This window comes from Variovorax sp. LjRoot130, assembly GCF_964253755.1.
Taxonomy (GTDB): domain Bacteria; phylum Pseudomonadota; class Gammaproteobacteria; order Burkholderiales; family Burkholderiaceae_C; genus Variovorax.
On record NZ_CAXURM020000001.1, the window covers coordinates 2734808 to 2789342 of the forward strand.

Here is a 54535-nt window from a genome sequence, read left to right on the forward strand (position 1 = left end):
GCAAGGCCGCGGACACGAGCTTGCGGCGCGCCCGGGCGGCACTCTCGGCCTTTCTGGTGCGGCAAGGCGCGGCCGGCGTGCACATCCATTGCCGAAGCGGCGAGACGGGACGCCGCGGCCGCAGCGGCAAGGTGCAGCGGGTGGTCGGCGCGCATGCTTGAAGCACGGGGCGGCATCCACTAGGCTTGGTCCACGCATCCAACATGGAGACCGGCATGACCATCGCGAGTCCATTTCCCATCCCTTACGGCAACTTTCAGCCCGTCCTCGATTGGCAGGCCGCCTTCATCGAGAGCCTGATGCAGGCTCAGAACTTCCAGCTCCAGATGCTGACCGCCTGGCAACGGCCGTTCGCCAGCGTCAACCAGGACCTGTGGGACCAATGGGTGGCCCGTTTCGGCGGCGGCGTGCCGTTGGACGCGTAGGGCGCCCGAAACCTCGGGTTTATACCTAGGCCTGAGCCCCTCAAGTTTCGGCTCCGCGCTGCCGATATGCCTGACAACCCGGCCCAGTTTGGCGGCCGCGACGGGGAAAGCACATGCGCAATTGGAAGATCAGTACCCAACTGGGTATGGGGTTCGGGATCGTGTTGCTGTTGATGGCGACAGGGGTCGCGATCGGCATCGCGTGCCTCCAGGACATCGCTGGCAGCGGCACCATCACCCCGGAACTCGCGCGGCGTATCGATTCGACGCAGAACCTCATGCTGGGCCTCGGGCTCGTCGCCCTGCTGGCGGGCGTCGGCTGCACCCTCTGGCTCGCGCGCAGCATCATGCAGCCGCTGGGCGAAGCGATCTTCATCGCGGAGACCGTGGCTTCGGGCGACCTCAGCAAGGAATTCGAAACCGAGCGCGGCGGCGATTTCGGACGCCTCTTGCGCGGCATGGGCGAAATGGAGGACACCCTGACCGACGTGGTGACCCGCATCAAGGCGTCGACCGACTCGATCGTGGTGGCATCCAGGCAAATCGCTGCCGGCAATCAGGATCTGTCTTCGCGCACCGAGGAGCAAGCCAGCTCGCTGGAGCAGACCGCGGCGTCGATGGAGGAACTCACCAGCACGGTGAAGCAGAACGCCGACAACGCGCGCCAGGCCAATCAACTGGCGCTCTCGGCCTCCGAGGTGGCGGTCAAGGGCGGCGATGTGGTCAGCCAGGTGGTCCAGACCATGGCCTCGATCAATGCCTCGTCCAAGAAGATCGTCGACATCATCGGCGTGATCGACGGCATTGCCTTCCAGACCAACATCCTGGCCTTGAACGCAGCGGTCGAAGCCGCGCGTGCCGGCGAGCAGGGCCGTGGCTTTGCGGTGGTGGCTTCCGAAGTGCGCAACCTCGCGCAGCGCTCGGCCGCCGCGGCCAAGGAAATCAAGGGCCTGATCGACGATTCAGTCGGCAAGGTCGATGCCGGCAGCCAACTGGTCGGCGAAGCCGGCAAGACCATGGAAGAGATCGTGGGCAGCGTGAAGCGGGTGACCGACATCATCGGCGAGATCACGGCGGCGAGCCACGAGCAGACGCAGGGCATCGAGCAGATCAACCAGGCGATCACGCAGATGGACCAGGTGACGCAGCAGAACGCGGCGCTGGTGGAAGAGGCCGCGGCTGCGGCGCAATCGATGCAGGAGCAGGCGGGGAACCTCTCGCAGGTCGTCGGCACCTTCAAGCTCGACGACGACGAACAGCCCGTCGTGGCCCAGCCCAAGCCGATGCCGGTGCAAACGCGGCCTGTCGTCCAGCCGGTGCGGCCGGCACAGCCACCGGCGCGGCGGGCCATTGCCGCGCCGCAGCGCAAGCAACTGGCCGCCACGAGCACGCCAGCCGGCAGCGGCGACTGGGAGACCTTCTAGACCCGCAGCTGCCAGCCGATGCCCTTGATCGCGCTTACAGCTTGTGCGTGGACAGCAAGATGCTCGTCTCCGTGTTCGAGATGCCCTGAATCGAGCGGATGGCATTGAGCACCTTGTCGAACGCCTCCAGGGTGTCGGCACGCAACTCGGCCATCAGGTCCCAGCGGCCATTCGTCGTGTGCAAGGCAACGACATTCGGATGCCCGCGCAGCTTCTTGAGCACATCGGGCCCGTGGTGGCCCTCGACCTCGATGCTCATGATCGCCCGGATGCGATGGGCCTCCGCCTCCGGCCGCAAGCGCACCGTGTAGCCGACGACGGTTCCGTCGCTCTCCAGCTTGGCGATCCTGTTCTGCACCGTGGCCCGGGCGACGCGCAGCTTCTTTGCCAGCGCAACCACGGACATGCGCGCGTTGTCGCGCAGCAGCGCGATGAGTTGGCGGTCGGTGTCGTCCATTGTCAGATCTTCAAAGTGCCATTTCTACTTAGCAAAATGTAATCCTCCAAGAGGAATTTGCCAAGTTGGATGGTTCATTCTGGCACCCCGCGACGGAACAATTGCGGCATGGCTGCGCGCATCAATCGCAATTTCCAGGAGCCCTTCATGACCCGCTTCGTAGACGTCCCCACCATGTCCCGCCTCGTTCAGGACATTGGTGTGCCCCGCTTCATCGGCGAGCTCGCCGATGCCATCCAGCAGGACTTCGTGCGCTGGCCCGAGTTCGACAAGTCCGCCCGCGTCGCCAATCACTCGGAGATCGGCGTCATCGAACTGATGCCGGTGTCCAACGCCAAGCGCTACGCTTTCAAGTACGTCAACGGCCATCCGAGCAACACCACGCGTGGCCTGTACACGGTCATGGCCTTCGGCGTGCTGGCCGAGGTCGAGACCGGCTACCCGGTGCTTCTGTCGGAACTGGCCGTCGCCACCGCGCTGCGCACCTGCGCGACCTCGCTCGTGGCGGCGCGCGCATTGGCACGGCCCGATGCGCGCCGCATGGCGCTGATCGGCAACGGCGCGCAAAGCGAGTTCCAGGCGCTCGCCTTCCACAGCCATCTGGGCATCGAGGAGATCGCCGTCTACGACGTCGACGCCCGTGCGACGGACAAGCTGGTCCGCAATCTGTCGGCGTACCCGTCTCTGAAGATCATTCGCGCCGGTTCCACCGCCGAGGCGGTCCGCGGCGCGGACATCGTGACGACCGTCACCGCCGACAAGGCTTACGCCACGATCCTCACGCCCGGAATGATCGAGCCGGGCATGCACATCAACGCCATCGGCGGCGACTGCCCGGGCAAGACCGAACTGCACGCCGACGTACTGCGAAATGCCCGGGTGTTCGTCGAATACGAGCCGCAGACGCGCATCGAGGGCGACATCCAGCAGTTGCCGCAGGACTTCCCGGTCGTCGACCTGTGGCGCGTACTCGCCGGCACCGAAACGGGCCGCCAGCGCGCTGACCAGGTCACGGTGTTCGACTCCGTGGGCTTCGCGTTGGAGGATTACTCGACCTTGCGCTACGTGCACGCGCAGACCGAGAAGCGCAATCTCGGCATGAGCGTCGAGCTGGTGCCCTGGGCCGAGGATCCGAAGGACCTGTTCCGCCATACGCGCAGCGGCGCCTCGCATGCCGTCATGCGCCGCGTCGCATGAACGGGCTCATCGCCATGCCTTCCATCCAGGCGCCTGCCGCCGTGGTCATGGTCCGCCCGCACCGGTTCACGCCGAACCCGGAAACCGCCGCCGACAACGCGTTCCAGAGCCTGGCCGCGAAGGAGGCCGCGCAGGCCGTGGCCGGCGCAGCGCATCGCGAGGTCACGGCCGCCGTGGAGCGCCTCGAAGCCGAAGGCGTGCGCGTGCACCTGTTCGAAGACCAGGGAGACCGCGACACGCCGGATTCGGTCTTTCCCAACAACTGGTTCTCCACGCATCCGGGCGGGCACGTCGCCATCTATCCGATGCACGCGCCGAGCCGCCGCCGCGAACGCCGTGCCGACGTGATCGAGATGCTCAAGTCCAGGTACCGCGTGCAGGACGTGATCGATTATTCCGGTCTGGAGCAGGATGGCCTGTTCCTCGAAGGCACCGGCGCGATGGTGTTCGATCACCTTGCGCGCGTGGCCTACACGGCGCGCTCGAACCGTGCCGATCCGGTGGCGCTGGAGCGCTTCAGCACCCATTTCAACTTCGAGCCGATGCTGTTCGACACGGCGGATGAGGCCGGCCGCCCGATCTATCACACCAATGTGCTGATGTGCGTGGCGACGGAGTTTGCGATGGTGGGTTTCGACATGGTTCCCGACCAGCGAAGGGCCGCCGAACTGCGCGCCCGGCTGCAGGAGTCCGGGCGCGAGGTCATTGCGCTGAGCGCCCGGCAGATCGCCGACTTCGCCGGCAACGCGATCGAACTGTCGGGCCGCGACGGCCGGATCCTGGCGCTGTCGCAGCGGGCCCTCGAGAGCCTCACCGCTCAGCAGAAGACGACCATCCAGCGCTCGGCCCGGCTCGTTCCCCTGTCGGTGCCGACGATCGAAATGGCGGGCGGCTCGGTGCGCTGCATGATCGCCGGCATCCACCTGTCTCTGAGGGGCGCGTGATCGCTCTATCTGCCCACGATCGTCAGTTCACGGTCGTTGGCAGTGACGTCGAAGAGCGACAGCAGTTCCCGGCCGAGGAGGGCGTCCGTCGATTTGCGGCCCAGCGAGCCCACGACCACGGTGGCCTGCGGCACGCTGAAGGGCCCGAAGGTCATGGGCACACGCTCGATGCGACGCGCATCCATGACGGCCCCGGCCGTCTGCATGTGCGCGGGGGAACCTCCGATCAGGTTTGCCCGTGCGGCGAAGTCTTCGGTCACGGCGACGCCGGCATTGACCGTGGCGGCCTTGTCGATCACGAAGCGCACGGGGAAGCCGTTGACGGAGCCATGAATCCAGAAGCGGCCGTCCTGGCCGACGGGAACGGTGATCTGCCGGGATCCGTCGACTGCAATGTTTGTCGTCTTTCCCTTGGGCTGATCTGCGGTGTCGACCAGTACGCAGGCATCGGACCGAGGCTGCGCCGGCCGCGCGCTGGGCGGCACGTTCGTGTAGGTCTTGCCGCATTTGAAGATGGATTCCGCCGCGACAACCGGGTGCATGCTCATGACGCCGAGGGCAATCGCCGCTTGTGCTCCGAGATATCGCAGCGCCTGTTTGGATTTCGAGTGCTTCGACATGGCGTGACCTCGCTCTGATCAACAGTCTCAGACAATGCTTCATCCGGTAGCGGCGCAGCGTCATCCAAATTCCACGTCGGCTGAACGGTTCGTTGGAGGCGATCGACGGTCTTATGAACGGATCACCCGCGCACCGACGGCGCGGGCATGCCTGGCGCTGATCAGCCCTTGATGAAGGCGAGCAGGTCGTTGTTGAGACGATCCTTGTGCGTGTCGGTGAGACCATGCGGGGCGCCCGGATAGACGATCAGCTTGGCGCCCTTGACCAGCTTGGCCGATGCGCGGCCGGACGCGTCGATCGGCACGATCTGGTCGTCGTCACCGTGAACGATGAGCGTCGGCACGTCGAACTTCTTCAGGTCTTGGGTGAAGTCGGTTTCCGAGAACGCCTTGATGGAGTCGTAGGTGTTCTTGTGGCCGCCCATCATCCCCTGCATCCAGAATGAATCAATGAGTCCCTGCGAAGGCTTGGCGCCCGGCCGGTTGAAGCCGAAGAACGGGCCCGAGGCGATGTCCTTGTAGAGCTGCGAGCGATTCGCGATCGAGCCGGCGCGGATGCCGTCGAACACCTCGATCGGCAGGCCGCCGGGGTTGGCCGGCGTCTTCAGCATGAGCGGGGGAACCGCACCCACGAGCACCGCCTTGGCCACACGTTTCGTGCCGTGACGGCCGATGTAGCGCGTCACTTCGCCGCCGCCGGTCGAAAAGCCGACCAGCACTGCGTTCTTCAGGTCCAGCTTCTCGATGAGGGTGGCGAGGTCGTCGGCATAGGTGTCCATGTCATTGCCGTTCCAGGGCTGGCTGGAACGGCCATGGCCGCGGCGGTCATGCGCGATGACCCGCAAGCCCTGCGAGGCCAGGAAAAGCATCTGCGATTCCCAGCTGTCGGAGTTGAGCGGCCAGCCATGGCTGAAGACCACGGGTTGGCCCGAACCCCGGTCCTTGTAGTAGATCTGCGTACCGTCCTTGGTGGTGATGTAGCTGCCGGCCGGCTTGGCTTGAGCGCTGGCCGGAACTTTGCTGCCACGAGGCTGTGCGGTTTCCGGCTTGTCGGCGGCTGCCAGCGCTGTGCTCGCGGCCAGGCTGATGATGGACAAGGCGACGATTTTGGAAAGAGTCTTCATAGCAGGCTTCGTTGGAGGTTGGTTTCAAGGTTTCGCGTCTTGGGGTGCATGTCGGTGCGCGACGCCGCCATGTAAAACGTGTACAAGTAAATCGTGTGCTATGTATATGCCGGAAAGAAGGGCACAGTGCTGTGCCCGTCACGATGTGTTCAGGAGGCGTTCTTGAACAAGTTCGTCCGTATCTCCAGCAGTCGCTCGCGCATCGAGCGCAACTCATCCGCCGAACACCGGGCGGCGGAAGCGACACACGCGGGAACCGCTTTCGCTCGAGCCCGCAGAGCGCGCCCCTTGCTCGTCAGCGACACGACGACTTGCCTTTCATCCGATGTCGAGCGACGCCGATCGATGAGCTCCGCCGACTCGAGACGCTTGAGCAACGGCGTCAGCGTGGGCGACTCCAGAAACAGTTGTTCCCCGATCTCGGACACCGTCAATCGGTCGCGCTCCCACAACACCAGCATGACCAGATACTGCGGGTATGTCAGGCCGAGGTCCTTCAACAATCCACGATAGACCTTGTTGAAGCCCAGCATGGTCGAGTAGAGCGCAAAGCAAAGCTGTTGCTCCAGGGCCAGGGAATACGCCTCGGAGGGGGCTGCGACGGGTGATTTGCTTGCCATGGGCGAATTATAAATAGCACACGATCTAATAACAAGCTATTTATTCGCTGCCGATAGAAGTCGTCCTATCGATTGAAGGTGGCTTACGTACCTTCCCTATGGTCGAACGAGGAGTCCGATCGCAAGAATGTCTCGTCCAGTTCGCCAAGCCGGCAGTCCAGAAGCGCCGGCTCGACTTCACGCTCAAGCACTTCGAACATCCCTTCGACAAAGTCCACCAGGCGATCGGAGGCCGAAATCGCATCATCAACATTGCCAGTGGCGACTGCATCAAGGACGGCAATGTGCGCGTCCACCGTGTCCTGCAAGTTGGCACCCCGCTCCGCATGCGTGTGATAGATCCAGCCGATGCGACGGAAGATGGTGTGCAGCGGCCGCAGCGTGCTTTCGACGAAAGGTTCGCCGGCGGCCGCGAGAAAGAGCTGGTCGATGCGCCGATCCACCACGTTGAACTGCTCGAGCGTCATGCCGTCCCTGTGTTCGGCCAACTGGCGCTTGAGATGCAGCATCTGGTTGCGCTGTGAAGAACCGGATCGCTCGGTGGCCAACCGGATCACGAAACGCTCCATGTCGCGCCGCAAGCGCAGCAGGACGCGATCGCGCGTAAGGTCGACCGGCACGATCTGCAAGCCATGTCGTGGCGTCACGTGCACCAGCGTATCGGCGGCCAGCCGATTGACGGCCTGAAGAACCGGCGTACGACCGAAGCCGACCATCCCCTGCAGATCGTGCGTCGCCAGGAACAGTCCCGGCCTCAGTTCGCAGCAGACCAGCAGTTCTTCGATGCGCGCATAGGCCAGGTCGGAGAGGCTCACCGAACTTCGTCGGCGAGACGGGTCCTGGACCGAAGCACTCTTTGCGGCCAGACGCGGTCGCGGACGGGTGGTTGAAGGCATGCGGCTCGTGGTCTGAAGGGGGTCCGTGCCCATCGCACGTTCCATGGTAAGCATAGCCTGATATTCAAGATTTTCTGCAGAGATAGCGTCGTTTTCTCCAATGAACGACTGCCGAAGGGTGGGATGGGTGTGAATAGGGTAAACACGAAGAACTTTTGTGAAATATCACAGTATTCTTTTTGTCATGGCAACCCTGATCTCAGACGTCAAAGTCATCCTTACGGCCCCGGAGGGGATCAACCTCCTCGTCGTCAAGGTGGAAACCAACCAGGCCGGGCTGTACGGCCTCGGCTGCGCGACCTTCTCCTATCGGCATCTGGCCGTGCAATGCCTGGTCGAGGAATACCTCCGGCCCTTGTTGATCGGGCGGGACGTGAGCGCGATCGAGGAGCTGTGGCAGCTGATGCACCAGAACGCCTACTGGCGCAACGGACCGATCGAGAACAACGCCATCTCGGGCGTCGACATGGCGCTATGGGACATCAAGGGGAAGATGGCCGGCATGCCCCTCTACCAGCTGTTCGGGGGCAAGTGCCGGGAGGGCGTGCCGATCTATCGGCATGCGGACGGCCGGGACCTGGCCGAGCTCTGCGACAACATCCAGAAGTACCGGGAGCAGGGCATCACCCACATCCGCTGCCAGAGCGGCGGCTACGGCGGCGGCGCCTTCGGACCGGCCCCCGCGACGGCGCCGAGGGGTGCTGCGCATGGCATCTACCTGGACAGCAGGACGTACATGCGCGACACGATCAAGCTGTTCGAAGGCATCCGAGCGAAGGTGGGCTTCGACGTCTCGCTCTGCCACGACGTGCACGAGCGGCTGAAGCCGATCGAGGCAATCCAGTTCGCCTGCGAGATGGAGCGCTTCGATCTGTTCTTTCTCGAGGATGCGATTGCGCTCGAAGAGGGCAAGTGGCTGCGCCAGCTGCGCGACAAGACCCGCATCCCGCTGGCGCAGGGCGAGCTGTTCAACAACCCGTCTGAATGGAAGACGCTGATCACCGACCAGCTGATCGATTACATCCGCGTCCACCTGAGCCAGATCGGCGGCATCACGCCCGGCAGGAAGCTCCAGCTCTTTGCCGAACAGTTCGGCGTGCGAACGGCATGGCACGGCCCGGGCGACATGTCACCGCTCGGCCACGCGGCCAACATCCACATCGACCTGGCGGCGCGCAATTTCGGCGTGCAGGAATGGTCGGGCACGGAGCCGCCCAACTTCGTCATCCAGGAACTCAAGGGGCCGCGCGATGCGCTGCTCGACGTCTTTCCGGGCCTGCCGGCGTTCGAGAACGGCTACGTCTACGCAAACGACAAGCCGGGCCTCGGCGTCGACATCGACGAAGAGGAAGCCCGCAAATACCCGTGCGAGAACGTCGTGACCACATGGACGCAAACGCGTCTGGCCGACGGAACGCTTCAAACGCCCTAGGAACAGAGACCATGTCCATTCAACTCTTCGATCTCACGGGCCGCACCGCGCTCGTCACGGGTTCCTCGCGCGGCCTGGGCTTCGCCATCGCCGAGGGCCTTGCCGCCGCCGGCGCACGGATCGTGCTCAACGGCGTCGATGCGGCACGGCTGGCCGATTCGGCCGCAGCGCTGCGCGGCAAGGGCTATGCGGTCGAGGCGTATGCCTTCGACGTCTGCGACGAGGGCGCAGTGGTCGGCGCGTTCGACCAGCTGGACGCGGCCGGCATCGAGATCGACATCCTCGTGAACAACGCCGGCGTGCAGTTCCGCAAGCCCATGGTCGAGCTCGCGACGGAAGACTGGCGCCGCGTGATCGAGACCAATCTGACCAGCGCCTTCGTTGTCGGCCGCGAGGCGGCCCGCCGCATGATCCCGCGCGGCCGCGGCAAAGTCATCAACATCGGCTCGCTCACCAGCGAACTGGCGCGCGCAACCGTCGCGCCCTATACCGTGGCCAAGGGCGGCATCAAGATGCTGACGCGCGCCATGACTGCCGAATGGGCCGGCCACAACATCCAGGCGAACGCCATCGGGCCCGGCTACATGCTGACGGACATGAACCAGGCCTTGATCGACAACCCGAGCTTCGATGCCTGGGTCAAGGGCCGCACGCCGGCCGGTCGCTGGGGCCGCCCCGACGAACTGGTGGGCGTGGCCGTGTTCCTGGCGTCCAGCGCTTCCAACTACGTCAGCGGCCAGATCATCTACGTCGATGGCGGCATGGTTTCCGTTCTCTAAGCGTTCCCAAACTACACATTCCATTCAGGAGACAGTCGATGAAACGAAGCATTCGCGCGGTCGTTGTTGGATTGACCGTTGCCGGCGCCTGCGTCGGCGCCGCGGGCACGGCCTTTGCGCAGGACATCAAGGAGCGCAACATCAAGTTCGCTTTTGCCAACACGGCGGACTCGGCGCACGGGATCGGCGCCAAGCGTTTTGCAGAGATGGTCGCGAGCAAGAGCGGCGGCAAACTGAACGTGAAGCTCTACGGCAGCGGCACGCTCGGTGGTGAAGCCGTGGTGGCATCGGCGATGCAGGGCGGCACCATCGAGATGTCGATGATGGGGCCCGGCCTTCTGACCGGCATGGACAAGGAGTTCGGCGTCTTCGACACGCCCTTCCTGTTCGACAGCTTCAAGGAGGTCGACGCCGCGCTGGACGGCCCGGTCGGCAAGAAGCTGCTCGACAAGCTGCCTGCCAAAGGGCTGGTCGGCCTGTCCTACTGGGATCATGGCTTTCGCATCCTGACCAACAGCAAGCGGCCGATCGCCAAGCTCGAGGACATCCAGGGACTGAAGATCCGCGTGCAGCAGATTCCGGTGTTCATCGAGTCTTTCAATGCGATGGGCGCCAACGCCGTGCCGATGCCTTTCCCCGAACTGTATTCGGCCCTCGAGCAGAAGGCCGTCGACGGCCAGGAGAACCCGTTCATCTCCGTCGAGGTGACCAAGTTCTACGAGGTCCAGAAGTACGCCTCCACCACGCGCCATGCGTACTCGCCGCTGCTCGTGCTGATGAGCAAGAAGTTCTGGGACCAGTTGTCGGCCGATGAGCGCAAGGTGCTGACGGACGCGGCGAACGAGGTGAAGAGCTACGAGCGCCAGGTGTCGCGCGAGCTGGATGCCAAGGCGCTCGACACGCTCAAGAGCCGGGGCATGGTGATCACCGAAGTCTCGGCGCAGGAACGTGCACGGATGCGCGACAAGCTCAAGCCGGTGATCGACAAGCATCGCCAGACGACAGGCGAACTGGGCAAGGAAATGACGGCCGAGGTGGAACGCATTCGTTCCGGAAAGTGAAGACCATGAACACCCGAAACATTCTTGGCGCCATCGCCGCGATCGCGGCGACGCTGTGGTCCCCTGTCGCGCCGGCCGCGGACTATCCGAGCCGGCCTATCGAGATCGTCGTGCCCTCGTCGGCGGGTGGCGGCACGGACGTGATGGCCCGGCTCTTCGCCGAAGCTGCCAAGAAGAGCGTGCCGCAACCCTTCGTCGTCACCAACAAGCCAGGTGCTGGTGGTGGCATCGGCATGACGGAAGTGCAGCGCGCACCAGCCGACGGCTACAAGATCGGCGTGCTGATCTCCGAGCTGGCGATCATTCCGCACCTCGGGATGACCAAGGTCACGACCGCCGACTTCATCGCCGTTGCGCGGCTCAATGGCGATCCGGGCCTGATCGCCGTGCGCGCCGACTCGCCATGGCAGTCGATCGACGACCTGTTGGCCGCCGCGAGAAAGCAGGACGGCGCCGTGTCGATGGGCAACGCCGGCACCGGCACCATCTGGCACCTCGCGGCCGCCGCCGTCGAACAGAAGACACGCGTGCGCTTCAACCATGTGCCCTACCAGGGCGCCGCACCGAGCGTGCTCGCGCTGGCGGGCGGCCATGTGGATGCGATCGTCGTGAGCCCGGCCGAGATCGGTTCGCACGTGGCGGCCGGCAAGGTCCGCGTCCTGGTGTCCATGGCCGAAGGCCGGCTCGCGGCCCCCTACGAAAAGGTCGCGACCTTCAAGGAGAAGGGCGTGGACCTGGTGTTGGGCACCTGGCGTGGCCTGGGCGTGCCTGCGGGCACGCCGCCCGAGGTGGTGCGGTACCTGCGCGAGGCGGCGCGCAAGACCTCCGAGGACCCCGCGTTTCGCGAAGCCTTGACCAAGGCCAACCTGCAGCCGGCCTATATGGATGGCGAACAGTTCCAGGCCTTCATGAATAGCCAATCGACCTATTTCAAGTCGCTGCTGGCGACCGTCGAGATCAAGAAGTAGGGCGCCCGCATGGAAGCCCTCGTCATCCACGCCCCCGGCGACCTGCGCGTCGAAGAAGTCGACACCCCCGAACTCGGCCCCGGCCAGCTGCAGGTGCGCGTGCGCTGCGGCGGCATCTGCGGCTCCGACCTGCACTACTACCAGCATGGCGGCTTCGGCACCATCCGCATCAAGGAGCCGATGGTGCTGGGCCATGAGGTGGCCGGCGTGATCGAAGCGGTTGGCGCCGGCGCAGGCAGCTTTGCGGCCGGCGAGCGCGTCGCCATCAGCCCGAGCCGGCCCTGCGGCCTCTGCCGCTACTGCCAGCAGGGCCTGTAGAACCATTGCCTGGACATGCGCTACTACGGCAGCGCGATGCGCACCCCGCACGTGCAGGGCGCCTTCCGCCAGCAGATCGTGGTCGAGCACTGGCAGGCGCATCGGCTGGCCGACAGCGTGAGCGACGGCGAGGGCTCGATGGCCGAGCCGCTGTCGGTGGCGCTGCATGCGGTGCGCCGCGCGGGGCCGCTGTTGGGCAAGAGCGTGCTGGTCACCGGCTGCGGGCCGATCGGCGCGCTGGCCATCATCGCGGCGCGGCGCGCCGGTGCCACCCACATCGTGGCCACCGACGTCGGTGCGCACACGCTGGGCAAGGCGTTGAAAGTCGGCGCGGACGAAGTGGTCAACGTGGCCGAGGAGCCCGATGGCCTGGCGCGCTTCACGGCCGACAAGGGGCATTTCGACGTGCTGTTCGAAGCCAGCGGCAACCAGCGCGCGCTGGTCGGCGCCTTCGATGCGCTGCGCCCGCGCGGCATCATCGTGCAGCTGGGGCTGGGCGGCGAGATGACGCTGCCGATCAACACCATCGTGGCCAAGGAGTTCGACCTGCGCGGGGCCTTCCGCTTCCACGAGGAGTTCGCGGTGGCGGTGGAACTGCTCAACAAGGGGCTGGTCGACGTGAAGCCGCTGATCTCGGCGACCTTGTCCTACCGCGACTCGGCGCGGGCTTTTGCGCTGGCGGCCGATCGCTCGCAGGCCATGAAGGTACTGCTCAGTTTTGAGTGAAACCGGGCGCGCACGGCGCGTCATGAGGGGACGTCGATGAACCGACTGATCAATGGCTATTGCAAGCTGCTCGATGCGCTGGTCGCGCTGGCGCTCGCGATCATGGTGGTGCTGGTGTTCGGCAACGTGGTGTTGCGCTATGCGTTCAATACCGGCATCACCGTGTCGGAAGAGGTGTCGCGCTGGCTGTTCGTCTGGCTGGTGTTTCTCGGCGCCATCGTCGCGCTGAAGGAGCACGGGCACCTCGGCAGCGACATGCTCGTCTCGCGTCTGCCGGTGGCCGGCAAGAAAGTCTGCCTGGTCCTGGGCCAGCTGCTGATGCTGTACGTCACCTGGCTGCTCTTCTCCGGCAGCCTGGCACAGGTCAAGATCAACTGGGAGGTCGAGGCGCCGGTGACGGGTGCCTCCATCGGCATTTTCTATCTTGCCGGCGTCGTGTTCGCGGTGTCGGCAGGTGTGCTGTTGCTGCGCGAGCTGTGGCGCACCTTGAGCGGGCAGTTGCGCGACGACGAACTGGTGATGGTCAAGGAGTCGGAGGAGACCGCCGAATTCGAGGAACTCCAGGCGCAGCTGGCGCGACAGAACGCGGAGTCGGCGCCTGCCGCCAACGAGCAGGCCAGGAGCAGGACATGACCGTCGCCATCTTCCTCGGCGCGCTGCTCGGCACCATGGCGCTGGGCATCCCGATCGCCTTCGCGCTCCTGGCCACCGGCGTGGCGCTGATGTGGCACCTGGACCTGTTCGATGCGCAGATCCTGGCGCAGAACGTGGTCAACGGCGCCGACAGCTTCCCGCTGCTGGCCGTACCTTTCTTCATGCTGGCCGGCGAGATCATGAATGTGGGCGGCCTGTCCAAGCGCATCATCAACGTCGCGCTGGCCCTCGTCGGCCACATCAGGGGCGGGCTGGGCTACGTGGCGATCCTCGCAGCCATCCTGCTGTCGGCCCTGTCGGGGTCGGCAGTGGCGGATGCGGCCGCGCTCACGGCGCTGCTTCTGCCGATGATGGTGGCCGCCGGCCACGACAAAGCGCGCTGCGGCGGACTCATCGCGGCCTCGGGCGTGATCGGGCCGGTGATCCCGCCGTCGATCGCCTTCGTGATCTTCGGCGTCGCGGCCAACGTGTCGATCTCCAAGCTGTTCCTGGCCGGCATCTTCCCCGGCATCCTGATCGGTGCTTCGCTCTGGCTCACCTGGATGTTCCTGGTGCGCAAGGAAAAGATCGTGCCGCCGCCGCGCAAATCGGCGCGCGAGATCTGGACGGCGCTGCGCCAGGCGACCTGGGCCCTGATGCTGCCGGTGATCATCCTGGTGGGCCTGCGCTTCGGCGTATTCACGCCGACCGAGGCGGCCGTGGTGGCGGCGGTCTACGCCTTCTTCGTCGCCACGGTGGTGTACCGCGAACTAAAGGTCGGCCAGCTGTACGCCGTGTTCGTGAGTGCCGCCAAGACCACGGCCGTCATCATGTTCCTGGTGGCGGCCGCGCTGGTGTCGGCGTGGCTGATCACGGTGGCCGATCTGCCGGGCAAGGTAATCGGGCTGCTCGAGCCCTTCATGGGCAACAAGACGATGCTGCTGATCGCGATCATGGTGCTGTGCATGATCGTCGGCACGGCGATGGACATGACGCCGACCATCCTGATCCTGACGCCGGTGCTGATGCCCGTGATCAAGCAGGCGGGCATCGACCCGGTCTACTTCGGTGTGCTCTTCATCATCAACAACTCGATCGGCCTGGTCACGCCGCCGGTCGGAACCGTGCTCAACGTGGTAGCCGGTGTCGGGCGCATGAAGATGGACGATGTGACCAGGGGCGTGCTGCCCTTCATGGCGGCCGAGTTCGCGATCCTGTTCCTGATGGTGCTGTTCCCGCAACTCGTCACCGTGCCGGCCAAGTGGTTCGGCGGCTGAAGTGGCTGCACGGCGCCATCCACGGGGAACAAGCGGACGTTGAACAACCTACTGAAACATCACAACCAGAGCAGACTGCATGCCAATCGCTGCGGCTCGAGCAGCGCTCAGCGATTGGCTGCCAGCCCATGGTGCCGACCTGATGGTCAATCAGCAGCAAGGCGGCGTCGTCGGCAGTGAATCGTTCAAACTTCATGGTGTATTTCCTAGGTAGTGATGGGGCCACGCCCCGGGTGTGTGGCGACCTGTTACAGCCTCCCCAAATCGCCACGTTGGTAAGCGGCGGTTGCCGCAGTCAGACTCTCCTGGCTCGCAAAAGCCATGGGCCCGTTCGAAAGCACGGGTTCGTGCAGTGGTTCGCCGATGAACACTGCGACCTTGGCCCCGCCAGGCTTGGCGACGAGCTTGTGCGTCGTCGCTTCGGTCGCGGCAGGAAGGATCGGGACACTGAGGTTGTCGAGGCCGAAGCTCTCACTATTGACCTCCGCGCGGCCGTTGATCGGCATGACGTAGGCTCGCTGTCCCGCGGCCAACAGCAGCTGCAGTTCAGCGCCTGCGCCTCCGCCCGGCTGGATCAGCGTGCTGTTGCCCGGCGAATCGGGGTTGGCAATGCCAGTCTCCGAATCGAGGAACAGGTAGGTCACCGCGGAGAAGCCGGCGTGCGGATGCGGCGGGAACGTGGGAGCACTCATCCACGCATGGTCGATTCCCAGGAAGGGGTCGATCAAGTCAACAGCGTCGCCATGTTCCGGCGCTTGGCGACCCTGGCTTGGGCGTGATACTGCTGCCTGGAGGAGGTGGCCGCCGAGGATGTGGTGGCCGGTCGCTTGCGACGGGTTCTACCAGGGTGGCAGGCCAACCCGACGCCCGTCTACGCACTCACCGAGACCCGTTTGCTACCGGCGAAGACGCAGCGCTTTCTCGAGTTCCTGCAGGAGCGTTTGGGGCAGCAAGCTCGCCCGACCTCGAAGCCGCGGGCCACCCGACGAGTGAATCTCAGCGCGCTTCAAAGCCCTCGCCCGGAGTAAGCGGCGCGTGGCGATACGTCGCCGGTGTGCGGCCGAGCTTGACGGGCGCGCCGATGCCGCGGTAGCCGCCGGCCATCTCCACCACCATGCCGCGGTGCGCTGTGTGTGGATGCGCCAGCGCCGCGTCGACCGGCAGCACCGGCGCGGCGGGCACGCCGGCGGCCATCAGCGTGTCGACCAGCGCGTTGCCGTCGAAGCCCTTCATCGCGGCTTCGAGCCTTGCCTTCAGCGCTTCGCGGTTCACGGAACGGGCACCGGCGGTGGCGTACAGCGGATCGTCCGCCAGCTCGGGCACCCCGATGCAGCGGCAGAAGGCCGCGAACTGTCCGTTGTTGCCGACCGCCACGAAAACCGGTTCGGTGCCGGTCGCCAGCGCGTCGTAGGGGTAGATGTTGGGGTGCGCATTGCCGGTGCGCTTCGGCGCCTTGCCGTCGACGAACCAGTTTGCCGCATGCGGGTGCAGCAGCGACAGGCCGCTGTCGTACAGCGCCGCCTCCACGAACTGCCCGCGCCCGCTGCGCTGGCGCTCCTGCAGCGCCAGCAACACACCGATCACCGCATTGAGGCCCGTCACCATGTCGACCACCGGCAGGCCTACGCGCAGCGGCCCGCCGTCAGCCTCGCCGTTGATGCTCATGATGCCCGTCATCGCCTGCACCGCGGCGTCATAGCCGGGCAGGGCGCCGAGCGGGCCGTCGGAGCCGAAGCCCGACACGCGGCACCACACAAGCCGCGGGAAGCGCTGCGCCAGAGTCTCGTAGCCGATGCCCCAGCGCTCCATCGTGCCGGTCTTGAAGTTCTCTATCAGTACGTCAGCCTCGGCCACAAGCGCGAGCAGCGCCTCGCGCCCTTCGGCGCTGCCGAGGTCGAGGTGCATCGTGCGCTTGTTGCGGTTGAGCCCGTGGTAGTACGAAGCCACGCCATCCTTGAACGGCGGGCCCCAAGTGCGTGTGTCGTCGCCTTGCGGCGGCTCGACCTTGAGCACGTCGGCCCCGTGGTCGCCGAGGATCTGACCGCAGTAGGGCCCGCCGAGGATGCGCGAGATGTCCAGCACGCGGATGCCGGCCAGCGCGCCGGCGGAGGAAAGCGATGCGTTCATGGCGGTGTCAGTCGAGTTGCGCGCCGGACTGCTTCACCACGCCGGCCCACTTGCCCATCTGCGCCTGGATGAACTTGCCCAGTTGCTGCGGTGTGTGGGCGGGCGCCGGCTCCAGGCCCTGCGAGGCGAAGAGCTGTTTCACCTTGGGCGTGTCGAGCACCTCGACGAAGGCCTGGTTGAGCTTGGCGATGCGCTCGGGCGGTGTGCCGGCCGGTGCGACGATGCCGAAGAAGACGCTCACGTCGTATCCGGGCACGCCCTGCTCGACGACGGTCGGCACATCCGGCAGCGCCTGCGAACGCTCGGCCGTCGTGACGCCCAACGCGCGCAGCTTGCCGGCCTTGACATAGGGCAGGGCGGTGAGCACGTCGGTGAAGCTCATGCTCACCTGGCCGCCCAGCAAGTCGTTCAACGCAGGCCCGGTGCCCTTGTACGGGATGTGTTGCAGGTCGACGCCGGCCGAGGTGTTGAAGAGCACGCCGGCCAGGTGCGACGACGCGCCGTTGCCCGACGAGGCGTAGCTCAGCTTGCCGGGGTTGGCCTTGGCGTAGGCGATCAGTTCCTTCACGTTCTTCGCCGGCACGGCGGGGTTCACCACCAGGATATTCGGCAGATGGCCGACCTGGATCACCGGTGCGAAGCTCTTCACCGGGTCGTAGCTCACCTTGCGGTAGAGGCTGGCGTTGATAGCCAACGGTCCCGAGGTGCCGAACAGCAGCGTCTGGCCGTCGGGCGTGGCGCGCGCGACGTAGTCGGCGCCGATGTTGCCGCCGGCGCCCGCGCGGTTCTCCACGATCATGGGTTGGCCGAGGCGGTCCTTCATCTCCGCGGCAAGCGTGCGCGCCATCGCGTCGGTCGGGCCGCCCGGCGGAAACGGGATCACGAGCGTGACGGGCTTGTCGGGAAAGGTGTCAGCCTGTGCCGCAGGCAGCAAGGGCAGGGCCGCGGCGCTGGCGAGCACGAGTGTGGCGAGAAGTCGCATGGGTTTGTTGTCTCCGTCGTTGTGTGGGTAAGAAGGGGTCAGGCCGTGAGGGCCGCTGGCGAATCAACGCTCCACTCGCGCGGCAGCTCCGATGCAGCCAGCGGGTCGCGCGGCAGCACGCGGTGCAGCAGCACGAGCTGCGCCCATTCGATGCGCTGCGCCGAGCCGCCGCGCGCGCCTTCCCAGGCCATCGCGATGGCGCTCGCCACGTGGTAGAGCGCCGACGCCGCCTGCCGCGCGAGGCGGTCGCCGCCGTCTGCGGCGGCGAGCAAGGCCAGCGCGGCGGCGCGCGCGAGCGCATCGCGCAGCGCGGCGGCAAAGGCAGGCGCGAGTGGCGCGTCATCAAGGAGCGCCTCGAAGTGCGCCTGCAGCACCGGCAGCGAGCCTTCGCGTTTCACCGCGCGGATCACATCGAGCGCGACGATATTGCTGGTGCCTTCCCAGATCGAGCCCAGGTGCGCGTCGCGCAGCAGGCGAGGGTCGGCCCACTCCTCGATGTAGCCGCAGCCGCCGCGCACTTCCATCGCGTCGCCCGTGACCTTGCGCGCATCGCGGCAGGCGCGGAACTTGATGAGCGGCGTGAGGATGCGCAGCAGCGGGTAGGCGGCGGTCTCGCCGCCGTCGGAGCGCGCCAGCGCCTGGGCGGTCTGGAACACCATGCTGCGCGCCTGCTCGGCTGGCAACCGCAGCTTCTGCAGTTGGCGCTGCATCAGCGGCATGTCTTCCAGCCGCTTGCCGAAGGCGCGGCGCTCATGCGCGATGTACTCGGCCTCGGCCACCGCGCGGCGCATCAGGCCGGCCGAGCGCACGCCGTTCGACAGGCGCGAGTTGTTCACCATGTCGGCCATCTGCACGAAGCCGCGGCCCTGCTCGCCCACCAGGTAGGCCAGGGCGCCTTCGAGCCGGATCTCGCCGCTGGCCATCGAGCGCGTGCCCAGCTTGTCCTTCAGCCGCAGGATGCGATAGCGATTGGCGCTGCCGTCGTCGAGACGGCGCGGCAGCAGGAACAGCGACACGCCCTTCATGCCCGGCGGGCCGCCGTCGACGCGCGCCAGCACCATCGCGAAGTCGGCGTCGGGGTTGGAGCAGAACCACTTGTCGCCGCCCAGGCGCCACTGGCCCTCTTCGTCCTGCCAGGCGCGGGTTTCGGTGGCGGCGATGTCGGATCCCGCGGCCTGCTCGGTCATGAACATCGCGCCCTGCGCCAGCGTGTCGGAGTCGAGCGAGCGGAAACGCGGCATGAAGCGATCGACCAGCTCGAGGCTGCCGAACTTCTTCAGGGTGCGCGCCAGCGAATCGGTCATCGACACCGGGCAGCACAGGCCGAACTCGGCCTGCACGAAGAGATAGGTCAGCACGTACTTGACCAGCGGCGGCATGCGGCCCTTCCATCCCAGCGTGTCCTCGCGGTGCGACATCGCGGCGAGGCCGAACTCGCTCAGCGCGAGCCTTTCCATCTCGACGTACGCCGGGTGCTTGTAGACCCGCGGGTCGTCGATGCCGGTGCGGGTGCGCAGCGTCAACGTGGGCGGGTTCTGGTCTGCGGTGTGCGCGAGCTCGTCGAGCCGGCCACCGGCCAGGGCCCCAAGGCGCTCGAAGTGCGGCTGCATGTGCGCCAGCAGGTCGGCCGGCAGGTAGAGCGCCAGCAGCCTGTGCAGTTCGGTGTCGTCGGCGTAGAGGCTCCGGCCGTGGCGGTCGGGTACGGGATGGACGGCAGTGCCGTCGGCGGTCGCAGCGTGGCTGGGCATGGCTTGTCTCCTTGTTCTCCCGCATTCTTGGTGCGGCGACGATTCTTGTCTAATATCAAATTGGTCTTGATCGATCTGATCTGGCTATTGTTGAAGGGACCTCGCCATGGAGCTTCGCCACCTGCGCTACTTCATCGTCCTGGCCGAAGAGCTGCACTTCGGCCGGGCCGCACGGCGGCTGGCGATCTCGCAGCCGCCGCTGAGCGTGGCCATTCGCCAGCTGGAGGAATCGGTCGGCGCGCAGCTCTTCGAGCGCAACAGCAAGGCGGTGCGCCTCACCGCCGCGGGCCAGACGCTGCAGGCCTCGGCGCGCGCGCTGCTGCGCGATGCGGACGAGGCGCGGATGGAGGCGCGGCACGTGGCGCAAGGATCCGCGGGGCGGCTGCGCATCGGCTTCGTCGGCGCCATGCTCTACCGCGGGCTGCCGCAGGCGCTGACGCGCTTCCAGGCGGCGCATCCGGCGGTGCGCGTGACGCTGGCCGAGCTCAACTCCGGCGAACAGATGGCCGAGCTTCTGCATGATCGCCTGGACGTCGGCTTCGTCCACACACGCCGCGTTCCGGCCGAACTGCAGTGCCGGCTGCTGGTGTCCGAGCCCTTCGTCGCCTGCCTGCCGGCCCAGCACCGGCTGGCGAAGAAGCGCAAGGTCGCGCTCGCCGGCCTGCGCGACGAGTCCTTCGTTCTGTTCTCGCGCAGCGCATCGCCCGACTACCACGAGCGCATCCTGTCGATCTGCGCCGACGCCGGCTTCTGGCCCGAGGTGCGCCAGGAGGTGCGCCATTGGCTGGCCGTGGTGTCGCTGGTGTCGCAGGGCATGGGCGTGGCGCTGGTGCCCGACGCGATGCGCCATTGCGCGCTGCCGGGGGCGGTGTTTCGTCCGCTGGAGGGCGCGAGCACGTCGTCGGAGGCCTACGGCGTATGGCTCGCGTCGTCGCAGAACGTGCTGGTGCCGCGGCTGCTCGATGAAGTGGCGCGGAGCTTGGGTCCGCGTCGCCAATCGGGGGCGTCGCCCCCGGGCGGCCTTTGAGGCCTTTGAATCACCTAGTGGACTTGCTTGGGCAGGTTCAGGCTCTGGAGCAGCGGGACCCAGCGATCGTGCTCCGTGCGCACGAACTTCGCCAGTTCCTCGGGCGTGCCGCCGCGCGGCTCCATGCCAATGGCGCGGGCCTTGGTGATGAACTCCGGGTCGGCGATCACCTGGTTGACGGCCTTGTTCAGACGGTCGATCACGTCTTTCGGCGTGCCGGACGGCACCGAGAGCGAGTACCACAGCGTGGCGTCGAAGTCGTAGCCCATCTCCTTGAACGTCGGCGCCTCGGGCACCTGCGGCAGCCTGCGGCTGTCCATCACGCCCAACACGCGGAGCTTGCCGCTGCGGATATGCGGCAAGGAGCCGGTGATGGACGTCCCATGGATGTCGATCTGGCCGCCGAGCAGAGCCTGCACGGCGGGGGCATCGCCGTTGAAGGGGATATGGGTTGTACTGATGCCGACGGCCTTCTCGAAGCTCATGGGAGCGAGGTTGGTCAGGATCGCCGCGCCCGGGGAGCCGCGGTTGATCTTGCCGGGGTTGGCCTTGGCGTACGCGACCATCTCCTTGATGTTGGTGTACGGCAGGTCGGCCCGGCCGACGATGATCGCCGGTTGGTAGGCGATCTGCGTGACCGGCGCGAAGTCCTTGTTGGGATCGTAGGGCAGCTTCTCGTAGAGGACGGTGTTGTTCGCCAGGGTTCCCAGCGACGACACCAGCACGGTGAGCCCGTCCGGGCGCGACCTCGCCACGTAGTCTGCGGCGACGATTCCGCTGGCGCCGGGCTTGTTTTCCACGATGACCTGGGTCCCGCGCTTCGTCAGTTCGGCCGCAAGGATGCGGACGTACTGGTCGGTGCCGCCACCGGCGGCGAAGGGAACGACGATCTTGGTGGCCGTCTGCGCCTGGGCCGAACCCAGCGCCACGACCAGTCCGGACAGCAGTCCCGAGATGAATTTCCGATAGCTCACTTTGTCTCCTTTTGTCCCCTCGGAGGGGCAGGTAAATCCTGGACTCAGTCTATGGTCGGGTACAGCGCGCGGACGTGCAGGGAATGAAAAGCTGCTTTGTATGTCGTGCACGCGGGGCAGGCCTGCGCGGCCTATCCTGCGTCCATCCGTTGGTTCACTTCATCGAATGACATCCACAGTTCCGGCGACGCCGTCATCCATCCAGGCCCGGTGGGCCATGCAGGCCGCGCTGCCGGCCGTGATCGCTGGTTATCCGCTGCTGGAGGCGCTGCAGACCTGCCGGCGACAGGCGATGTCCGGCAAGCCGGGCCATGGTCGGGCGCCGTTCAACACGATCGCGCACAGCACGCGGCAGTGGACCCACAGCGACCGCGACTTCAACACGCCGACCGTCGACCTGCTTTACAGCAACGCCTGGCTGGACCTTCGCCATGGGCCCGTGGTGCTGGAGATCCCGGCGCGCAGCCGCTTCTTCGTCGTGGAGCTCCTGGATGTCTACACCAACAACTTCCAGAACCTCGGCACGCGCAACGTGCCCGCCGAGGGCGCTCGTTATGCACTCCTGGGCCCGGACGCGCCGGAGTCGCTCGCAGCGGCAGGCACGATCGCCGTTCGTTGTCCTTCCGCATTGGTGTGGCTGCTCGGCCGCGTGATCGTGGACGGCGAGGCGGACCTGCCTGCGGCGCGTGCGATGCAAGCCGGGTTCCGGCTGCACGGCGCGCCCGCGCCGGCGCCGTTCGCGAGCCTGGCACAGTGGCAGGACACGGGAGATGCGGCGCTCGACTTCTTTTCCAACCTGGCGCGGGCGTTCAATGACTTTCCGCCGCCGCCGTCGCAGCGCGCGCCTCTCGAGTTGCTCACTGCCGCGAACATCGCGCTGCCACCCGATGGCGTGCTCACCGAGTTGCGCGGCGCCGCGATCGAGGGCTTGCGCGGGGCGTATCGCGAAGGCATGGCGCTGATCGAAGGCCACACCCACACCGCATCCAAGGCGCCGTGGCGCTTCTCCACCCGCCTGGGCCGCTTCGGCAACGACTATATGCTGCGCGCAGCCACCGCCTGGAAAGGCATCGGCGCGCTGGCCGCGGACGAGGCGATCTACGCGCCGGCCGATTACGACCGGCACGGCGAGCTGCTGCACGGGCGCAATGCATACCGCATCCGGTTCGAGGACGGCGGCGACCTGCCGGTGGATGCGTTCTGGTCCATCACGGTGTATGGCGACGACCGCTTCCTGGCCGCTCATCCGTTCGGCCGGCATGCGCTCGGCAGCCGCAGCGGCCTGGAGCGGGACACGGACGGCGCACTGACGATCCACGTGGGCCACCGGCGGCCTGCCACGCCCGGGTCGAACTGGTTGCCAGCGCCGGACGCCCCCTTCTACCTGATCCTGCGGATGTACCACCCGCAGCAGCGCCTGCTGGAGGGGCGCTACAAGCTGCCGCCAGTGGAGCGGGTGGACTGATCGGCCTTCACGACGCCGGCCTCGCGCAGAGCCGCGATCTCGGCGTCGCTCAATCCCGCCTCCCGCAGCAATTCCTCGGTGTGCGCGCCGTGGGCCGGTGCGGCCTGGGTCTGGAGGCGCGGCGTGTCGCACAGGTCGTAGGGCAGGCCGAAGCTGCGATAGCCAGGGCGATCCCCGTTCGGCGCAGCCTCGATGACCATGCTGCTGGCCCGGAAGTCTTCGCCCGCAAGGGCATCGCTGTAGCTGCGCACGACACCCACCACGATGTTGTTGCGCGTGAGCAGGTCGACGCACTCGCGCGTGCCGTAGCGCGAAAGCCGTTCGCTCACGGCCTCCTTCATGGCCGGCCGGTTCGCGACGCGGAGCTCGTTGGTGAGGAAGCGCGGGTCCGTCGCCAGCGCGGGGGAACCGATGGTTTCGCACAGGCGCACCCAGTGCGCCTGCACGTAGGCGGAGACCACGACCATGCCGTCGTGCGTGCGAAAGATGTCTGCCGCCGGGGCACTCAGCGGCTGGCCGTCGCCGCTGCGGGTGGGCTCGACGCCGCGCGCCAGGTAGTCGCTCCAGTTCGGCAGCTGCAGGTTCAGCGCCACTTCCAGCAGCGAGATGCGGATGGTTTCGCCGATGCCGGTGCGCACGCGCCGGAAGAGCGCAGCCAGGATCGCCTGCGCCGCCACCTGCACGGTGGCCGTGTCGATGATGGTGGCGCCCACCTTCTGCGGCAGGCCCTGCGGCTCGCCGGTCACCGACATCAGGCCGCTTTCCGCCTGCGCCGCGATGTCGTAGCCGGGCCGGTCGCGCGAGGGCGCGCCCGCGGGGAAGCCGCTGATCGAGACGTAGACCAGCCCCGGCTGTATCTCGCGCAATGCATCGGCCCCCAATCCGAGTGCCTCGGCGGCGCCCGGCCGCAGGTTCTGCACGACCACGTCGGCACGCTCGATCAGGCGCAGCGCGATCTCCACCCCGCGCGGATTGCGCAGGTCCAGGGCGATCGACTTCTTGCTGCGGTTGTAGGCGCGCAGCATGGCGTGGCCGAAGTGGCCCGTGTGGCGCGCCATGTCGCCTTCCAGCGATTCGATCTTGACCACCTTCGCGCCGAGGTCGCCCAGCGTCATCGCGGTGCCGGGGCCCGCAATGTAGTTGCCGAGTTCGATGACGCGAATGCCCTGCAGGGGCGGGGGAGGAGCGGCTCGTTCGTTCATCCGGGCGACTCTAGGAGCCGAGTGGGACCACGGGAACGCAGGAACTGCAAAGCTGCTTTGCAGGGCGCGCCGCCGCCTGTGCCGGATCGTCGCCAAACTTCGACCCCATGATGACCGTGGAGATTCGAAGGGTCGGCGAGACGAAGGACCTGCTGGGCGAAAGCCCGTGCTGGGATGCGCGCGCGCATGCCGTCTGCTGGATCGACTCGCTGGCGGGAACGCTACGGCGGCTGTGGCCTGCCACCGGGGAGGCCGAGCAACACGGCCTGCCCGCGCCGGTCGGCTCGATTGCACCTTGCGAGAGCGGTTCGGTGGTCGCGGCGCTTAAGAACAGCTTCGCCCGCTACGACTTCGCCACGCGCAAGCTGGAGATCCTGGCGCGCATCGACATCGATCACCCGGACGTGCGCCTCAATGACGGCAAATGCGACCCCTGGGGCAACTTCATCGCCGGCACCATGCACATCAACCGCCAGCCGGGCGACGCTGTCCTCGGCGGCCTGTACCGGCTGCGGCCCGACCGCTGCGTGGAGCGCATTGCGGGCGGGTTCGGGTTGACCAACGGCCCCTGCTTCAGCCTCGACGGCCGCACGCTCTACGTGGCCGACAGCACGGTCCGCACGATCTGGGCCTATGACTACGCGCCGGAAGGTCCGTTGTTCAACCAGCGCGTCTTCGTGCAGACCGAGGGTTACGGATCCGGCCCCGACGGCGCGACCGTGGATGCTCAGGGCTTCGTCTGGACCGTGCTGACGCGGATCGGGAAGATGGCTCGCTTCGCCCCCGACGGACGGCTCGACCGGATGGTGGAACTGCCGGCAACGCATCCGACCAGCCTGTGCTTCGGCGGCCCGCAGTTCGAAGTGGCCTATGTCACGTCGATCTCCAGGAGCACGCATCTCGCGGGACTCCTGCCGCAGGACGGCGGCCTGTTCGAGCTGAGCGGGATGCCCGCCGCCGGGATGCCGGCGCACCGCTTCGCGGACTGAAACCGGCCTCAGGCCGCGTCGCCTTCGCGCAGCGCCTCGGCGATGAAGTCGACGAAGGCGCGCACTTTCAGCGGCAGCGCGCGGCTCTGGCGGAACACTGCGTAGATGCCGTTGGAGAACCCGCGCACCGCGAACCGGTAATCGGGAAGGAGCCGCAACAGCGAGCCGTCCTGGATGCAGCTGCGCACCGTGGGCTCCGACAGCAGCGCGATCCCCATGCCCCCGATGGCGGCCAGCCGCAGCAGTTCGCCGTTGTTCGAGCTCAACACGCCCTGGATCACCAGCTCCTGCTGTTCTCCCTGTTCGTCGATGTATTTCCAGGTGGTGGCCTCGTGCTCGCGACGGTAGGTGAGGCAGCGAACCTCCGGCAGGTCGCGCGGGTGGCGGATGCGCTTGTGCACCTTCATGAAGGATGGGCTGGCCACCAGCACTTCGTCACTGCTGAGCAGCCGCTTGATCACGAAGCTCGAATCGGTCGACTCGCCGGTGCGGATGTCGATGTCGAAGTCGTGCTCCACCAGGTTCACAGGGTGTTCGGAGAGTTCGAACTCCAGCTGGATGTCCGGATGGCGCTGGGCGAAGCGCGGCAGCAGCGGCGCGATCACGCGCAGGCCGATCTGCGTGCGCGAGTGGATGCGCAGACGGCCCTCGGGCAGCAGTTTCGAGCTGCGCGCGGCTTCCTCCGCCTCCGCCATCGCCTCCAGCACCACCTCCGCGCGCCCGAGGAAGGCCTGTCCCGCCTCGGTGACCTTGAGCTTGCGGCTGGTGCGGTCCACCAGTTGCACCCCCAGCTCTTCCTCCAGCGCGCTGATGCGGCGCGAGATGGTGGCGGGCGAAAGACTCAGGCTGCGCCCCGCGGCCGAGAGGCTTCCCTTCCGCAGGGTCGTCACGAAGATCCGCAGCGAATCGAGGGCCTTCATTTCAGAAAACGCAAAGAAGGTGTGCGCGGCGTGGTGCGCGGCGCAGGCACTCCGTTCCTAAGATCGCTCCACGCAACCAAGCCAACCAGGAGCCTCGTCATGGATTTCGGAATCTTCATTCTGATGCAGCAGCGAAACAAGCACAAAACCTCTCACCAGATCCTGCGCGATGCCGTGGAGCAGACGCGGCTGGCGGACGAACTGGGCTTCGGCGGCGCCTGGTTCGCAGAACATCATTTCAGCAACTACGGCATGTGCTCGTCGCCGCTCACGATGATCGCGCACTGCGCCGCCGTCACCCGCGACATTCGCCTGGGCACCGGCATTGTCGTCGCACCGCTGTACACCCCAGCCCGCCTGATCGCCGACGTCGCGATGGTGGACCAGCTGTCCGACGGCCGCCTGAACCTGGGCATCGGCTCCGGCTACCAGCACTTCGAGTTCGAGCGCTTCGGCGTTTCGCTGGAGACCTCCAAGCAGCGCACGCTGGAGATGCTGGACATGCTGGAGCTGGGCCTGAAGGAGCCGAAGTTCGCTTACGACGGCCAGTTCTACCAGCAGCCCGAGAGCGCGATCAGCCAGCGCGCGGTGCAGCAGCCGATGCCGCCGTTGTGGGTGACCAGCGTGGACCCGACCTTCCTTGCCCGCGCCGTGCGTGGCGACCACCACGTGTTCGTCTCCGGCGGCGACGGCGGCGTGGAGAAGCTGCAGGCCACCCGCGCCTTGATCGACAAGGTGGCCCTTGGTGAAGGCAAGAACCCGGCCCAGGTGCCGGTCGGCGTGCTGCGCGCGGCCTACGCCAGCGAAAACAAGGCCGAAGTGGATCGCTACCTCGATTGCGCCCGCTACCAGCGCCGCGTGGCACTCAGCCTGAAGCGCCGCACGGCGCAGATCGCCGAGGACTACCAGGTGGCCGAGACGATGGCGGAAGGCGAGCCGACCCTGGACGAAATGCGTGCCCTGTTGCCCGTGGGCTCGGTGGACACGGTGATCGAGCGGGTGGTGCGCGAGATCCGCGCCATCAAGCCCGTGCACTACTGTTTCCAGACGCAGATGGGTGACTTCGACCACCCGACGATGCTGAAGCACCTGGAACTGTGGGCCAAGGTCATCATGCCCGCCGTGCAGCGCGAGATCGCCAACGACCCGCCGCACGTGGCCAAGCCGGCCACCGAGGTCGCCGCCGCCTGAGGCGCGCAGGCGTACGCCATGAGTAGCACGACCTTGCACCGCGATGCCATCGAACCGACGCTGTTTCGACAGCTGCTCGGCTGCTTTCCGACGGGGGTGGCGATCATCACGACGCGTGCCGCCGACGGACGGCCCGCAGGCCTGACCTGCAATTCCTTCAGCTCGGTATCGCTGGAGCCGCCGCTGGTGCTGTTCAGTCTGCGCAAGGCAAGCAGCTTGCTGGGCGCGTTCGCCGAAGCCGATGCGTTCGCCATCAACATCCTGTCCGAGCGCCAGGATGCGCTGTCGAGTCGTTTTGCCTCGAGCAAGATCGCGGACAAGTTCGAGGGCGTGGCCTGGCGCTCGGGGCCTCTCGGAATGCCGATCATCGAAGACTGCCTGGCAAGCTTCGAGTGCAGCGTCCACGCCCGTCATGAGGCCGGCGACCACGACGTCTTCATCGGAGAAGTGAAGCACATGAGCGGAGGCCCCGCCGACCAGGCGCTGGTGTTCTACAAGGGTGCCTACATGATGCTGGCGGAGTCGCTTCGCACGCTGGTGATCCAGGGGCGGCTCGGCTCGGCCGATCTCGACGAAGCCTATCGCACGCTGTATGGGACGCTGCTGCGGCTGGCGTGCGAGCGCGCCACCAAAGGCGAGATCGATGCGATCGAGGCCGCCGTCGACGGCATCGAGCGGCATCAGGCCACGGACTCGCTCGCGCAACGCATCGAGTCGGCCAGTCGCTTCTTCTCTGCCATCGCGGCAGCCGGGCACAACGAAGCCCTCATGCTCATGGCGCAGACGATGACCACCATCCTGCGCGAGCGCTTGACGCACGTGGTCCCGGTGCGGCCGCGGCCGGACTTGTTTCCGCTTCGGCGCAAGGTCGTGCTCTGCCTTCGGCAGCGTGACGCGGACGGGGCCGCTGCCGCTCTGGACGAGCTGATCACGAAGCTGCGCACGGGCGGCGACGTGGCCGCCGAGCCCAGCCGCTCATAGAAAACAGGACAGGAGACAACATGTCGAACACCGAAATCGCCGATGGCGAGGCGGATGCCTACGCCGCGTTCCGCCGCGAGCTGGAGGACTTTGCCCGCCGCGCCTGCCCGCCGGAGATCCGCGCCGTCGTCGCAGCGGGCCAGAAGGTCACCAAGCGCGAGTACATGGGGTGGCAGAAGATCCTCCATGAGAAGGGCTGGGGCGCGCCCAGCTGGCCGCGCGAATACGGCGGCACCGGCTGGGACATCAAGCAGCGGCTGATCTTCGAGGAGGTGATGGCCGAGGCCGATTGCCCGCCGCTGTACCACCACGGTCTGGGCCACATCGGCCCCGTCATCATCCGCTTCGGCACGGAGGAGCAGAAGGCGCGCTTCCTGCCGCGCATCCTGGACGGCTCCGACTGGTGGTGCCAGGGCTACTCGGAGCCGGGCTCGGGCTCGGACCTCGCCTCGCTCAGCACCAGCGCGCGGCTGGACGGCACCGACTACGTGATCAACGGCCAGAAGATCTGGACCTCGCACGCGCACGAAGCCAACATGATCTACATGCTGGTGCGCACCTCGAAGGAGGCGAAGAAGCAGGACGGCATCTCGCTGATCCTGGTGCCGATGGACAGCAAGGGCATCACGGTGCGCCCGATCCGCACCATCGACGGCTGGCACCATCTGAACGAGGTGTTCTTCGACGAGGTGCGTGTGCCCGCCGCCAACCTGATCGGCGAGGCCGGCAAGGGCTGGACCTGCGCCAAGTACCTGCTGGAACGCGAGCGCCTGCCGCCCGCCAACGTCGCGCGGCTGGAGTTGGTGCGAAGGCAAGTCACGCGCGTGGTGGAAGAGGCTGCGAAGGCCGCCGTCGGGCGCCGTGATTTCAGCAACCTGCGCTACCGGTTGCTGCTGGCCGAAGCCGACGTCAAGGGTGCGCGCGTCATCCTGGCCCATGCGACGGACGACCTGAAGCACCAGCGTCCGCTCGGCGTGCAGCCGTCGGTGATCAAGCTGATGTGCAGCGACGTCGCCCAGCGCCTGACCTCCATCGCGCTCGATGCGGTCGGGCCGGAGGCGGCCCACCGCTTCCTCGCCCATGACGGCGAGGGCGTGCCCGGCGCCACCTGGGTGCAGAACTACATGTTCACGAGGTCGAGAACGATTGCCGGCGGCACCTCCGAAGTGCAGCGCAACGTCGTCGCCAACGAATTGCTGGGAGCCTGAAAAGTGTCCATGTCATTCACGCCATTGTTTCCCGGCATGCTGCTCGATGCGGCCGACCGCTTCGCGCAGGACCACGCCGCGACACAGGACTTCGCCGAGACCGACCCGATCCGGGAAATGGGCTGGGCCTGTACGGTCGTGCCCGAAGAGTCCGGCGGCGTCGGCGGCGCGCTGGCCGACCTTGCCTCCATCGTCGAAGGCCTCGCTACGCACGGGCTGCACTTGCCGGTGGTGGAGACCTGTGCCGTCGCGCCCATCCTGCTGCAGGCTGCGGCGCCCGAAGCTTCTGCGCGCTGGCTAGAAGCCGTGTGCGAGGGCAGCGCGAAGATCGCGCCGCTGACCGCGCTGTCCGCATCGCTGGACGACATCGCGGTGCAGGCGAAGCAGCTGGACATCGGCTGCGAGCTGACCGGCGTGGTCCAGGGCGTCGATGTGTCGCTGGCCGCCACGCACTATCTCGTGCCCGCGGTGCTGCAGGGGACGGGCGAGGCGGCGATCTTCCTGGTCGACAAGGAGCGCATCCCCGCGCCCACGACAACTTACCGGACGATGGAAGGGCGGCGCGGCGCCGACTTCCGGCTGGAGCACCTGAGGGAGCCGGCGCTGGCCTGCATCGCGCGCGGCGCCGAGGCTCAGCGCGCGCTGGTCCAGGCCGACAACGCGGCCCTCCTGCTGACGGCGACGGACACCGTGGCCGCGCTGGCCACGCTGATCCAGCAGACCGTGAACCACCTGAAGGAGCGGCGCCAGTTCGGCGTGACGCTGTCGTCCTTCCAGGTGCTCAGGCACCGCACGGCCGACATGTACGTGCGCTACCTCGGCGCCAAGGGCCTGCTGATGCACGCCTTCCAGGAATACGACAGCGACGCGGCTGACCTGCGCCGCACCCTGCGCCTGATGAAGGTGGCGCTGGCGGAAACCGCCCGCACCTGCGCTGAAAGCGCCATCCAGATGCATGGTGGCATGGGCGTGAGCGAGGAGGTCCTGGCCACGCGTCTCGCCCAGCGCCTGCTCGCCTCCGAATTCCGCTACGGCGACCGCCTCACGCATGCGGCGCGGCTGCTCGCGCCGCAACCAACCTTTCCAGGAGTTCACCATGAACGTCAGCCTTGAAGTTTCCGAGCACATCGCCGTCGTGCGGCTGAACAAGCCGCCGGTCAACGCACTGGACCGCGCGACGCGGCAGCGCCTGATCGATGTGTTCGACGAGGTCTCCGAACGCGCCGACATCCGCGTGGCCATCCTCACCGGCACGGGCAAGTATTTCTGCTCCGGCGCCGACCTGAAGGATCGGCCGGACCCGGAGAAGGCCGGCGACTTCCTCGGCCATAACCGCCTGACGCGGGAGACCGGCAACGCGATCCGCGAGTGTGCCAAGCCGGTGATCGCCGCCGTCAATGGTCCGGCCTTGGGCGCCGGCTTCGGCCTGATGGCCGCCTGCGACATCTTCCTGGCCTCCGAGGACGCGAGCTTCGCGATGCCGGAGATCAACGTGGGGCTGGCCGGTGGGGTGTCGATGCTGCGAACCATGTTCGGCCGCTCCTTCACGCGTCGCATGTTCTTCACCGGCATGCGCGTGCCCGCCGCCGAGTTGTACCGCCGGGGCGTGCTGGACGAAGTGCTGCCGCCGGACGAGCTGCTGCCCGCGGCCCTGCGCCTCGCGCAGGAGATGGCATCCAAGAGCCCGCTTGCGCTGGCCTACGCCAAGCAGGCCGCCAACATGATGGATTTGATGCCGCAGCGCGACGGCTACCGCTTCGAGCAGAACATCACCATGGCGCTGTCCAAGACCGAGGACGCCAAGGAAGCGCGCCAGGCCTTCCTGGAAAAGCGCCAGCCTGTCTACAAGGGGCGCTGAGCCATGGCCGTCGTTGCAGTCGCGGAAGTTGTGGAAGTCGTGGAAGTGGGAAGGGGTCTGGACGCGCTGTTCCAGCCGCGTTCGATCGCGATCTTCGGCGCGTCGGAGGACGTGACCAAGATCGGCGGGCGGCCGCTGCAGTTCCTCCTGAAGTACGGCTACCGCGGCGCGATCTATCCGATCAACCGCAAGGGCGGCACGGTGCAGTCGCTTCAGGCCTATGCGAGCGTGGCGGACCTGCCGGAGGCACCGGAGTTGGCCGTGATGGCGGTTCCCCCCGAGAGCGTGCTGGAGGCGATCAAGGACTGCGCGAGGAGCGGGGTGCGCGCGGCGGTCATCCTCTCCTCCGGCTTCTCCGAGATGGGTGAAGCGGGCAGCCGGCTGCAGGCCGAGATCGGCAAGGTCGCCAGGTCGTCAGGCATGCGCGTGGTCGGCCCGAACTGCCTGGGCTCCATTGGTGTCGCGGAAAAGAGCATCGCCACTTTTTCGGTGGCGCTCGAGTCGGCGTTCCCCACCGCGGGCCACGTCGGTATCGTGTCGCAGAGCGGCAACCTCGGCAGCTACACGATGCGGCTCGCTGTCGATCGCGGCATCGGCATCAGCCGCCTGCTCACCACAGGCAACGAATGCGACGTGGACATCGCCGACGGCATCGCCTCGCTGGCCACCGACCCGGCCACCTCGGTGATCCTGTGCTGCATGGAAACCTGCCGCAACGCGGGCAAGCTGGTGCAGGCGCTGGCGATGGCGCGCGAGGCCGGCAAGCCGATCATCGTGCTGAAGGTCGGCGTGTCCCACGCCGGCAGCGAAGCGGCTGCCTCGCACACCGGCGCGCTGGCCGGTTCGGACGCGGTGTTCGACGTGGTGCTGCGCAACGGCGGCGCCATCCGGGTGCCGAGCATCGAACAGTTGCTGGACGTTGGCCACGCCGTCTCGGTGGTTGGCACTGCCCGCGCGCCGAAGGGCAAGCGCGCCGCGCTGGTGACGGCCTCCGGCGGCTTCGGAGTGCTGATGGCCGATGCGGCCAGCGCCCAGGGCCTGGATCTGCCGAAGCTTTCGGCGCGCGCGCAGGAGCGCATCCTCTCGGCGCTGCCGTACGCATCGCCCGGCAATCCGGTCGACATGACCGCGCAGGTGTCGAGCCGGCCGGAGTTGCTGGTCCAGGTGCTGTCCGCGGTGGCGGAAGACCCCGTGTGCGATGCGGTGATCCTGCAGTCCGCCTATGCCTTCCAGATGCCGCGGCTGCGCGACGTGTATATCGCCGCGCTGGAGCAGGTGCGGCTAGACCATCCGTCGCGGCTCATCCTGCTGTGCTGCAAAGCGCCGCGCGACACGATCGCGCAACTGAACCGGATGGGCTTCCCCACGGTGGAAACCATCGACGCGGCCTGCTCGACCCTGGCGGCGCTGGTGCGGCTCGGTACGCGGGGCGAACAGGCCGCGACGGCAGCGACCTTGTCTTCGACCGATGCGCTGCCGCAAGAAGCATTCGCCAACGAGGCGAGCGCCAAGGCGGCGCTCGCGCAGGCGGGCGTTCCCGTGCTGAAGGAAGTCACGGCGGCCAGCCGGGATGCGGCGCTGACGGCGGCGCGCGAAATCGGATTTCCGGTTGTGCTCAAGATCGTGTCGCCCGACATTCCGCACAAGACCGAGGTCGGCGGCGTCGTGGTCGGCGTGCGCTCGGAGGCGCAACTCGCGACCGAGTACGACAGCCTGCTGGCGCGCGTCGCGCAGAAGGCGCCAGAAGCCCGGATCGCTGGCGTGCTGGTGGCGCAGATGGCGCAGGGCGGCATCGAACTGATCCTCGGGACCAAGAAGGACCCGGTCTTCGGGCCGGTCGTGATGGTGGGCTTGGGCGGAATCTTTGCCGAGGTGCTGCGTGACGTGGCTCTGCAGATCGCGCCCGTGACCGAACAGCAGGCGACGCAGATGCTGCGCTCGCTCAGGGCCTTCCCCTTGCTCGACGGCGCGCGCGGCCGGGCAAAGGCGGACGTGGCGGCGGCGGCGCGCGCCGTCGCGGCGCTCTCGCAATTCGCTGCGCAGCACGCCGATGTCGTCGCGGAGATCGACATCAATCCATTGGTGGTGATGGACCAGGGGCAGGGCGCGTTCGCGCTCGATGCGCTGCTGGTGCCGGAAACGAAAGGCAATCCATGAATCCCTCTCTCGAAGGCCGCGTGGCATTTATCAGCGGCGCCGGCCACGGCATCGGCCGGGCCACGGCGCTGACCATGGCCCGGCTCGGCGCCACCGTCGGCGTCAACGACCTCAAGCAGGAATTCGTCGAAGAAACCGTTGCCGAGATTCATCGGCTGGGCGGCAAGGCGATGCCCCTGGCGCAGGATGTCTCCACCCGCGACGGCATGCGCGAAGCCGTGCTGCGCTTCGCGCGTGACGCGGGGCGGCTCGACGTGATGGTCAACAACGCCGCCTGGGTGCGCTACCAGCCGCTGGCGGAGATCACGCCCGAGGTGATGGACCGCATGGTCGACATCGGCTTCAAGTCGGTGATCTGGGGCATCCAGGCCGCCGCCGAGGCGATGGACCCGGAGCGCGGCGGCTCCATCATCAATGTGGCGTCCATCGCTGCCTTCAAGTCGCCGGCCCGGTCGGTGGTGTACAGCGGCCTCAAGGCCGGCGTGCTCGGGATCACCCGGGCCGCGGCCGCCGACCTGGGCGCGCGCGGCATCCGCGTCAATGCGGTCGCGCCGGGTGCGGTGCCGACCGAAGGCACGGCGAAGCACCGCAACGCGGAACTCGATGCGAAGCGCATCGCGCGCACGCCGCTCGGCCGGCTCGGCACGGTGGAAGACATCGCCGACGCGATCTGCTTCCTGGCCGGCGACGGCTCCCGGTTCATCAGCGCGGATGTGCTGCGCCTGGACGGCGGCGCGTCGGAGACTTCGCTGTGAGCGCGACGGACAGCGCTCCCAAACGGCTGCAGAACGTGTACGTGGTGGCGCAGCGGCCGGTCGAACTGCATTCCTTCTACGAATCCGCGCTGGGGCTCAAGCTCAAGTTCCGGGACAAGGACCGCTGGTTCCAGTACGGCGTGGGCAACACCAGTGTGGCCGTGGCGTGCAAGGAAGAAGCGGCGCCGGCGAGGTCCGGGCTCGTGATGGTGTTCGAGGTGGAGGACTTCGCCGGGGCCGAGGAACGCATCGCCGGCGCGGGCGGCCAGGTGCTCGGCATCCGTGACATGGGGGCGCACGGTGCGGTGATGTCGCTGCGCGACCCCGAAGGCAACGTCGTGCAGCTGTTCAAGCGCGCGGCCACCCCGGCGCAATGAGCTCCGCTGCGCAGCTGCAGGCCCTGCTCGATCGCGAGGCGATCCGGGAGTGCCTCAATCGCTACTGCCGCGGCATCGACCGTGCCGACGAGGCGGCGCTGCGATCCGCCTACTGGGAGGACGCCACGGATTGCCACGGCGCCTGGAACGGCAGCGCCACGGGTTTCATCGATCAGGCCTTGCAACGCCTGCGCCTGGGCGGCCGGCGCGTGCACCAGGTGAGCAATGTCTCCATCGAGCTGCATGATGGTGTCGCTGCGGTGGAGAGCTATTTTCTTGCGCTGCAGGCTCCTGCCGGGAACTCCAAGCAGACCTTCTTGTGCGGACGCTACGTCGACCGCTTCGAACGCCGGCACGGCGAGTGGCGGATCGCCGCCAGGACGGTCGTGTACGACTGGATCGAGGAGCGCGAGCGCCCGGAGCTCGCGCTTGCCGATGAGGCCCTGTTCGGTGTGCGACAGCCGGTGGGTTGCGCAGCGCCCGGGGATTCGGTGTACGCGCTGCTGCGGGAAGTCCGCGTCGGATAGACACGTGATCCGCAACCCGGAAAAATTCTCGGCCCTGCTCGCCGAAGTTCGGCAGTTCGTCCGCGCCGAGTGCCTGCCCCTCGAGGAGGAGGTCGACCGCAACGACGAGATCCCCGAGGCGCTGGTGCAGCGCATGCGCGAGATCGGGCTGTTCGGCCACAGCATCCCCGAGGCCTATGGCGGCGCCGGCCTGAGCACGGAGGAGTTGTCGCTGGTGAACATCGAGGTCTCGCAGGTGGCGACCTCGTTCCGGGCGCGCTTCGGCGGCAACACCGGCATCGCGTCGGAGTCCATCGTGGTCGACGGGACGCCCGGGCAGAAGAAGACCTACCTGCCGCGGCTGGCCAGCGGCGAGATGACCGGCTGCTTCGCGTTGACCGAGCCGGAAGCCGGCTCCGACGCGACGGCACAGAAGACGGTCGCGGTGCGCGACGGCGACAGCTTCCTGATCACCGGGAAGAAATGCTTCATCACCAATGCACCGATCGCCAACCTGTTCACCGTCTTCGCCAGGACGGACCCGGACGCGAAAGGCGCCAAGGGCATCACCGCATTCCTCGTCGAGCGGGGCACACCGGGCTTGTCGATCTCGGCGCCCTATCGCAAGCTGGGCCAGCATGGCTCCCCGGTGGGCGAGGTCGTGCTGGACCGGGTCAGGGTTGCAGCCTCCGCCATCGTCGGCGACATCGAAGGGCAGGGCTTCCGCACCGCCATGAAGACGCTGAACAAGCAGCGCATCAACCTCGCCGCCCTGTGCACCGGTCCCGCGATCCGGCTCGTCGAGGAAATGGCGAAGCACGCGCAATCGCGCCACCAGTTCGGGCAGCCGATCGGCGAGTTCCAGCTGGTGCAGCAGATGATCGCCGAGAGCAACACGGAGGTGCATGCGGCGCGTGCGCTGGTGCTCGAGACCGCACGCAAGCGGGACGACGGCGCCGACGTCACGATGGAAGCGTCCATGTGCAAACTGTTCGCCTCCGAGATGTGCGGCCGTGTCGCAGATCGGGCCGTGCAGGTTTTCGGCGGCAGCGGCTACATGGCCGGCAATGTGGCTGAGCGCTTCTACCGCGATGTGCGCCTGTTCCGGCTCTACGAGGGAACGAGTCAGATCCACCTCGTCAACATTGCCAAACGAACCATCGCACTGGCCGCACAGGACGCGGTTGGGTCATGAACTACCAGGTCGGGCCTGAAAGGGAGCTTCGTCGCCGCTGCTACCGCAGCGTGTGACACACTGTTCCAGTCCTGGGACATCAGCGGCGCGCACCACGAGCCAAGGCGCGGTGTGGCCCTGTGGGCGTGCCGGCGGAACGGCCCTTGCTTTGACAAGCAGGTCCAACCTTCGTTTCGTCGCACGACACCGCCCATGACCCCACCCGACACCGCCCTTGCTTCCAGGCCCCACCTGAGCGTGCGCACGGTGTGCGTGGACGCGCCCGGGCGGCTGCATCTGGGCTTTCTCGATCCCGCCGGCTCGCTGGGGCGCGCGTTCGGCAGCCTTGGGCTGGTGATCGATGGCTTCACGACCGAGGTCGAGCTGGCAGCGGCGGCCTCGGACCGCATGACGGGGGATACGCCGGCCGCGCAAGCGGAACTCGATCGCGCCGGCGCCTTCCTGCAGTTGCTGCGCCAGCGCAGCGGCCGCCATGCGCCGCTGTCCCTGCGGCTGCGGCAGGTGTTGCCGCCTCACGCGGGCTTCGGCTCCGGCACACAGCTCGCGTGCGCCATCGGTCGGGCCTTCGCGCACTGGCATGGCCTGGATCTGAACACCGCCACGCTGGCGCAATGGCTCGGCCGCGGCCTGCGATCGGGCGTCGGGATCGCGGGCTTCGACGCCGGAGGCTTGCTCGTCGATGGCGGCCCCGGCACGGACGGCCTGCCCGCGCCGCTGCTGTCGCGCGTTGCCTTCCCCGAGGCATGGCGCATCGTCGTGGCCCAGGACCCCTCGCATCGGGGCCTGTCGGGCAGCGCGGAAAAGAAGGCCATTGCCGCCTTGCCGCCCTTGCCGCAGGCCAGCGCCGCCGACATCTGCCACCAGGTCCTGATGCGCATCCTGCCGGGGGCGGCGAGCGCGGAATTCGCGCCGTTCGCCGCAGGCATCCGCCGGATGCAGCAGCTGCTCGGCGAGCACTTCGCGCCGGCGCAGGGCGGTGCCTTCACGAGCCCGGCGGTCGGCCGCCTGATGCAGTGGATCGCCGAGGCGAGCCGCGATGCGAAGACCGGGCCGTCGGCCGCGATCGGTCAAAGCTCGTGGGGTCCCACGGGTTTCGCCATCCTGCCTTCGCAAGCGCGCGCCGAAGCGCTGGTCGAAGCCGCGCAGGCAGCCGGTCAGGTCGACGCCCATCTGAAGCTGCGCATCGTGTCCGGCCGCAACCACGCGGCGATGGTGCGCGAAGTCAGCTCGGACCCGCGCATCGATTGAACACGCCGCAGACAACCATCCACACCGAAAGCTCCCATGGAACGTCCCCGCATCCTCCACATGTTCACGCCCGGCCGCCAGATGAGTCCCTTCGACATCAACATGGCGGCGGATGCGGGTTATCAGATCATCGTGCCCTACTGCGAGGTGGACCTCGATCGCATCACTGCACTGACGCAGGACACCATTTTTTCGCGCGGGCCGAAGGGCGTCGCACGCACCGGCATCTTCATCGGCGGACGCGATGCGCAGCTGGCCGCCGACATGCTCGAGCGCGCGAGGACCTCGATGGTCAAGCCCTTCGTCGTCTCGCTGATGGCCGATCCGAGCGGCGCCTACACCACCGCCGCGGCCATGGTGGCCTGTGTCGAGGCCGCTTTGAAGCGCCACCAGCCCCAAGGTCTGGAAGGCCAGCGCGTGGTGATTCTGGGCGGCACGGGCCCGGTAGGCCGCGTGGCCGGCGTGATCGCCGCGCAGGCCGGCGCCGAGGTCTTTCTGTCCAGCCGCAACGGCATCGACGCGGCTGAGGAAGCCGCTCAGGAAACCGGGCGGCGCTTCGGCGTGACCTTGCACGGCCTGTCCGGCGGCGACCCGGCCGCGGTGCGCAGGTCCATCGCCGAGGCCGATGTGCTGCTGGCCTGCGCGGCGGCCGGCGTTCAGGTGGTATCGAACGAGGCGCTCGGCGTCGCCACCCGGCTCAAGGTCGCGGCCGACGTGAATGCCGTGCCGCCCGAAGGCATCGCCGGCGTCGGTGTGATGGACGACGCCAAGCCATTGGCCGGCACGCAGGCCGTCGGCATCGGCGCGCTGGCGGTGGGCAACGTCAAGTACCAGACGCAGCATCGTTTGCTGGTGCAGATGTGCGAGGCCGAGAAGGCGCAGGTGCTGAGCTTCCCCGAGGCCTTCGCGGTTGCCCGTGCCTTCCTGGCCGAGCAGGCCGGCAAGACGGCGTGAGGCGCGCTCGCGCGATGCGCACGCTCGCAGTCGCCGCAATCTCCGCGCGTGCCATGGCCGAGGCGGCAGCGCACGACGGCTTCGACGTGGTCGCGCTCGATCTGTTCGGTGACGTCGACACGCGTCGCGCCGCTTCGCGCTGGCTGCCGATCGGTGCGCCCGGAAGCCTGCACATCGATGCAGCGCGAGTCCTGGCCGCATTGCGCGAGCTGGCGCGCGAACGTGAAGGCGGGGGGCCGGTCGTGGGATGGGTGGCGGGCAGCGGTTTCGAGGGGGAGCCCGCGTTGCTCGAACAGGGCGCGGCCATACTGCCGCTGATCGGCACTGCAGCGGCCGCGGTGCGCCGCCTGCGCGATCCGGTGGTGTTCTTCGGCTTTCTCGCGGCCGAGCGCATGCCGCATCCGCAGGTGAGCTTCGAGCCTCCCGAGAATCCTGCAGGGTGGTTGATGAAGGATGCACATGGCTGCGGCGGCTGGCATGTTCGCCGCGCGCCCTGGCCGAAGGACGAGCGGCCCAGCGCGCACCGCTATTACCAGCGCGAGATGCCGGGGCTGCCGATGTCGGCCACCTTCATCGCCAATGGACGCGATGTCCATGTGCTCGGCTTCAACGAACTGAGCGTGCGCAGTTTCGGCGCGCGGCCTTTTGTTTTTTGCGGCGCGGTCGGCCCGGTCCCCGTAGCGGCCGACATGGCGCGCCGCGTCACGGCCATCGCGCTGGCGCTCACCGCGGAGTTCGAGCTCTGCGGCCTGTGCAGTCTCGATTTCATGCGCGACGGCGACGCCATCGGCGTGCTGGAAGTCAATCCGAGGCCGCCGGCGAGCATGAGCCTCTACCGTCGGCCGGCCGGCTCGCCGGGCCTGATGCAGGCGCACTTGCGAGCCTGCATGGACGGGGAGTTGCCGCCGGCAACGCCCTTGCCTGCGCAAGATGTCGAAGGCATGGAGATCGTGTTCGCGCCGCGAGCCCTGCAGCTGGACGCGCCGGCAGCGCAGCGGCTCGCCGCATGGCCCGGCATCCGCGACCTCCCCGATGCCGGCCAGCGCTTCGGCATCGACGACCCCGTGTGCACCCTGACGGCGAGCGCAAGCAGCGCCCAGCAGGTTCGCACGCGTTTGAACGAAGGCCGCGAGCGGCTGCTGCAATCACTGGAGACCTTGGCATGAGCAACACTTCCTCGCCGGCGGCGGCCGCGGGCCTGAGCGTCAACCTGTTGGCGCAGCCATTGGTCGAACGCCTGCTGGCCGATGCCGATGCGCTGGGCCTGCATGTGCGCCGCGACGACACCGGGGTCCACATCGTCGATGCCGGCATCGAGGCGCGCGGCAGCGTGGCTGCCGGGCTGCGGATCGGCGAGATCTGCATGGGTGGACTGGGGCATGTGCACCTGCGCAGCGGCGGCAGCGCCGAAGGCTGGCCGACCTGGCTCGACGTGCGCAGTTCGCAGCCGGTACTGGCATGCCTGGGCAGCCAGTACGCGGGCTGGAGCCTGTCGGCGACCAAGGAGGAGACCGGCGGCAAGAAGTTCTTCTCGCTCGGCTCCGGTCCGGCGCGCGCGCTGGCGGTCAAGGAAAAACTCTTCGCCGAGCTGGGCTACCGCGATCGCGCGGACTTCGGCGTGCTCGTGCTGGAAGTCGATCGCACGCCGCCGAAGATCGTGGTCGACAAGCTGCTGCGCGACTGCGACCTGCCCGCGCAGGCGCTGACGCTGATCCTCACGCCCACCACCAGTCTCGCGGGCACCACGCAGGTGGTGGCGCGCGTGCTCGAAGTGGCGCTGCACAAGGCGCACGAACTGGGCTATGCGCTGGCGGACATCGTCGATGGCGACGCCAGCGCTCCGCTGCCGTCGCCCAGCAGCGATGGCGTCGAGGCCATGGGGCGCACCAACGACGCGATCCTGTACGGCGGCCGCGTGCATCTGACGGTGCGCGGCGACGACGACGCGGCCCGCGCGCTGGCCCGTGCGCTGCCCTCGCGCAACTCGCGCGACTACGGGCGTTCGTTCGCGGAGATCTTCAAGGAGGTGGCGTACGACTTCTACAAGATCGATGGCGCGCTGTTCGCCCCGGCCGAGGTATGGGTCAGCAATCTCGACAGCGGCAACACCTGGCACGGCGGGGCGTCCGACATGGCGCTGCTGCAGCGCCTGTGGCTGCAGGAGGCCTGAAATGATGGATCGCATGCGCGGGGTGAGCCCATGACCATTCGCGTGGTCATCATGAGTGACGAAATCGGTTGGCACACGCGCCAGCTGCAAGCCGCGCTGCGCACGCGCGGTGCGGTAGGGCGCTGCGTCGACCTGGCGGCCTGCCAGATCGACACCACTGCGGCATGGCATGGCCTGGTCATTCCCGGCTACGGGCGCGAACTGCCCGACGCGGTCCTGGTCCGGGGCATTGCCGGCGGCAGTTTCGAGCAGGTCACGAAGCGCCTTGGCGTGCTGCACGCGCTGCGCGAGCTGGGCGTGCCGGTCTACAACGATGCCCGCGCGATCGAGCGTTCGGTGGACAAGTCGATGACCAGCCTGCTGCTGCATGCCGCGCGCATTCCGGCCCCCGCCACCTGGGCGACGGAATCGGCGGCCCAGGCCCGGCGCATTGCGATGCGCGAGACGGCTGCGGGCCATGCGCTGGTGCTCAAGCCCTTGTTCGGCTCGCAGGGCAAGGACCTGCAGCTGGTGGGCGAGGTCGACGGCGTGCATCACCCGATGCCCGACACCGACGCACGTTACGCGGGCTTGGCATATCTGCAGCGCTTCGTTCCGCCGGTGGCTGCGCCGGGCTTCGACTGGCGCGTGCTGGTGGTGGGCGGGCGCGCGCTGACCGCGATGCGGCGCGTGAGCGCGCACTGGGTCCACAACGTGGCCCAGGGTGCGCGCTGCGAGCCTGCCGAACTGGAGCAGCCGCTCGCGCAGCTGGCCGAACGCGCCGCGCTCGCGCTGGACATGGACTACGCGGGCGTGGACCTCATCGCAGCGGCGAGCGGGCCGCCGATCCAGGTGCTGGAAGTCAATGGCGTCGCTGCCTGGCAGGGGCTGCAGCGCGTGACGGCTTTCAACATCGCCGGGGCCATCGTCGACGACTTGCTGGACCGCAAGATGGCGCAGGCGCGCCGCCGCCTGGAGGAGGGCGTGGCTCCGGAGCGCCGCGCCTGATGAGCGCGCAGCAGGCGGCGATCGAAAGGGCCCGGGCCTGCTTCCTGCGGGCCTGCTGGCTCGACGTCGCGGTGCGCAAGCCGGGCAACGTCAGCCTCGTCTCTCCGGGGCACGGCATGGAGGCCTCGATGTTCATCGCCAGCGCGCAAGCGGCGGCGGGCGCGCTGTTCGAACCCGGCTTGCGTGTGGGCGGGCGCATCGAGCGCGCCGTGACCGCGACCTGGGCGGTCGCCGGATGCAACACCAACCTCGGCATCCTGCTGCTGTGCGCGCCGATCGCGCTGGCCATGGAGCGCCACCCCGGCGCCACGACCTGTGCGGCCTTGCATGCTGCGGTCGAGTCCGTGCTGGCCGCGCTCGACATCGATGATGCACGCGCGGCCTATCGCGCGATTGCGCGCGCGCGCCCCGGCGGCCTGGGAAACGCCCCGGCGGAGGATGTGCACGACGATCCGAGCATCGACCTGCGTGCTGCGATGGCGCTGGCTGCGGAGCGCGATCTCATCGCGCGGCAGTACCGCGACGGCTTTGCGGATCTGTTTGCACTGGCCTTCCAGGCGCCGGTCCACGGCATGACTTGCGGCGAAGGGCCGGTCGACGGCGAGGCGCCGCCCGATGCCGCCACTGTGGCTTCCGTCCAACGGCTTTACCTGGCTTGCCTGAGCGGCTTTGCGGATTCACACATTGTGCGAAATCACGGCGAGCGCGTGGCACAGACTGTCATGACGGCGGCGCAGGCCTGGCGTGAGCGCGAGCGCGCAGGCGCCGTGCTCGATGCCGAGCCCGACTTCGCCGGTTGGGATCTGTCACTGAAGGCCGCACGCATCAACCCGGGGACGAGCGCCGATTTCACGGTGGCGGCGCTGCTGCTTGCGGGCTGGATCGGCTCGTGCGCGACGCCCGCGCGCGAAGCAGCGAACGGATGGCACGGATCGTGATACCCATGACATTGCGCTGGTCATCCTGGCCGGTGTCGTAACGACCGTATCACCTTAGAGGAGACCCGAAACCATGGCAAAAATCGATCGACTGATGGTGGGCGAATCGCTCGTCGGCGAGGGCAATGAAGTCGCCCACATCGACCTGATCATCGGCCCGCGCGGCAGCGCCGCTGAAACCGCCTTCGCCCACGCGTTGACCAACAACAAGGATGGCTTTACCTCGCTGCTCGCTGTGGTGGCCCCCAACCTGCTAACCAAGCCGGCGACCGTGATGTTCAACAAAGTGACCATCAAGGGCGCCAAGCAGGCGGTGCAGATGTTCGGACCGGCGCAGCGCGGGGTGGCGCTGGCGGTGGTCGACAGCGTCGAGGATGGCACCATCCCCATGGCCGAGGCGGACAACCTGTTCCTGTGCGTCGGCGTATTCATCCATTGGCTCGCCGACGACGACAAGAAGATCCAGGACTACAACTACCAGGCGACGCGCGAGGCGATCCAGCGCGCCGTTTCGGGCTCGCCCACAGCCGCCGAAGTGGTGGACAAGAAGGGCACGACTGCGCATCCGTTCGCGGCGCACCTGTAGGCCACAAGCACTAACGAGAAGAAGCCGGCGCGTGAATCGGGCCGGCTTCTTTTCTTTCGCCTCGGAGCGAGGCGCGGCGCGCTCAGCGCTTGGCGGGCACCATGCCGCTGGCGAGAAACTTCAGCACCGTCGCGCTGTGAGCCGATCTCGACGTGCGGTACGTCGGCGCGTGGCGCTCGATCTGAACGCCGACCGATTGCACGTCGTCGAACTTGCGCGGCTTCACGACCTTGACGCGAACCCAGCTCGCGCGGAATTCGTCGATGAGAATGTCGGCGATGGCCTCGGCGAAAGCCTCGAGCAGTTGCAGCCGGTGTTCGATCAGGAGCCTGTGCAGGCGTTCGCGCACGACGCTGTAGTCGATCGTGTCGCCGATGCAGTCGGTGTCGCAGGCATGCGCGCGAGGCACGCCTGCGTACACGTCGATCAGGAGCGGCTGCGGGCGGTGCAGTTCGGACTCGTGGATGCCGATCACCGTCTCGCCATTGAAGCCCTCGATGAAGATCAGGTCCATCGGTGCCGTCGCATCGGCGGTGTCGGAGACCTGGGAGACATTGGAAGGGTGGTCGATGGAGGGACGCAGGCTGGTGTTCAAGTGATGTCTCCAGGTGAATTCGAATGTGTTTGAAAGTGTGTCCGCTGGCGAGTCAAGCCCCCCATGCGGGATTCATCAACGCAAAATGCAGGCCAGTGAACGGACCTGCTCCGGCGCTGCCCCGGCTCGGTGTTTCACCGGGTGCGCGGCATGCCGGCAAGCACAACAATGAGCCAACCAAGGAGACACGATGGAACGCGCCGGAGAACTCCAATGACATTGATGCCGCGGCAAGGTGATCGACACGCCGACCGTGTGCTCGATGTCGTGAGACGTGGATTTCACGAGGAGGGCAACGATCTGGTCACGCGCTCGTGGAGCCGCTGCCTGAATCAGTACCAGCTCGACCCAGGGCGCGCGCGCGAACCGGTGGTGATTGAGTCTGCGGCCTTGCAAAGCCGGCGCAACCAGCATGCCGACGTGATCGAATGCGCACGCTACGAGATGACCACGCTCTATCAGCAGCTCGCGGACCCCGAGTCCGCCGTGGTGCTGACCGATACCGACGGCGTGATCGTGCACATGGTGTCTTCGCCCGAGTTCGCTGCCGAGGTCGAGCCGATGGGCCTGCATGCCGGCGGCATGTGGGGCGAAGCCGAAGCCGGCACCAACGGCATGGGCACCTGCCTCGCGGCCGCGCATCCGATCTCCGTGCGGCGGGAAGAGCATTTCTTCAGCCAGTTCACGCAGCTGACCTGTTCGGCGGTGCCGGTGCTCGATCCGACCGGCGAGATCATCGCGGTGCTCGACGTGACCAGCCGCTCCAGCCTGATGCAGCAGCATGTGCTGGTCCTGCTGGGCATGACGGCGCGCATGATCGAGAACCGGCTCATCGACAAGCGTTTCTCGAATGCGCATCCGCTGCATTTCCACAGCCGGCCCGAATTCGTCTACACGCTGCACGAGGGCAAGCTCGCGGTCGGAGAGGATGGGCGCATCCTTGCGGCCAACCGCAGCGCCTTGTTCCAGCTCGGCCTGCAATCGATGGACGAGATTCGTTCCCAGCGCATCGATGACCTGTTCCAGACCTCGCTCGAAGACATCCTGCAGCGCAGCCTGTCCTCCTCCTTCCACCCGGTCGTGGCCTACCGCGCCAAGGCGGCGCTGCGCTTCTTCGCGGTGGCGCGCCGGCCGGCGTCGGACGCTTCCACGCCCGCGCGTGCGCGTGTGGCGGGCATGGGCATCGTGGCACTGGACGAGGCGCAGGGCGAAGGCTTTCGCGTGCCGTCGCGAGTGTCTGCCGGGCGTGGCGCGCCGATCATCCGCACCTTCAAGGACGCGCGGCTCGTGGCCCATCTGGACACCGCGCGGCGCGTGGTAGCGCGCCGCACCCCGGTGCTGTTGTGCGGCGAGACCGGTTCCGGCAAGGAGGTCTTCGCGCGAGCGATCCACGAGACCAGTCCGCATGCCGAGGGCGCCTTCGTCGCCGTCAACTGCGCAAGCCTGCCCGAAACCTTGATCGAATCCGAGCTCTTCGGCTACAAGGCCGGCGCCTTCACCGGCGCGCAGCGCAGCGGACGACGCGGCAAGATCCTGCAGGCCGATGGCGGCACGCTGTTTCTCGACGAGATCGCCGACATGCCGCTGGAGTTGCAGGCCCGCCTGCTGCGTGTGCTCGACGAGCGCCAGGTGACGCCGCTCGGCACCGAGGAAACCCATCCTGTGGACTTCCAGCTCGTGAGCGCGAGCCATCGCCATTTGCCGAGCCTGGTGCGCGAAGGCCGATTCCGTGAGGACCTCTATTACCGGCTGGCCGGCATCGAGCTGGACCTGCCGCCCTTGCGCGACCGCAGCGACAAGCGCGAGCTGATCCAGGCCGTGCTGGCGGACGAAGGCGGCAGTGCGTGCAGGCTGGGCGAAGAGGCCGAGCGCCTGCTGATGGCCCATCCATGGCCCGGCAACCTGCGGCAGCTGCGCCACGTGCTGCGCACCGCGGCCGCGCTGGCCGACGGCAAGACCATCACGAGGGAGCACCTGCCTTCGCTCGCGGCGAGGCAGGCGCCGTCGTCCCTGCACGCCCATGCTGCGCTGCCCGCCGTCGCCGAGGCGATGGATGCCGAGGCGAACACGGCATCTGCCGACGCTGCGCCCGCGGTCAAACTCAACCCGATTCAGGCCAACGAGCGGCAGGTACTGTTGCAGATGCTGGAGCAGCATCGTTGGAACGTGAGCAACGTCGCCAAGGCGCTCGATGTCAGCCGCAACACCTTGTACCGAAAACTCCACAAGCTCCACATCGAGATCTCCCCGCCGGACTGAGTCCGCGCATCCATCGGCCATGGCCAATCTGGGGCGCTCCGATGCGGTCGCCATCGACCCGCGCGGCGCCGGCCTGGCTCTCGAAGCCGGCGAGCCGCAGCTGCCTGCAGCGCCGCCGCGTTCGCGCCTGGCCTGGTGCATCACCGGCTCCGGTCATTTCCTCGAGGAGTCGCTCGCGCTCGCGGCGCGGCTGCCGGCGGTGGACCTGTTCCTCTCGGCCGCTGCCGAGGAAGTGCTGCCGATCTACAAGCTGCACATCGAGACGCTGAAACCGCGCTTTCGCGTGTTCCGCGACAAGACGGCCAGCGGCGTGCCGGTGGGCATGCTCTACGACGACATCTATCACACCGTCGTGGTCGCGCCGGCGACCAGCAACACGGTGGCCAAGTGCGCGTTCGGCATCAGCGATACGCTGCCGACCAACATGTTCGCCCAGGCCGGCAAGCTCGGCATCCCTGGCATCGTGTTTGCATGCGATACGGAACCGGTGGTGGTCACCAAGTCGCCGCACGACTGGGTGACGCTGCGCCCGCGGCGCATCGAACTGGACAACGTGGAGCGGCTGCGCGGCATCGACTTCTGCCGGGTGGTCTCTTCACCGGCCGAACTTGAAGCCGTGCTCGATGCACGACTGAAGGAACTCTCTCTCGCATGGAACACATCGTCTTCCTGACCGGGCGCCTCGCCCAAGCCAGCCTCACGCGGGTGCTGGCCGGCATCGAGGCGGCCCCGTTCACATGGGAAGTGCGAGAGATCGGGCTGCAGGTGGCGGCGCTCATGACGACCGACCTGATCCGCCGCCGCGTGGCGACGCCCGTGTTGAGCGAAGGCGAAGGCGAGAAGCGGCGTGCCGATCGCATCATCGTGCCGGGCCGCTGCCGTGGCGATGTCGAGGCCTTGAGTCTTCATTACGGCGTTCCGGTGGAGCGCGGTCCGCAGGAGTTGAAGGACTTGCCGCGCCACTTCAACCGGGCTGCGCAGCACATCGACCTGAACGAGTACCAGGTTGCGATCTTCGCCGAGATCGTCGATGCGCCGCGGCTGTCGGTGGCGCAGATCATCGAGCGGGCGCAGCGGTTGGCTGCAGACGGCGCCAATGTCATCGACCTCGGTTGCCTGCCCGAGACGCGCTTCGATCATCTGGCCGAGAGCGTGCAGGCGCTGAAGGCCGCCGGCTTCCAGGTCAGCGTCGATTCGAGCGATTCACAGGAACTGCTGCGCGGCGGCAAGGCCGGCGCCGACTATCTGCTGAGCCTCACGCTGGACAGCCTGTGGATCGCCGACGAGGTCGCCGCGACGCCGGTGCTGATCCCGCGCGTTCCTGCCGACGAGGAGTCGCTGTACGAAGCGGTGGTGCAGATGCAGCGCCGCGGGCGCGCCTTCCTGGCGGATTCGATCCTCGATCCGATACCGTTCGGGCTGACCGCCTCGATCGTGCGCTACCACCGGCTGCGCGCGCGTTTTCCCGACGCGCCGATCATGCTCGGCGTCGGCAACCTGACCGAGCTCACCGAGGCCGACACGAGCGGCATCAATGCCGTGCTGTTCGGCATCGCCGCCGAACTGAACGTTGCCGCTGTCCTGACGACCCAGGTCAGTCAGCATGCGCGCCGCGCGGTGTGCGAGGCCGACTGGGCGCGCCGCATCATGCATGCGGCGGCTCAGCACGGCACCTTGCCCAAGGGCATGAGCGACGCGCTGATGACGGTGCACGCCAAGCATCCGTTTCCCGACACGCCGGAAGAAATCGGCGAGATCGCCGCGCAGGTGCGCGACCCGAACTTCCGCGTGCAGATCTCGCCCCTCGGCCTGCACGTGTACAACCGCGACGGCATGCGCCTGGGGCAGGGCGCCTTCGAACTCTGGCCGCAGCTCAAGCTGGAAGACGATGCGGACCATGCCTTCTACATGGGTGTCGAGCTGGCGCGCGCGGAGATCGCCTGGCAGCTGGGCAAGCGCTACGTGCAGGACCAGCCGCTGGACTGGGGCTGCGCCGCGCCGCGGGCCACCGAAGACCTGGCGCGCTGGTGCGCGCCGGGAAGCACCATGAAGGCGCCGACAAACAATGCGGCCGAGCCCGGGCCATGAGCACTCCCATGAACGACCAGATCTTCGAAGCCGTGGTGACTACCGTGGCGCCCGGCGGGCTGGCGCATGTGGCGCCGATGGGAGTTCGGTACCAGGAAGGCGGCATCGTGCTGATGCCGTTCAAGCCCTCCACCACGCACGACAACATCGTGGCCACCGGCCGTGCGGTACTCAACATCGTGTGCGACACCCGCGTGTTCGCCGGCTGCGTGACCGGCCGCAAGCTCTGGCCCACGCATGCGGCCGACCGCATCGACGGCGTGCGGCTGGCCTGTGCGCTGCGCCACGTCGAACTGGAGCTGGCCGAGCGCTGCGACGACGCGCAGCGGCCGGTGTTGCGCATGATGTCCGTGCACGAGGCCACGCACGCACCCTTCGCCGGCTTCAACCGCGCCCAGGCCGCGGTGATTGAAGGGGCCGTGCTGGTCAGTCGCCTGCATATGCTGGCACCCGAGAAAGTGGAAACCGAAATGAGCTATCTGCAGATCGCGATCGACAAGACTGCCGGACCCGAGGAGCGCGAAGCGTGGGAATGGCTGCGCGCCGCGGTCGCGCAGCACCATGCCCGCGCGCAGGAGCGGACATCATGACGCGCATGCTCGTGAGTGTCCGCAGCGTGCAGGAGGCCCTGCTCGCGGCACGCGGCGGGGCCGACTTCATCGACCTGAAGGAGCCCGGCGAGGGCGCATTGGGCGGCTTGCCGGTGGCGACGATCGCCGCCATCGTGAGTGCATTGCGAGCGCACGACATCGCACGGCCCGTGAGCGCGACCATCGGCGACCTGCCGATGCACGCGCTGCCTCGCATCCGCGCTCAGGTCGAGGCCGTCGGCGCCTGCGGCGTCGACTACGTCAAGGTCGGCATCGAGCGGGGGCCGGAGGCGTTCGCCGTGCTCGACGCGCTGGCGGCCTGCGACTGGCCGGTGGTGCCGGTCTTCGTTGCCGACCGCGGCCTGGATGCTGCGCTGGTCGCGCATGCCTGTGGGCTCGAGTTTCCGGCGCTCATGGCCGACACCGCCGACAAGCAGGCCGGCAGCCTGTTCGATGCGGTCCCGATGGCGGACCTGCGCCACTTTCTGGCGCTGGTGCGCGCCTCGGGCCGGCTGGTCGGGCTGGCGGGCGCGCTGCGCACGACGCATATTCCCTTGCTGCAGGCGCTGGCGCCCGATTTCGCGGGCTTTCGCAGTGCCGTTTGCGTTGGCGACCGCAAGACGGCGCTGTGCCCGCAGCGGCTGGCGGCGCTGGCCGCGCTGCTGCACGGGCAGGCCGTCGACGAGCCCATGCCCGCTTGATCTTCTCCTGCGCCGGCGCTCAGCGCGCAGCGTAGGTGGCTTCGCCCAGCAGCAGCGCGCGCATGGTCGCCACCTGGCTCTTGTGAAGCAAGGTGATCGGGAAGGCTGCGTCGTCGGACAGCTCGGCAAATTGCGGGTCGACCACACCGGTATCACCCAGCTCGGCCAGTGTCAGCCCCGGGTCGATGGCGCAGGACTTGACCATCACCAGCTGCTCGGCGTTGAGGTGCTTCGCCAGGTCCAGCGCGATGGTGTCGGAGGTGGCGTCCCAACCGGTGCGTGCGTCCGGCTGGTCGCGCCGCAGCTCGAGGGGCAGCCACAGCGCGGTCTTTCCCTGGTGCAGCAGATCGGGGATGTCGGTCCTGCGCGCGGCCAGTTGCAGTGTGGGATTCAGCGCGTGCAACTGGTAGGCGGTCTGCGCCATCGCCAGCACCGCCATGTTGTGGGCGGCCAGGTCATCGAACTGCCAGTGCGCCTGGACGCGTCGCACTTCGTCGGCGAAGCTGCCGCCGCCGCAGACGATCGTCACGCGGCCGCCGCCGATCTGCGTGAGCAGATCCAGCCACTCCAGCAGCACCGGGTCGGCACAGAGGCTGCCGCCGATCTTGACGACCCACATCAGTCGTGCTCCCGTTCGAACAGCGCCGCCACCGCGACACTCGGAGCGCACACTTGCGCCCAGCCCGCGGTGCCCGCCGCCGCCTGGCGGGCCACCTTGGCTACATCGCTGCCATAGGCGGCGAGCCGTCGCGGGGCCGCTTCGGCGGCTGCGGCTGCGAGCTCGGGCACCAGGAAGGCGCCGCAGCCCGCGCTGACGATCACGGCTTCACGGGAGAGCGCATGCGCGGCCAGCACGCGGCGCAACTGCGCGGCCAGTGCTTCGAGCTGAGCGCTGCGCCAAGCCCGTGCCAGATCGAGCCATTCATCGGCGGCAGCATCGCGTTCGTCCAGTCCCACCATGCGTGCGAGACGCTGGCGCGTCGCCGGCAGGCTCTTGGCGGCGTTGTCGGCGCTCGGGTGCAGGTCGTGCGCCGGATCCAGCTCGCCGCTGAGCCGGTAGACGTCGGCGGTCGTGGCGAAGAATTCGTTCATCACATGGCGCGCATGGCCGCGCCATGTGATGCGCTGGGTCAGTGCGCACAGGGGTGTGCGCACCACGCCGTGGTAGGCCAGCTCGCCGCTCACCAGGCGTTCGGCGTCGCTGCGGCTCGCGGTCAGCACGCGCGCGTTGCCGAACGCGATCAGGTCGGTGGTCGTGCTGCCGATGTCGACCAGCACGCCCTCCGGCAGCGTGAGCGCGGCATGCCGCGCCGTCGCGAGCCAGTTGGCCGAGGCAACGCACTCCCATTGCCTGGCAACCTCCGCGGCGGCGCACCAGCCGGCATCGCCGGCAAAGAAATGCAGCGCGCTCGGCGGAACCGGCAGCGCGGCCGCCAGCGTGGCGGCAATGCTTCGAACGCCGTCCTCGCGGTCGGGGAACAGATCGACCATCTCGCCCGTCATGGTCACGGCATGCTGCGCGGCCTCGAGCGCGGGCCAGCGCGTGCGCGCGGCTTGCAATGCGCGCACCAGATGGTCCAGGCCCTGCCAGAGAGGGCACCCCCATTGCGCCACGTCGACGACCTCGCCGCCTTGCAGCAGGCAGGCCTTGACGTGTGCGCCGCCGATGTCCCACCCGATGGTGGTGCGTTCAGACGTGGGCACGCGCAAGTTCCCGATCCTGGGTGTCGCCGTGCAAGCGGCTCGCCACCAGTTCAGCCGCCAGGTTGCGGCCCAGGGCCGCCGAGAGCCCGACATAGGCGCAGGTGACGCGTGGATTGACCTCGATCACCACCGGCCCGCGCTGCGGATGCCAGACCAGGTCGATGCCGGCGAAACCGCGCAGGCCCGGGATGGCGCGCGCCACCTGCATGGCCAAGGTGGCCAGGGGTCGCGTGCGCGGATCGTCGCGGCCCAGCGCATCGACCGTCACGCCTTCAAAGGAAAGTCTGCCTTGCGCATCGAGCGCGATGCGCTGGCGGTTGACGCTCAGCATCTCGGCATTCTGCTCTGTGCACAGCAGCGACAGGCTCAGGGCCTCGCCTTCGACCCAGGGCTCGAGCGTGACGGCCGCGCCGGCCTGCGCGCGCCGGGCCTGGTCCTCGAGCGCAGCCGCGCGGCGGGTGTGCACGTGGGTGGCCACGCCGCCCGCGCCGTCGTCGGGCTTGACCACCCAGCGCTCGATCTCGGGCGCATGCTCGAAGGCCAGTGGTGTCGTCACGCCGTGCGCGGCCAGGTGCACGAGCGTGGCGTGTTTGCCGGCGGTGAGTTCGATGGCTTCGGCGCTGCAGCCCAGCCAGCGCGCATCGCCCACGATGCGCTGGAAGCGCGCCAGCAGGCCGTCCGTCTCGGGCGCGACCAGCCAGACCATGTCGTGCAGCGCACTCTGCCGCGCCACGAAGGCGAAGGCCGATTCGCCCGCGAGCGGACGCAGCGGCGCGGCGCGGGCGGGCAGGGTGTTCACGGGGACGCAGGTGGCCGCCGACACGGAACAATCGCGAACGCGCATCAGGTCTGCGACCATGGCATCGCGCATCGACAGCCCCAGCGGCAGCAGCTCGTCGGCCGCCGCGTCATCGCCGTAGTCGGTCCAGCCTCCGCCGCTGAGATACTCGTAAACAAACACGCGTGTCGTCATTTCCATCCTCCTTCCGGGTGCTTACCCATGATCTCCGAATTGAACCTGATCCCCGTCATCGACCTGCTGCAAGGCCAGGTGGTGCGTGCCGTGCGCGGCGACCGGCAAGCGTACCGGCCGATCGTGTCGGCGCTGTGCGCCAGCAGCGATCCGGTGACGGTGGCGCGCATCCTGTGCGATCACTGTGCGGCGCGGCAGTTGTACGTGGCCGACCTCGATGCCTTGCAGGGCCGGGCCACGCAGATTGCGGTGCTGGTCGATCTGCTGCAGGCGCTGCCCGAGATCGAGCTCTGGCTGGACGCGGGCTTGGCGGATGCATCGGCCGGCCACGCATTGCGCCGCCAGGTGGCACCGTTCGCCTCGCGCATCGTGTTCGTGTATGGCAGCGAATCCCTGCGTTCGCGCGAGGCGCTGGCGCGCTGCTTCGGCAACGGCGCCGGTGAAGACGAAGTCCGGGCCGCGCTGTCGCTGGACCGGCGCGACGGCCAGCGCCTCGACGCCGCCGGCTGCTGGGACGCGGTGGAGTTGTGGCCGCAGCGGCTGATCGTGATGACGCTCGAGCGCGTCGGCTCCGGCGCCGGGCCGGACCTGGAGACCTTGCAGGAGGTGCGCCGCCTGGCGCCGCGCGCCATGCTGATCGGTGCAGGCGGCATCCGCAGCGAGGACGACCTGGCGCGCGCCAGCGCGGCGGGCGCCGATGCCTGGCTCGTGGCCAGCGCGCTGCACGACCTGCAGCTGCCGCGGATGCGGCGCTGAACCGAGGACGCCCGGTGGGAGGAAGGTTCGAGGGCATGCCATCAGCGCCCTGCACACACGAACCGTGCCATCCCGCGAGCGGCTCGCGCGCCCTGCCATCGGCGCTTGCCGGCGCGCATTGACCGCCCGAAAGCGCAACACTCTGTCTCATAACGCGTGTGTCAGCCGGGCTTCGGCCAGGCACGGCTCGCCTGGCGGGTGAATGGCACGTGCTTTGCGTGGTTGCCTGCCCATGACTCCAGTCGACGCAAGCGCGCAGCCCGGCCAAGCCCCGTGGACCTGTCCTTTCTGCCCTTTGTTGTGCGACAGCTTCGGCGTGGAGCTCGGGCCGCCCGGCACGCCGCCCAGGCTGACCGGCAGCGAGTGCCCGCGCGCGCGCAGTGCGCTGGCCGCATTCGGCGGCGCGGCCGCAACCGAGCGGCCGCGGGTCGACGGCCGCGACTGCGATCTCGATACCGCGCTGGCCGCCGCCGCATCCTTGCTCGCGGCCAGCCGCCAGCCCTTGTTCGGCGGCCTCGGCACCGACGTCGCGGGCGCCCGGGCACTCTATGCGCTGGCCTGCGAAACGGGTGCCATCTGCGACCCGGCCCGCGGACCGGCGCTGATGCACGGCCTGCGCGCGCTGCAGGATCGCGGCGGCTTCTCGACCACGCTGGCCGAAGTGAGGACCCGGGCCGACCTCATCGTCTGCATGACCGGAGAGCCCACGCCGCGCTATCCGGAATTCTTCCGCCGCTGCGGCGTGGGCGGGCCGGAGGGCGCGCGCACCGAGATCCTGCCGCTGCACGGCGATCTGTTCGACACCGTGGCGCTGCTCGCGGCGCTCGTGGCCGGCCGTCTCGCTGCGGACGATGCGCGCGTGCCGGCCGACCTCGCAGCACTGTCGGAGCGTCTGCATGCCGCCCGCTATGCGGTGCTGGTGTACGAGCCCGGATGCCTGCCCGCCCACGGCGCGCTGATCGTCGAAGGCATCCAGCGCATCGTCGCCACACTCAACCGCAGCACGCGCGCGGCCTCGCTGTCGCTGGGCGGCGACGACGGCGCCGCGACCGTGAACCAGGTGTTCGCCTGGCTGTCCGGCCTGCCTTTGCGCTCGCGTGCCGGGCCTGCGGGACTCGAGCATGAGCCGCTGTGCTTCGATGCGGAGCGCTTGCTGGCCGATGGCGCGGTGGACACGCTGCTGTGGGTGTCGAGCTTCGGCCCCGAACCCGGGCCGCCGCCGGTGGACCTGCCGCGCATCGTCCTGGGCCATCCGCAGATGCGGCTGCAGCAGGAAGCGATGCCTGCCCGCGAGCTGGTGTTCATCCCCGTGTCGACGCCGGGCATCGGGTCCGGCGGCCATCTCTTCCGCACCGACGGCTCGGTCCTGCTGCCGTTGCGGCCGCTGTACGACGACGGGCTGCCCAGCGTGAGCGACGTCGTC

At 67.8% G+C, this 54535-nt stretch carries 54 protein-coding genes and 3 pseudogenes (2 of these 57 cut by a window edge); 40 read left to right on the top strand and 17 right to left on the bottom strand.

Annotated elements, in window-relative coordinates; all coding sequences use genetic code 11:
- The 3 genes from ACSQ86_RS13685 to ACSQ86_RS13695 form a co-directional block, all read left to right on the top strand.
- On the top strand, positions 1-161 hold the 3' end of the coding sequence (locus ACSQ86_RS13685) for a phenylacetate--CoA ligase family protein (protein WP_436303993.1). 1228 nt of this gene lie to the left of the window's left edge; the window shows 161 of its 1389 coding nt (coding positions 1229-1389); its start codon lies beyond the left edge, outside the window; its stop codon occupies positions 159-161.
- A gap of 54 nt (positions 162-215) precedes the next feature.
- Complete coding sequence (locus ACSQ86_RS13690) at positions 216-425, top strand: hypothetical protein (RefSeq protein ID WP_436303994.1); 210 nt, start codon at positions 216-218, stop codon at positions 423-425.
- A gap of 113 nt (positions 426-538) precedes the next feature.
- Positions 539-1849, top strand: a complete 1311-nt coding sequence (locus tag ACSQ86_RS13695; protein WP_436303995.1) for a methyl-accepting chemotaxis protein — start codon at positions 539-541, stop codon at positions 1847-1849.
- Between the two features lie 34 nt (positions 1850-1883).
- On the opposite strand, the gene ACSQ86_RS13700 is transcribed toward ACSQ86_RS13695, so the two are convergent.
- Positions 1884-2306 (bottom strand): Lrp/AsnC family transcriptional regulator, encoded by a 423-nt coding sequence (locus ACSQ86_RS13700; protein ID WP_436308952.1) that lies wholly within the window; start codon positions 2304-2306, stop codon positions 1884-1886.
- 147 nt (positions 2307-2453) lie between these two features.
- Here ACSQ86_RS13700 and ACSQ86_RS13705 point away from each other — a divergent pair, with 147 nt between their 5' ends.
- Both ACSQ86_RS13705 and ctlX read left to right on the top strand, forming a co-directional pair.
- Positions 2454-3503 carry an ornithine cyclodeaminase gene (locus ACSQ86_RS13705; protein WP_436308953.1) on the top strand — a complete coding sequence of 350 codons (1050 nt, stop codon included), beginning with the start codon at positions 2454-2456 and terminating at the stop codon, positions 3501-3503.
- 14 nt (positions 3504-3517) lie between these two features.
- Positions 3518-4447, top strand: coding sequence for a citrulline utilization hydrolase CtlX (ctlX, locus tag ACSQ86_RS13710; protein WP_093107828.1), 930 nt, complete (start codon positions 3518-3520; stop codon positions 4445-4447).
- A gap of 5 nt (positions 4448-4452) precedes the next feature.
- Here ctlX and ACSQ86_RS13715 read toward each other — a convergent pair whose 3' ends face one another.
- The 4 genes from ACSQ86_RS13715 to ACSQ86_RS13730 form a co-directional block, all read right to left on the bottom strand.
- Positions 4453-5067, bottom strand: coding sequence for a retropepsin-like aspartic protease family protein (locus ACSQ86_RS13715; RefSeq protein WP_436303997.1), 615 nt, complete (start codon positions 5065-5067; stop codon positions 4453-4455).
- Between the two features lie 161 nt (positions 5068-5228).
- Positions 5229-6191, bottom strand: a complete 963-nt coding sequence (locus tag ACSQ86_RS13720; protein ID WP_436308954.1) for an alpha/beta fold hydrolase — start codon at positions 6189-6191, stop codon at positions 5229-5231.
- 149 nt (positions 6192-6340) lie between these two features.
- The gene (locus ACSQ86_RS13725; protein WP_436290419.1) at positions 6341-6811 is read right to left on the bottom strand and encodes a MarR family winged helix-turn-helix transcriptional regulator; all 471 of its coding nucleotides are present in this window, start codon (positions 6809-6811) and stop codon (positions 6341-6343) included.
- 83 nt (positions 6812-6894) lie between these two features.
- Positions 6895-7626, bottom strand: a complete 732-nt coding sequence (locus tag ACSQ86_RS13730) for a GntR family transcriptional regulator (RefSeq protein ID WP_436308955.1) — start codon at positions 7624-7626, stop codon at positions 6895-6897.
- 265 nt (positions 7627-7891) lie between these two features.
- Between ACSQ86_RS13730 and ACSQ86_RS13735 the strand changes: the two genes are divergently transcribed.
- The 7 genes and pseudogenes from ACSQ86_RS13735 to ACSQ86_RS13765 all read left to right on the top strand — a co-directional run bounded on the left by ACSQ86_RS13735 (position 7892) and on the right by ACSQ86_RS13765 (position 14901).
- Positions 7892-9139: an enolase C-terminal domain-like protein gene (locus ACSQ86_RS13735; protein WP_436308956.1), complete on the top strand. Its 1248-nt coding sequence runs from the start codon at positions 7892-7894 to the stop codon at positions 9137-9139.
- Between the two features lie 11 nt (positions 9140-9150).
- Positions 9151-9918, top strand: a complete 768-nt coding sequence (locus ACSQ86_RS13740) for an SDR family oxidoreductase (RefSeq protein WP_436290417.1) — start codon at positions 9151-9153, stop codon at positions 9916-9918.
- 38 nt (positions 9919-9956) lie between these two features.
- The gene (locus ACSQ86_RS13745) at positions 9957-10979 is read left to right on the top strand and encodes a TRAP transporter substrate-binding protein (RefSeq protein WP_436304002.1); all 1023 of its coding nucleotides are present in this window, start codon (positions 9957-9959) and stop codon (positions 10977-10979) included.
- 5 nt (positions 10980-10984) lie between these two features.
- Positions 10985-11947, top strand: coding sequence for a tripartite tricarboxylate transporter substrate binding protein (locus tag ACSQ86_RS13750; protein ID WP_436304003.1), 963 nt, complete (start codon positions 10985-10987; stop codon positions 11945-11947).
- Positions 11948-11956: 9 nt separating this feature from the next.
- A pseudogene (locus ACSQ86_RS13755) lies at positions 11957-12991 on the top strand (L-idonate 5-dehydrogenase).
- A gap of 36 nt (positions 12992-13027) precedes the next feature.
- Positions 13028-13624: a TRAP transporter small permease gene (locus ACSQ86_RS13760; RefSeq protein ID WP_436304005.1), complete on the top strand. Its 597-nt coding sequence runs from the start codon at positions 13028-13030 to the stop codon at positions 13622-13624.
- Positions 13621-14901 carry a TRAP transporter large permease subunit gene (locus tag ACSQ86_RS13765; RefSeq protein WP_436308957.1) on the top strand — a complete coding sequence of 427 codons (1281 nt, stop codon included), beginning with the start codon at positions 13621-13623 and terminating at the stop codon, positions 14899-14901. Before ACSQ86_RS13760 ends, ACSQ86_RS13765 begins: the two co-directional genes overlap by 4 nt.
- A 121-nt stretch (positions 14902-15022) precedes the next feature.
- Here the strand turns inward: ACSQ86_RS13765 and ACSQ86_RS13770 are convergent.
- Together ACSQ86_RS13770 and ACSQ86_RS13775 are read right to left on the bottom strand one after the other, a co-directional pair.
- Positions 15023-15097 (bottom strand): annotated as a pseudogene (locus ACSQ86_RS13770) (isochorismatase family protein); the annotation flags it as partial.
- 52 nt (positions 15098-15149) lie between these two features.
- Positions 15150-15629 (bottom strand): pirin-like C-terminal cupin domain-containing protein, encoded by a 480-nt coding sequence (locus tag ACSQ86_RS13775; protein WP_436304007.1) that lies wholly within the window; start codon positions 15627-15629, stop codon positions 15150-15152.
- Between ACSQ86_RS13775 and ACSQ86_RS13780 the strand changes: the two are divergent.
- Positions 15630-15929 (top strand): annotated as a pseudogene (locus tag ACSQ86_RS13780) (LysR substrate-binding domain-containing protein); the annotation flags it as partial.
- Here ACSQ86_RS13780 and ACSQ86_RS13785 read toward each other — a convergent pair.
- The 3 genes from ACSQ86_RS13785 to ACSQ86_RS13795 are packed head-to-tail and all read right to left on the bottom strand — an operon-like array spanning position 15898 to position 19758.
- Positions 15898-17028: a CaiB/BaiF CoA transferase family protein gene (locus ACSQ86_RS13785; RefSeq protein ID WP_436304008.1), complete on the bottom strand. Its 1131-nt coding sequence runs from the start codon at positions 17026-17028 to the stop codon at positions 15898-15900. The pseudogene ACSQ86_RS13780 and the gene ACSQ86_RS13785 overlap by 32 nt on opposite strands.
- Before the next feature lie 7 nt (positions 17029-17035).
- Positions 17036-18010, bottom strand: coding sequence for a Bug family tripartite tricarboxylate transporter substrate binding protein (locus ACSQ86_RS13790; RefSeq protein WP_436304009.1), 975 nt, complete (start codon positions 18008-18010; stop codon positions 17036-17038).
- 38 nt (positions 18011-18048) lie between these two features.
- The gene (locus ACSQ86_RS13795; RefSeq protein WP_436308958.1) at positions 18049-19758 is read right to left on the bottom strand and encodes an acyl-CoA dehydrogenase family protein; all 1710 of its coding nucleotides are present in this window, start codon (positions 19756-19758) and stop codon (positions 18049-18051) included.
- 106 nt (positions 19759-19864) lie between these two features.
- On the opposite strand from ACSQ86_RS13795, the gene ACSQ86_RS13800 reads away from it, so the two are divergent.
- Positions 19865-20785 carry a LysR family transcriptional regulator gene (locus ACSQ86_RS13800; RefSeq protein WP_436290410.1) on the top strand — a complete coding sequence of 307 codons (921 nt, stop codon included), beginning with the start codon at positions 19865-19867 and terminating at the stop codon, positions 20783-20785.
- A gap of 14 nt (positions 20786-20799) precedes the next feature.
- On the opposite strand, the gene ACSQ86_RS13805 is transcribed toward ACSQ86_RS13800, so the two are convergent.
- The gene (locus ACSQ86_RS13805; RefSeq protein ID WP_093111651.1) at positions 20800-21759 is read right to left on the bottom strand and encodes a Bug family tripartite tricarboxylate transporter substrate binding protein; all 960 of its coding nucleotides are present in this window, start codon (positions 21757-21759) and stop codon (positions 20800-20802) included.
- 217 nt (positions 21760-21976) lie between these two features.
- On the opposite strand from ACSQ86_RS13805, the gene ACSQ86_RS13810 reads away from it, so the two are divergent.
- Positions 21977-23224, top strand: a complete 1248-nt coding sequence (locus tag ACSQ86_RS13810; protein ID WP_436308959.1) for a DUF1254 domain-containing protein — start codon at positions 21977-21979, stop codon at positions 23222-23224.
- Here the strand turns inward: ACSQ86_RS13810 and ACSQ86_RS13815 are convergent.
- Positions 23191-24426: a CaiB/BaiF CoA transferase family protein gene (locus ACSQ86_RS13815; protein ID WP_436304012.1), complete on the bottom strand. Its 1236-nt coding sequence runs from the start codon at positions 24424-24426 to the stop codon at positions 23191-23193. The genes ACSQ86_RS13810 and ACSQ86_RS13815 overlap by 34 nt on opposite strands.
- Before the next feature lie 107 nt (positions 24427-24533).
- Here ACSQ86_RS13815 and ACSQ86_RS13820 point away from each other — a divergent pair, with 107 nt between their 5' ends.
- A complete protein-coding gene (locus ACSQ86_RS13820; protein ID WP_436304013.1) occupies positions 24534-25415 on the top strand; it encodes an SMP-30/gluconolactonase/LRE family protein in 882 nt (293 codons plus the stop codon).
- Between the two features lie 8 nt (positions 25416-25423).
- Here ACSQ86_RS13820 and ACSQ86_RS13825 read toward each other — a convergent pair whose 3' ends face one another.
- Complete coding sequence (locus tag ACSQ86_RS13825; RefSeq protein WP_093111657.1) at positions 25424-26335, bottom strand: LysR family transcriptional regulator; 912 nt, start codon at positions 26333-26335, stop codon at positions 25424-25426.
- Positions 26336-26434: 99 nt separating this feature from the next.
- Here ACSQ86_RS13825 and ACSQ86_RS13830 point away from each other — a divergent pair, with 99 nt between their 5' ends.
- From ACSQ86_RS13830 to fae, 17 genes are all read left to right on the top strand, one after another.
- On the top strand, positions 26435-27526 hold the full coding sequence (locus tag ACSQ86_RS13830) for an LLM class flavin-dependent oxidoreductase (RefSeq protein ID WP_436304014.1): 1092 nt from the start codon (positions 26435-26437) through the stop codon (positions 27524-27526).
- An 18-nt stretch (positions 27527-27544) separates the two neighbouring features.
- On the top strand, positions 27545-28507 hold the full coding sequence (locus ACSQ86_RS13835; protein ID WP_436308960.1) for a flavin reductase: 963 nt from the start codon (positions 27545-27547) through the stop codon (positions 28505-28507).
- A 20-nt stretch (positions 28508-28527) separates the two neighbouring features.
- On the top strand, positions 28528-29715 hold the full coding sequence (locus ACSQ86_RS13840) for an acyl-CoA dehydrogenase family protein (protein WP_436304016.1): 1188 nt from the start codon (positions 28528-28530) through the stop codon (positions 29713-29715).
- 9 nt (positions 29716-29724) lie between these two features.
- A complete protein-coding gene (locus tag ACSQ86_RS13845; protein ID WP_436304017.1) occupies positions 29725-30828 on the top strand; it encodes an acyl-CoA dehydrogenase family protein in 1104 nt (367 codons plus the stop codon).
- Positions 30812-31573 carry an enoyl-CoA hydratase/isomerase family protein gene (locus ACSQ86_RS13850; RefSeq protein ID WP_436304018.1) on the top strand — a complete coding sequence of 254 codons (762 nt, stop codon included), beginning with the start codon at positions 30812-30814 and terminating at the stop codon, positions 31571-31573. Before ACSQ86_RS13845 ends, ACSQ86_RS13850 begins: the two co-directional genes overlap by 17 nt.
- 3 nt (positions 31574-31576) lie before the next feature.
- A complete protein-coding gene (locus ACSQ86_RS13855) occupies positions 31577-33730 on the top strand; it encodes an acetate--CoA ligase family protein (RefSeq protein WP_436308961.1) in 2154 nt (717 codons plus the stop codon).
- Positions 33727-34485, top strand: coding sequence for an SDR family NAD(P)-dependent oxidoreductase (locus ACSQ86_RS13860; protein ID WP_093111671.1), 759 nt, complete (start codon positions 33727-33729; stop codon positions 34483-34485). Before ACSQ86_RS13855 ends, ACSQ86_RS13860 begins: the two co-directional genes overlap by 4 nt.
- Positions 34482-34862 carry a VOC family protein gene (locus ACSQ86_RS13865; protein WP_093111673.1) on the top strand — a complete coding sequence of 127 codons (381 nt, stop codon included), beginning with the start codon at positions 34482-34484 and terminating at the stop codon, positions 34860-34862. Before ACSQ86_RS13860 ends, ACSQ86_RS13865 begins: the two co-directional genes overlap by 4 nt.
- On the top strand, positions 34859-35389 hold the full coding sequence (locus ACSQ86_RS13870; RefSeq protein ID WP_093111676.1) for a nuclear transport factor 2 family protein: 531 nt from the start codon (positions 34859-34861) through the stop codon (positions 35387-35389). Before ACSQ86_RS13865 ends, ACSQ86_RS13870 begins: the two co-directional genes overlap by 4 nt.
- Before the next feature lie 4 nt (positions 35390-35393).
- Entirely contained in the window at positions 35394-36563 is a 1170-nt protein-coding gene (locus tag ACSQ86_RS13875; RefSeq protein WP_436308962.1) for an acyl-CoA dehydrogenase family protein, read from the top strand.
- Between the two features lie 192 nt (positions 36564-36755).
- On the top strand, positions 36756-37811 hold the full coding sequence (locus ACSQ86_RS13880; RefSeq protein WP_436308963.1) for a beta-ribofuranosylaminobenzene 5'-phosphate synthase family protein: 1056 nt from the start codon (positions 36756-36758) through the stop codon (positions 37809-37811).
- A 36-nt stretch (positions 37812-37847) separates the two neighbouring features.
- Positions 37848-38765 carry an NAD(P)-dependent methylenetetrahydromethanopterin dehydrogenase gene (locus ACSQ86_RS13885; protein ID WP_436304022.1) on the top strand — a complete coding sequence of 306 codons (918 nt, stop codon included), beginning with the start codon at positions 37848-37850 and terminating at the stop codon, positions 38763-38765.
- 14 nt (positions 38766-38779) lie between these two features.
- Positions 38780-39931: an ATP-grasp domain-containing protein gene (locus ACSQ86_RS13890; protein WP_436304023.1), complete on the top strand. Its 1152-nt coding sequence runs from the start codon at positions 38780-38782 to the stop codon at positions 39929-39931.
- Positions 39928-40935 (top strand): methenyltetrahydromethanopterin cyclohydrolase, encoded by a 1008-nt coding sequence (mch, locus tag ACSQ86_RS13895; protein WP_436304024.1) that lies wholly within the window; start codon positions 39928-39930, stop codon positions 40933-40935. The genes ACSQ86_RS13890 and mch overlap by 4 nt, the downstream gene beginning before the upstream one ends.
- A 51-nt stretch (positions 40936-40986) precedes the next feature.
- The gene (locus tag ACSQ86_RS13900; RefSeq protein ID WP_436304025.1) at positions 40987-41922 is read left to right on the top strand and encodes an ATP-grasp domain-containing protein; all 936 of its coding nucleotides are present in this window, start codon (positions 40987-40989) and stop codon (positions 41920-41922) included.
- The gene (locus tag ACSQ86_RS13905; RefSeq protein WP_436304026.1) at positions 41922-42860 is read left to right on the top strand and encodes a triphosphoribosyl-dephospho-CoA synthase; all 939 of its coding nucleotides are present in this window, start codon (positions 41922-41924) and stop codon (positions 42858-42860) included. Before ACSQ86_RS13900 ends, ACSQ86_RS13905 begins: the two co-directional genes overlap by 1 nt.
- Positions 42861-42933: 73 nt before the next feature.
- A complete protein-coding gene (gene fae, locus ACSQ86_RS13910; protein WP_436304027.1) occupies positions 42934-43446 on the top strand; it encodes a formaldehyde-activating enzyme in 513 nt (170 codons plus the stop codon).
- An 82-nt stretch (positions 43447-43528) separates the two neighbouring features.
- On the opposite strand, the gene ACSQ86_RS13915 is transcribed toward fae, so the two are convergent.
- Complete coding sequence (locus ACSQ86_RS13915) at positions 43529-43960, bottom strand: dihydroneopterin aldolase (protein WP_436310267.1); 432 nt, start codon at positions 43958-43960, stop codon at positions 43529-43531.
- 294 nt (positions 43961-44254) lie between these two features.
- On the opposite strand from ACSQ86_RS13915, the gene ACSQ86_RS13920 reads away from it, so the two are divergent.
- The 5 genes from ACSQ86_RS13920 to ACSQ86_RS13940 are packed head-to-tail and all read left to right on the top strand — an operon-like array spanning position 44255 to position 49679.
- Positions 44255-46300, top strand: coding sequence for a sigma-54-dependent Fis family transcriptional regulator (locus ACSQ86_RS13920; RefSeq protein WP_436304028.1), 2046 nt, complete (start codon positions 44255-44257; stop codon positions 46298-46300).
- Positions 46301-46319: 19 nt separating this feature from the next.
- Positions 46320-46973 carry a flavoprotein gene (locus ACSQ86_RS13925; RefSeq protein ID WP_436304029.1) on the top strand — a complete coding sequence of 218 codons (654 nt, stop codon included), beginning with the start codon at positions 46320-46322 and terminating at the stop codon, positions 46971-46973.
- Positions 46952-48388, top strand: a complete 1437-nt coding sequence (locus ACSQ86_RS13930) for a DUF6513 domain-containing protein (RefSeq protein WP_436308964.1) — start codon at positions 46952-46954, stop codon at positions 48386-48388. The genes ACSQ86_RS13925 and ACSQ86_RS13930 overlap by 22 nt, the downstream gene beginning before the upstream one ends.
- Positions 48389-48396: 8 nt before the next feature.
- Positions 48397-48978, top strand: coding sequence for a DUF447 domain-containing protein (locus ACSQ86_RS13935; protein WP_436308965.1), 582 nt, complete (start codon positions 48397-48399; stop codon positions 48976-48978).
- Positions 48975-49679 carry a (5-formylfuran-3-yl)methyl phosphate synthase gene (locus ACSQ86_RS13940; protein WP_436290391.1) on the top strand — a complete coding sequence of 235 codons (705 nt, stop codon included), beginning with the start codon at positions 48975-48977 and terminating at the stop codon, positions 49677-49679. The genes ACSQ86_RS13935 and ACSQ86_RS13940 overlap by 4 nt, the downstream gene beginning before the upstream one ends.
- Positions 49680-49698: 19 nt before the next feature.
- Here ACSQ86_RS13940 and ACSQ86_RS13945 read toward each other — a convergent pair whose 3' ends face one another.
- From ACSQ86_RS13945 to ACSQ86_RS13955, 3 genes are read right to left on the bottom strand one after another with little or no spacing between them, the layout of a single operon-like run.
- Entirely contained in the window at positions 49699-50298 is a 600-nt protein-coding gene (locus ACSQ86_RS13945; RefSeq protein WP_093111702.1) for an amino acid kinase family protein, read from the bottom strand.
- Entirely contained in the window at positions 50298-51383 is a 1086-nt protein-coding gene (locus ACSQ86_RS13950; protein ID WP_436308966.1) for a hydantoinase/oxoprolinase family protein, read from the bottom strand. Before ACSQ86_RS13950 ends, ACSQ86_RS13945 begins: the two co-directional genes overlap by 1 nt.
- Positions 51370-52356, bottom strand: coding sequence for an ATP-grasp domain-containing protein (locus ACSQ86_RS13955; RefSeq protein WP_436304034.1), 987 nt, complete (start codon positions 52354-52356; stop codon positions 51370-51372). The genes ACSQ86_RS13950 and ACSQ86_RS13955 overlap by 14 nt, the downstream gene beginning before the upstream one ends.
- Before the next feature lie 27 nt (positions 52357-52383).
- On the opposite strand from ACSQ86_RS13955, the gene ACSQ86_RS13960 reads away from it, so the two are divergent.
- Together ACSQ86_RS13960 and ACSQ86_RS13965 are read left to right on the top strand one after the other, a co-directional pair.
- A complete protein-coding gene (locus ACSQ86_RS13960; RefSeq protein WP_436308967.1) occupies positions 52384-53112 on the top strand; it encodes a HisA/HisF-related TIM barrel protein in 729 nt (242 codons plus the stop codon).
- A 232-nt stretch (positions 53113-53344) separates the two neighbouring features.
- On the top strand, positions 53345-54535 hold the 5' portion of the coding sequence (locus ACSQ86_RS13965; RefSeq protein WP_436308968.1) for a formylmethanofuran dehydrogenase. The gene runs 51 nt beyond the window's last position; the window shows 1191 of its 1242 coding nt (coding positions 1-1191); it begins with the start codon at positions 53345-53347; its stop codon lies beyond the right edge, outside the window.

What these genes read in the sequence shown, in the direction of transcription:
- ACSQ86_RS13930 (WP_436308964.1), top strand. Translation starts at nt 46,952, where the DNA reads ATGGAACACATCGTCTTCCTGACCGGGCGCCTCGCCCAAGCCAGCCTC.
- ACSQ86_RS13900 (WP_436304025.1), top strand. Translation starts at nt 40,987, where the DNA reads ATGAGTGACGAAATCGGTTGGCACACGCGCCAGCTGCAAGCCGCGCTG.
- ACSQ86_RS13720 (WP_436308954.1), bottom strand. Translation starts at nt 6,191, where the DNA reads ATGAAGACTCTTTCCAAAATCGTCGCCTTGTCCATCATCAGCCTGGCC.
- ACSQ86_RS13760 (WP_436304005.1), top strand. Translation starts at nt 13,028, where the DNA reads ATGAACCGACTGATCAATGGCTATTGCAAGCTGCTCGATGCGCTGGTC.
- ACSQ86_RS13915 (WP_436310267.1), bottom strand. Translation starts at nt 43,960, where the DNA reads ATGGACCTGATCTTCATCGAGGGCTTCAATGGCGAGACGGTGATCGGC.
- ACSQ86_RS13815 (WP_436304012.1), bottom strand. Translation starts at nt 24,426, where the DNA reads ATGAACGAACGAGCCGCTCCTCCCCCGCCCCTGCAGGGCATTCGCGTC.
- ACSQ86_RS13945 (WP_093111702.1), bottom strand. Translation starts at nt 50,298, where the DNA reads ATGTGGGTCGTCAAGATCGGCGGCAGCCTCTGTGCCGACCCGGTGCTG.
- ACSQ86_RS13810 (WP_436308959.1), top strand. Translation starts at nt 21,977, where the DNA reads ATGCAGGCCGCGCTGCCGGCCGTGATCGCTGGTTATCCGCTGCTGGAG.
- ACSQ86_RS13795 (WP_436308958.1), bottom strand. Translation starts at nt 19,758, where the DNA reads ATGCCCAGCCACGCTGCGACCGCCGACGGCACTGCCGTCCATCCCGTA.
- ACSQ86_RS13850 (WP_436304018.1), top strand. Translation starts at nt 30,812, where the DNA reads ATGAACGTCAGCCTTGAAGTTTCCGAGCACATCGCCGTCGTGCGGCTG.
- ACSQ86_RS13705 (WP_436308953.1), top strand. Translation starts at nt 2,454, where the DNA reads ATGACCCGCTTCGTAGACGTCCCCACCATGTCCCGCCTCGTTCAGGAC.
- ACSQ86_RS13830 (WP_436304014.1), top strand. Translation starts at nt 26,435, where the DNA reads ATGGATTTCGGAATCTTCATTCTGATGCAGCAGCGAAACAAGCACAAA.
- mch (WP_436304024.1), top strand. Translation starts at nt 39,928, where the DNA reads ATGAGCAACACTTCCTCGCCGGCGGCGGCCGCGGGCCTGAGCGTCAAC.
- fae (WP_436304027.1), top strand. Translation starts at nt 42,934, where the DNA reads ATGGCAAAAATCGATCGACTGATGGTGGGCGAATCGCTCGTCGGCGAG.
- ACSQ86_RS13835 (WP_436308960.1), top strand. Translation starts at nt 27,545, where the DNA reads ATGAGTAGCACGACCTTGCACCGCGATGCCATCGAACCGACGCTGTTT.
- ACSQ86_RS13905 (WP_436304026.1), top strand. Translation starts at nt 41,922, where the DNA reads ATGAGCGCGCAGCAGGCGGCGATCGAAAGGGCCCGGGCCTGCTTCCTG.
- ACSQ86_RS13735 (WP_436308956.1), top strand. Translation starts at nt 7,892, where the DNA reads ATGGCAACCCTGATCTCAGACGTCAAAGTCATCCTTACGGCCCCGGAG.
- ACSQ86_RS13750 (WP_436304003.1), top strand. Translation starts at nt 10,985, where the DNA reads ATGAACACCCGAAACATTCTTGGCGCCATCGCCGCGATCGCGGCGACG.
- ACSQ86_RS13790 (WP_436304009.1), bottom strand. Translation starts at nt 18,010, where the DNA reads ATGCGACTTCTCGCCACACTCGTGCTCGCCAGCGCCGCGGCCCTGCCC.
- ACSQ86_RS13935 (WP_436308965.1), top strand. Translation starts at nt 48,397, where the DNA reads ATGAACGACCAGATCTTCGAAGCCGTGGTGACTACCGTGGCGCCCGGC.
- ACSQ86_RS13855 (WP_436308961.1), top strand. Translation starts at nt 31,577, where the DNA reads ATGGCCGTCGTTGCAGTCGCGGAAGTTGTGGAAGTCGTGGAAGTGGGA.
- ACSQ86_RS13870 (WP_093111676.1), top strand. Translation starts at nt 34,859, where the DNA reads ATGAGCTCCGCTGCGCAGCTGCAGGCCCTGCTCGATCGCGAGGCGATC.
- ACSQ86_RS13920 (WP_436304028.1), top strand. Translation starts at nt 44,255, where the DNA reads ATGACATTGATGCCGCGGCAAGGTGATCGACACGCCGACCGTGTGCTC.
- ACSQ86_RS13725 (WP_436290419.1), bottom strand. Translation starts at nt 6,811, where the DNA reads ATGGCAAGCAAATCACCCGTCGCAGCCCCCTCCGAGGCGTATTCCCTG.
- ACSQ86_RS13845 (WP_436304017.1), top strand. Translation starts at nt 29,725, where the DNA reads ATGTCATTCACGCCATTGTTTCCCGGCATGCTGCTCGATGCGGCCGAC.
- ACSQ86_RS13860 (WP_093111671.1), top strand. Translation starts at nt 33,727, where the DNA reads ATGAATCCCTCTCTCGAAGGCCGCGTGGCATTTATCAGCGGCGCCGGC.
- ACSQ86_RS13925 (WP_436304029.1), top strand. Translation starts at nt 46,320, where the DNA reads ATGGCCAATCTGGGGCGCTCCGATGCGGTCGCCATCGACCCGCGCGGC.
- ACSQ86_RS13765 (WP_436308957.1), top strand. Translation starts at nt 13,621, where the DNA reads ATGACCGTCGCCATCTTCCTCGGCGCGCTGCTCGGCACCATGGCGCTG.
- ACSQ86_RS13740 (WP_436290417.1), top strand. Translation starts at nt 9,151, where the DNA reads ATGTCCATTCAACTCTTCGATCTCACGGGCCGCACCGCGCTCGTCACG.
- ctlX (WP_093107828.1), top strand. Translation starts at nt 3,518, where the DNA reads ATGCCTTCCATCCAGGCGCCTGCCGCCGTGGTCATGGTCCGCCCGCAC.
- ACSQ86_RS13825 (WP_093111657.1), bottom strand. Translation starts at nt 26,335, where the DNA reads ATGAAGGCCCTCGATTCGCTGCGGATCTTCGTGACGACCCTGCGGAAG.
- ACSQ86_RS13940 (WP_436290391.1), top strand. Translation starts at nt 48,975, where the DNA reads ATGACGCGCATGCTCGTGAGTGTCCGCAGCGTGCAGGAGGCCCTGCTC.
- ACSQ86_RS13840 (WP_436304016.1), top strand. Translation starts at nt 28,528, where the DNA reads ATGTCGAACACCGAAATCGCCGATGGCGAGGCGGATGCCTACGCCGCG.
- ACSQ86_RS13880 (WP_436308963.1), top strand. Translation starts at nt 36,756, where the DNA reads ATGACCCCACCCGACACCGCCCTTGCTTCCAGGCCCCACCTGAGCGTG.
- ACSQ86_RS13695 (WP_436303995.1), top strand. Translation starts at nt 539, where the DNA reads ATGCGCAATTGGAAGATCAGTACCCAACTGGGTATGGGGTTCGGGATC.
- ACSQ86_RS13700 (WP_436308952.1), bottom strand. Translation starts at nt 2,306, where the DNA reads ATGGACGACACCGACCGCCAACTCATCGCGCTGCTGCGCGACAACGCG.
- ACSQ86_RS13955 (WP_436304034.1), bottom strand. Translation starts at nt 52,356, where the DNA reads ATGACGACACGCGTGTTTGTTTACGAGTATCTCAGCGGCGGAGGCTGG.
- ACSQ86_RS13890 (WP_436304023.1), top strand. Translation starts at nt 38,780, where the DNA reads ATGCGCACGCTCGCAGTCGCCGCAATCTCCGCGCGTGCCATGGCCGAG.
- ACSQ86_RS13745 (WP_436304002.1), top strand. Translation starts at nt 9,957, where the DNA reads ATGAAACGAAGCATTCGCGCGGTCGTTGTTGGATTGACCGTTGCCGGC.
- ACSQ86_RS13715 (WP_436303997.1), bottom strand. Translation starts at nt 5,067, where the DNA reads ATGTCGAAGCACTCGAAATCCAAACAGGCGCTGCGATATCTCGGAGCA.
- ACSQ86_RS13690 (WP_436303994.1), top strand. Translation starts at nt 216, where the DNA reads ATGACCATCGCGAGTCCATTTCCCATCCCTTACGGCAACTTTCAGCCC.
- ACSQ86_RS13785 (WP_436304008.1), bottom strand. Translation starts at nt 17,028, where the DNA reads ATGAACGCATCGCTTTCCTCCGCCGGCGCGCTGGCCGGCATCCGCGTG.
- ACSQ86_RS13820 (WP_436304013.1), top strand. Translation starts at nt 24,534, where the DNA reads ATGATGACCGTGGAGATTCGAAGGGTCGGCGAGACGAAGGACCTGCTG.
- ACSQ86_RS13800 (WP_436290410.1), top strand. Translation starts at nt 19,865, where the DNA reads ATGGAGCTTCGCCACCTGCGCTACTTCATCGTCCTGGCCGAAGAGCTG.
- ACSQ86_RS13960 (WP_436308967.1), top strand. Translation starts at nt 52,384, where the DNA reads ATGATCTCCGAATTGAACCTGATCCCCGTCATCGACCTGCTGCAAGGC.
- ACSQ86_RS13885 (WP_436304022.1), top strand. Translation starts at nt 37,848, where the DNA reads ATGGAACGTCCCCGCATCCTCCACATGTTCACGCCCGGCCGCCAGATG.